The sequence below is a fragment of the Glutamicibacter sp. NPDC087661 genome (genome assembly GCF_044743275.1).
In the GTDB taxonomy this organism is placed as follows: domain Bacteria; phylum Actinomycetota; class Actinomycetes; order Actinomycetales; family Micrococcaceae; genus Glutamicibacter.
Genome location: NZ_JBIUWE010000001.1, coordinates 678,643 through 734,091, shown reverse-complemented (window position 1 = coordinate 734,091; position 55,449 = coordinate 678,643). Strand labels below are relative to the sequence as shown.

Sequence of the window (55,449 nt, the reverse complement as noted above, 5' to 3'; positions counted from 1 at the left end):
ACAAGCTTCGCCTGCTCGGGGCAGTCCTCCTGCTGCTGGTCCTGGTCGGGCTGCTCAGCGGCTGGTCCGAGCTCTTTGCTTCCGGCGCGTGGCTGGCGACCTTGGTCCAGCTCGGTTCGCTGGTCCTGGGCCTGGCCCTGGTCTACCGCGGGGAAAATGCCACGCCGGCCCGGTTCAGTTAGCCCCTGCAACAGCCAGCTAGGCTAGCCGCGCCTTGAGCCATCCAACGGTGGCTGCCGCCTGCTTCGCGTGATAGCTGCGCAGCGTGGGCAGCCCGGGAACCTCGGGCCTGCGCGCCGCGTCCACATAGTAGGCGGCCAGTCCAGCTAAGACCGCGCTGACCGCGTCCGCGCCCACCGATTCGAAGATCGGGTGGGAGGCGGCAATGGCATCCGCATCCAGCGCCGGGTCGAAGATCCGCGCTTCAACCAGCACCGTCAACGCGTCATACCATGCGGCGCCCCGCGAAGCCCACGGCCAATCCACCAGCAGCACTTCTCCGCCGTCGCCCAGCAGGATGTTGTCCGAGCGCAGATCCGAATGCACCAGCTGGTCTCCGGCCAGCGCCCCGATACCGTCCATGGCCAGCCCATGGAGTTCTTCCAGGTTCTGTGCCACCCAGGGATCAGCTGGAAGCCAGCCGTCCTGCATGATCCGCCCAAAACCGGCTACGTCCTCGCGCAGTTCCTCTTCCAGCGGCGGCAGCAGCTCGATCAAGGAAAAAGGGGCCTGATGAGCCAGCTGCGCCAGCGTGTCCAGTACCCGTTCGAGCTGTCCGACCGGCCAGGGAAGCTGCGGGCTGGCCCCTGGGCCTTCAGCGAAGACCAAGGCCTCCCAGCCTTGCCAGCTGATGCGCCCCAGGAACTGCGGAACCGGCAAGGCCGCCGGGAGCTTGGCCGCTATTGCCGCTTCGCGGGCGTGCAATGCCGTGGCCGGGGCACTGAGGCCCGGATGCACCGCCTTGGCGAAGACCCGCTGGCCATCGGCGGTGAGCAGCCGATCGGCGCTGCCCGGGGAAAACCCCGAGGCTTGGCTTAGCGCCCGGATCACCCGGGATCCAAGGTGCGATTCGATCCGAGCGCGCAGTTCGCCAGGAAGCTGATCCCAGGTGATGCGCCGGGTGAATTGAATCTGCATGGTTCGAATCATGCCAGATCACCGGCTGCCAGCCACAGCGCGTTGCACTGCGGCGAGCCGGCAGCGGGCCGGGGGCCCTCAGGCGACGATCAGCGCGATGCCCACATAGGTAGTGAGCAGCGTCGCGAGCAGCCATTCTGCGGTGGAGCCCGTCTCGGCCAGAATCGGCAATGCCACCCGCCCATTGGACTTCCAGCAGCCGCCAATCAGCGGCAGCCGGCGGAACCAGCGCGGCGAGCCGATCTTGATCGGCCACAGCAGATTGCAGCCGCCGATGGTCAGCATGTCGCCCAGCACGTGCACGATCGCGCCCAGGGAGACTGCCATCAGGAACCAGAGGTTCTGCTCCGGCGCATTCATCCCGACGAAAGTCCCGGCGGCCAAGGCGATAATCCAGCACAGCAGCGGCGGCATGAATTTCATGGTCTTCACCGCGAAGGAAATCAGCAGGATCGCGAACAGCGCCGCGGCCGGGTAGACCGTGCCCAACGCCGCGGTCTGCACATCCCAGCCGTTGGCCAGCCAGGCCAGGAAGATGAAGAAGGCGATGCCGATCAGCGAATGGGTGCCGTTGCGGTGCCCGCCCGAAACCGAACCGACAATCCGCGTGAAAATGCTGGAGAACGGGGGCAGCGAGCGCGCGATCGTGGCCCCATGGTGATCCGCGTCGGGCAGCAGGGCCGCGCCAGCGCAGACGATCGCGCCGGCCAGGGTTTCCCAGCGGTCCATCTGGAAAGTTCCCAGCCCCAGGTTCACCGAACCCACGGTGACGTCAGTTGTAATTGCCAACCATGCGGCTGCGCCGCTCACCGCGTGGTGTCCACCCATCATGCATTCAACCTTAGGTCTGGTCACCGACGTTTTAGCGGTGCGACGGAGGTAAGCTGGAACACATGAGTATTGTGCGTGAAGCTGTTCCGGGCGACTGCCCGCAGATCTTGGCGATGATCCAGGAATTGGCCGACTATGAAAGGGAACCTGATGCGGTGCTCAACACCGCAGCAGACCTCCAATCCCATCTGTTCGGCCCCAATCCCCAGGTCTTCGCCCATGTTGCCGAGGATGAAACCGGGACGCTCAGGGGCATGGCCCTGTGGTATCTGACCTACTCCACTTGGGAAGGCCGGCACGGCATCCATCTGGAGGATCTGTATGTGCGCGAATCCCAGCGCGGTTCAGGCACCGGCACCGCGTTGCTGCGCACGCTGGCGCAGATCTGCGTCGAACGCGGCTACAAGCGCCTGGAATGGTCAGTGCTGGATTGGAATGAGCCGGCCATCAGGTTCTACGACGCCATCGGTTCCAGCTCCATGGACGGCTGGAGCACCCGGCGCCTGGACGGCGAAGCACTGCAACAACTTGGCATGCAAGGAGCGAGCTAATGCGCCACTACCGCGGTATGGATGTCACCGACCATCGCATCGAGGTTCCACTGGATCACGCCGATCCGCAGGGCGAAAAGATCTCGGTCTTCGCCCGCGAGATCAGCACCGGCACGGCCAAGCCCTGGCTGCTGTTCCTGCAGGGCGGTCCAGGGGGCAAATCCCCGCGCCCCGGTTCCTTGTCGGGGTGGTTGGCCGAAGCCACCAAGCACTTCCGCGTGCTGCTGCTGGACCAGCGCGGCACCGGACTGTCCACCCCGGCTAACCGCAAGTCCTTGCCGCTGCGCGGGGACTCGGCCGCCCAGGCCCGCTACCTCTCGCATTTCCGCGCCGACTCGATTGTGCGCGACGCCGAAGCCCTGCGCGAGCACCTGGGCATCGAGCAGTGGAGCACCCTGGGGCAGAGCTACGGCGGGTTCTGCACCCTGACCTATCTCTCGCTCTTCCCGCAGTCGCTCACCCGCTGCCTGGTCACCGGCGGGCTGGCCTCGCTGGATGCCGATGCGAAGACCGTCTACCGCGCCACCTACCAGCGGATGGCAGAACGCAACCGCGAGTACTTCTCCTGGTACCCCGAGGACTTCCAGACCCTGCACAGGATCTACGAGCATGTGCGCACCAATGACGATGAGCTGCTGCCCAACGGCCAGCGCGTCACCGTGCCGCTGGTGCAGATGCTGGGCATGTACCTGGGCGGAAACACCCGGGTGCACCTGCTGCATCACATCTTCGAGGAGGCCTTCAGCTTCACCCCGGGCGGCGACCGCCTCTCGGATAGCTTCCTCGAAGCGCTCTTGGCCCAGAGCTCTTTCGCCTCGAACCCGCTCTATGCGCTGATGCATGAAACCATCTATGCCCAAGGCGAGCCGACCAATTTCGCGGCCGAACAAGTCCTGCCGGAGTTCGCCGACTTCACCCGCCACGCGGCGACCCCGCTGCTAACCGGCGAGATGATCTACAGCTGGCACTTCGCCGAAGATCCAGCCCTGCGCCCCCTGGAGGACGTGGCCCGCATCCTGGCCGAGCACGAAGGCTTCGGCCCGCTCTACGATCTGGACGTCCTGGCCAAGAACACCGTGCCTGTGGCCGCCGCGGTCTACCATGACGACGTCTATGTGGACCGCGAGCTCTCGCTGCGCACCGCCTCGCAGGTGGCCGGGTTGCAGACCTGGGTGACCGATCAATTCCACCATGACGGCATCGGCGACGATGGCCCGGCGATCTTCCGCCGGCTGCTGGCCATGGCCAACGGCGAAGACCCGGACGCCGCGGCCCAGGACAGCTAGCCCGCGCACCGGCTAGGTTAACGCGCAGGGCGCTTGAATCCCCCGGGGATTCAAGCGCCCTGCGCGTTAAGCCTTCTGCTGCTAATGGTCCAGCTTCGCGGCAACCTGGTCATTCAACCGTTGCAGCAGCGGCACAGCCTGCGCCAGAATCCGCCGTTCCTCGGCGCTGAAGGAATCGATGCCGCCGGCCAGCGAGGAAATCGCGCGCTGCCGGTAGGCTTCGATGGCCTCCTTGCCGTCGCCGGTCAGGCTCACCAAGCTGGCGCGGCCGTCCCCAGGGTCCGGTTGGCGCTGGACCAACTGGTCGTTTTCCATGCGGATGACCAGACCGGTCATGGTCGGCTGGGCCACGCGCTGCTCGATGGCCAAGTCGCCCACGCGCTGGGGGCCCAACCGGTCCAGGGTGGAAAGCACCCGCCAAGCGGTCACCGATCGGCCTTGCCCGGCCGCGCGTCCAAGCAGCCGGGACATGGTGCCCGACGCTAGTGCTACGCCGGTGGCAATGCCACTGGCTTCTGTCGATAGGTCGCTCATGGAAAATACCTTAGCAGAACAGCATAGGCACACTATGCGGGTACGGAAAACCCGCCGGGGCCAGTTGGAAGCAACTGGTCCCGGCGGGCGATTGTGCGGATTACTTGGCCGCGTCCTGCTCTGCAGCTTCCGCTGCGCCGGCGAGCTCCGCGGCTTCAGCCGAAGCAGCGGCGCGCTTGCCCCATGGGCTCCACAGCGACAGCACGGTTGCGATAACGATCGCGCCCAGGATGACCAGCAGGGAAACACCCACGGAAATATCCAGCCACGCGTAATGCAGCGGCTCGCCGCCGTTGATGAACGGCAGGCTGTTCTCGTGCAGGGCGTGGAAGACCAGCTTCACGCCGATGAAAGCGAGGATGAAGCTCAGTGCGTGCTTCAGGAAGACCAGGCGGTTCATCAGGCCACCGAGCAGGAAGTACAGCTGGCGCAAGCCCATCAGCGCGAAGATGTTCGCGGTGAACACAATGAACGCGGACTTGGTCAGGCCGAAGATCGCCGGGATCGAGTCGAAGGCGAACAGCAGGTCGGTCATGCCGATGGTCACGAAGACCAGCACCATCGGGGTGAACAGCTTCTTGCCGTCGACCACGGTGCGCAGCTTGGCGCCATCGAAGTCCTTGGAAATCGGCAGCTTGGAGGTCAGCTTCTTGACCAGGCCGCTTTCCTCGTCCTCATCCTCGTCCTTGAGCTGGTTCCATGCGGTCCACAGCAGGAAAGCGCCGAAGATGTAGAAGACCCACGACCACTGCTCGATGATCGCGGCGCCGAGCACAATGAAGATTGCGCGCAGGACCAACGCGATGATGATGCCGAACATCAGCACTTCCTGCTGGTACTTACGCGGTACCGAGAAGCGCGCCATGATGATGATGAAGACGAACAGGTTGTCCACCGACAACGCGTATTCGGTGACCCAGCCGGCGTAGAATTCCTGGCCGAGCTGCGGTCCAGCCTGCGTCCAGATCACGGCACCGAAGATCAATGCCAAGGAGATGTAGATGCCGACAAAAATGCCTGCTTCCTTCATGGAAGGAATGTGCGGACGCTTGGTGACGTACAGCAGGTCTGCGATGAGCACCGCGCACAGAACAATCAGCGCGATGATCTCGAATTGAATAGTTAACCCATTAGTGCCCACGGACGAGCGACCTTTCGTTGGAGGGTATGGAAAATCGCCGCAAGTCTCTCCGCCGCCACACCAGAATTCGAAACACTTCGATAGCTGGCTCAGTGATCGGCTGCTGTGCCCGGCGAAACATCATTGGTTCGCGTGTTGACGTCCACAGCATTGGGATACTCCCCTACGTCCAGTGATCAAGTGTAGCGCACAGGAACTGCACAGGCTTGGCGCATGTCCCAATTACTGCGCCGGACAGCAGCAGGGCTACGCGTGCCCGGCAGCCTTCATCTGGCGCAATTCCTTCTTCAACTCGGAAACTTCATCGCGGATCCGGGCGGCCAGTTCGAACTGCAACTCAGCGGCCGCGGCGTGCATCTGCTCGGTCATTTCCCCGATCTGGGCCAGCAGGTCCTCGGCCGGGGCGGCGGCCAGCCCATCCTTGCGCACCGCGGACGAGGCCTTGGTGCGCTTGGCATTCTTCGCCAACCGGTTGTTGTTCAGCAGTTCCTGGGTGTCGGCATCCTCACGCGCCAGCTGGTCGGTGATGTCAGCGATCTTCTTGCGCAGCGGCGTGGGGTCGATCCCGTGCTCCTTGTTGTGCGCTTCCTGGATTGCCCGTCGGCGATTGGTCTCCTCGATCGCCTGGTCCATCGCATCGGTGATCTTGTCGGCATACATGATCACCTGGCCCGAGACGTTACGCGCGGCACGGCCGATGGTCTGGATCAGGCTGGTGGCCGAACGCAGGAAGCCCTGCTTGTCGGCATCCAGGATCGCGACCAGCGAAACCTCGGGCAAATCCAGGCCCTCGCGCAGCAGGTTAATGCCCACCAGCACGTCGAAGGAACCCATGCGCAGCTCGCGCAGCAGCTCCACGCGGCGGATCGTGTCCACATCGGAGTGCAGGTACTGCACCCGCACCTGGTGCTCGGTGAGGTAGTCTGTCAGGTCCTCGGCCATGCGCTTGGTCAGCGTGGTGACCAGCACGCGCTCATCGCGATCCACACGGGTACGGATCTCATCGAGCAGGTCATCGATCTGGCCCTTGGTGGGCTTGACGATGATCTCGGGGTCGATCAGCCCGGTGGGGCGGATGATCTGCTCCACGAACCCGTCGGACTTGCCCAGCTCGTACTTGCCCGGGGTGGCCGAAAGGTACACGGTCTGCCCGATGCGCTCAAGGAACTCATCCCATTTCAGCGGGCGGTTGTCCATGGCACTTGGCAGGCGGAAGCCGTGTTCCACCAGCGTGCGCTTGCGGGACATGTCGCCCTCGTACATGGCGCCGATCTGCGGCACGGTGACATGCGACTCGTCGATCACCAGCAGGAAGTCATCGGGGAAATAGTCGATCAGGCAGTGCGGGGCGCTGCCGGCATCGCGGCCGTCGATATGGCGCGAGTAGTTCTCGATGCCGTTGCAGAAACCCATCTGCTCCATCATTTCCAGGTCGTAGGTGGTGCGCATGCGCAGCCGCTGGGCCTCGACGAGCTTGTTCTGCGATTCCAGCTCCTTCAGGCGCACCGCCAGCTCGTCCTCGATCCGCTTGATCGCCTTGTGCATCCGCTCGGCACCGGCCACATAGTGGCTGGCCGGGAAGATGTACATCTCGGTCTCCTCGCGGATCACCTCGCCGGTGACCGGGTGCAGGGTGTGGATCGCTTCCACCTCGTCGCCGAAGAACTCGATGCGCACGGCCTGCTCTTCGTACATCGGGATGATCTCCACCGTGTCCCCGCGCACGCGGAAGGTGCCGCGGTGGAAGTCCATGTCGTTGCGGGTGTACTGCATGGCCACGAACTGGCGCAGCATCGCGTCGCGGTTCAGTTCCTCGCCGGTGCGCACGGTGACCATCCCGGCCACGTATTCCTCGGGAGTGCCCAGGCCGTAGATGCACGAGACGGTGGCGACCACAATGGTGTCGCGGCGGGTGAGCAGGGAGTTGGTGGCCGAGTGGCGCAGGCGCTCGACTTCCTCGTTGATCGAGGAGTCCTTCTCGATGAAGGTATCGGTCTGCGGGACGTAGGCCTCGGGCTGGTAGTAGTCGTAGTAGGAGACGAAGTACTCCACCGCGTTATTGGGCATCAGCTCGCGGAACTCGTTGGCCAGCTGGGCGGCCAGGGTCTTGTTCTGCACCAGCACCAGGGTGGGGCGCTGCACCTGCTCCACCAGCCAGGCGGTGGTCGCGGACTTGCCGGTACCGGTGGCACCGAGCAGCACGATGTCCTTCTCGCCGGCGTTGATCCGCTCGGTCAGCTGCTTGATGGCCTGCGGCTGGTCGCCGGCAGGCTGGTACTCGCTGATGACTTCGAAGGGGGCGACCACGCGCTTGATCGGCTGTGCAAGACTCATGCTTCCAGCATATCCACTTGCCCCGACCGTTGGGGCTGCGCCCTAGCCAGCTTTCAGCTTAAACCCGGGGTGCTATTTGCGCATCCCGTAGCGGATCGCATTGCGCTTGACGGTGCGCTGGATGCTGCTGCCGAAGAATCCCACGGTCATGATGGTGGCGGCAATCAGCCCCAGCAAGGCCAGGCAGCCGGAAATGTAGACCACCGGCGAATACGGCCCGGATTCGCTGGCAACGAATTCGGCGCGGCCGCCAAAACCGAGCCACAGCACCAAGGCGACGGCGAAAGCGATCAGGGTGCTCCACTTGCAGATCTTGTACATTCCTACTCCTGTGCTGGCGCCAATTGGCGGTAGAGGGCAGAAACCTGCCCCTCCAGTTCTTCCAAGGTACCGGAATTATCCAGCAGGTAGTCGGCTACGGCCGCCCGCTGGTCATCCGTGGCCTGCGCGGCCATCCGGGCCTCGGCGTCTTCCCGGGTCCAGCCGCGATCCTGGACCATGCGGCGAATGCGTTCGGCGTGCGGGGCGGCCACGACGACCACCGCGTCGAAGCTGTCCAGCTGGCCGGTCTCGACCAGCAGCGGGATGTCCTCGACCACCAGCGAGCCGGCTGGCGCTCCTTGGCGCAACTTCGCCGCTTGCTCCCGCACCAGCGGGTGCACGATCGCGTTGAGCTTGGCCCGCGCCGCCTCGTCGGCGAAGACTATCGCGCCTAATGCGGGACGGTTCAGCGACCCGTCGGCCAGCAAAACGGCTTCGCCAAACGTGTCCTTGATCGCAGCCAGCCCGGGCGTGCCGGGTTCGACCACCTGGCGCGCCAACGCGTCGGCATCGATGACTACGGCTCCCAGGGCGGCCAATTTGGCCGCGACCGCAGATTTTCCGGAGGCCACTCCCCCGGTCAGTCCCACATGCATCATGTTCCCACCCTATAAACTAAGAGGGATGAACACCAACGACTCGGCCGCGACACGGTACACGACCTTGACCAGCGATTGCGTGCACGAGCTGGAAATCAAGCGTTCGCGATTCATCACCTACCTCTACCGGGTCGAAACCGAGGCCGCCGCCCGCGCGCAGATCGCGGCCCTGCGCAAGACCCACTTCGATGCCCGCCACCACTGCAGCGCGTTCATCCTGGGCCCCGATCGCATGGCCCAGCGCTCCAACGACGACGGCGAGCCCTCGGGCACCGCCGGCATCCCGATGCTCGATGCCCTGGCCAAGCGCGAAATCGCCGACGGCAGCGTGCTCTCGGACGTGCTGGCCGTGGTGGTCCGCTACTTCGGCGGGATCAAGCTTGGCGCCGGCGGACTGGTCCGCGCATATTCCGAGGCGGTATCTTCCGGGCTGGACAATGCGCAGCTGCACCTGCGCCAGCGCATGCGGATCTTCACCTTCGCCGCCGCCCACGCCGACGCGGCCCGCTACGAGAACGAGCTGCGCGCCGCCGGCTACCAGGTCGAACCGACCCTCTGGCAGGCCGATGCCGCAATCGTGCAGATCGGCATCCCGGACACGCCCGAAGCCGCCGCGCAGCTGCGCACCGGCATCGCCTCACTCACCTCCGGCGCCGGGGAACTGGCCGCCGCCAACACGCAATGGGTTGATCTGATTTGAACTCCGCCGCCAATCCCGAAGGCACGCCCGCTGCCGCCAGCAGCCTCCAGGCCCTGCTGCCCGCCCTGCGCCGCTGGCCCGATGTCGAAGCCGCCAACCTCTACGCCGCCGACGCCTGCGACCGGCTCATCCTGGACACCTGCGCCGCCGCGGCCGGACCCTCGGACCGCTGGCCGGATGCCATCGCGGTCATCGGCGACCACTACGGCGCGCTGGCCCTGGGCGCACTGGCACTAGGCAGCACGAGCGTGCGCGTGCACACCGATTCGCTCACCGCGCGCCGGGCCATCGAGGCCAACCTCGCCCGGCTCATGCCCGAGCGGGCCGGACACCTCGAATTCTGCACCCTGGAACAGGTTGCCCAGGGCGCCAGTTCGATCCTGCTGGCCCTGCCTCGCGGACTGGACGTGCTGGGCGAACAGGCCGCCGCGGCAGCAGCCGTCGCCGATCCCGGCGCGAAGCTTTTCGCCGGGGGCCGCATCAAGCACATGAGCCGTTCCATGAACGAGGTGCTCGCGGAGCATTTCACCCGCGTCGACGTCTCGCTGGCCCGGCAGAAATCCCGGGTGCTCACCGCCAGCACCCCGCGCGCCGAACAGCCCGCCAGCAGCTTCCCGGCCACTGCCACCCACCAGGTGCGCGGCACCAGCTTCACGCTGCATGCCGGTGCCGGGACCTTCGGTGCCGCCCGGCTGGATCCGGGCACCCGGCTGCTGCTGGAAAACCTTCCGGACCTCTCCGGGCACGCCACGCTGGTCGATCTGGCCTGCGGCAACGGCGCGATCGGCATCTGCGCAGCACTGGAAAACCCGCAGCTGCGCGTGGACGCCTCGGACCATTCGGCCTCCGCGGTCGCCTCCACCCTGGCCGCCGCTCAACGCAACAACCTGGACGGTCGCCTCACTGCCGTGCAGGATGACGCCCTGGGCCGCCTGCCCGACGCCAGCGCCACCCTGGTCACGCTGAACCCGCCCTTCCACATCGGCAACACCGTCACCGCCGACATCGCGTTCAAGCTGATCGACGACGCCGCCCGCGTGCTCGCTCCCGGAGGCACCCTGCTGTGCGTGTTCAACTCGCACCTGCGCTACCGCAGCGAATTGGCCCGCCGCGTTGGCCCCACCGAACAGCTGGCCCGCGACAGGACCTTCACCGTGACTGCATCAACCCGCGCGCACTAGGCTTTTCCACAGGCCGTATTGCCGGCCGGCACGCCGCGCACCGCCTGGCGCATGCTGGGGCCATGAACAGAACTGTCAGCCAGGCGCTAGCCGGGCTTGCCCAAGCGATCAAGGACGCGCCGGCCCTCGCGGTGGACGACGCCCTGGCCGTCGCCGCGTTCATCCCCGTCCTGCACCAGACCCTGCTCTGCGCCGATCCAGCCACCGGCCCCGAGTCCCACTACCTGCACGATCCGCGCTACGCCTTGGCCCTGTCCACCGCGGCTGAAGCTTCGGCCCACCAGGCCCTTCGCACCCAGATCTACGCAGCCCACCTGGTCGATGACACCGCGGCGCACACCCTGGCCCAGGTTGAACTCGCCGCAGCCCGCCAGGGCACCACCGATTTCTCCGTCCCTGCCCAGCGCACCGGAAAGCGGCCCAGCTTCACCGGCCCTGCGGCACTGCTGGCATCCTGGCTGCGCACCGACCATTTCGAGGCCAAGCGCCGCATCCAGTCCGCCAGCCACGTCTTCGCGCAATACGACTACCAACATCAGCGGCACCAGGCACAGTTCCCTTTGCTGGCGCGGCGCTTCGCCGATCTGCGCCAGCCGCCAGCCGAAGTGCTCAGCGCGGCCCGGCGCCTGGGCGCTCTGGAACCCCAACGCGACGAATACGCCGCACCGGCCACCGCCTCGGCGCTCACCGAAGATGGCGAGCTGCTTGAATCCATCGTCAACCAGCAATTGGACGAGCCCGACCCCGGCACCCGCAGGCAATTGGTCAACAGCTTCCTGAAATCCCAGAAGGAACGCTTGGGCAAGAAGCGGCCCGAAGCCCAGGAAGGCCTGTACCGGCGGGGCGAACGCGGCGGCCTGGTCCACTACGACCTCGCCCTGCGCCCTACGCGCGCAGAACTCTTCGAATCGGGCATTTCGCAAAGCGACAATCCCCGCTCCGGTTCCGGCCAAGCCGCACGGGAGGCTTTTGCCCAGTCTCCGGGACAACGTACAGAGCAGGATGCTGCCCCTGGCACTTCCTACCAGGCCGACGCCGGAGGCCATCCGGACTTCTTGACCGATGAGGAAGCTGCCGCCAGCGAAGATCCTGTTTCCCCACCGCTTTCTCCCGCGGCACGCCGCCTCAACGGCCTGATGAATCTGCTGGAGATCAACACGAAGCGGCTCCAGGAGCTGCTGGATGCCGCGCGCAATGGCGGGACCCCCAAGGGCGCCGATGGGAATGATGCAGGCACCGTGGATGTCCCCACCATCACCCCGCAGGTCGTGGTCATGCTGACCTTGGACGAGTTGGAAGGCCGCGCGAGAACCCATGGCATCACCCAGCACGGTTTCAAGCTCGATGCAACTGACCTGCGCCAGACCCTGTCCAGGGCACGCATCATCCCGATGGTGCTCGGCGGCAGGGGCGAGCTGCTTGATATCGGGCGCAGCCAGCGCAAGCATCCGAACTACATGCGTCTGGGTGTTGCGGTGCGCGATCGCGGCTGCATAGTTCCCGGGTGCACCATGGATCCCGAACGCTGCAACATCCACCACATCTGGTTCTGGTCCGAGGGCGGTGTCACTGCGGTCTACTGGAGCGCGATGCTCTGCGACACGCATCATCATGACGTTCATGCCGGGTTGATCAAGGTCATTGCCGACGATGGCGTACCCAAGGTCATCCTGCCCAGCTTCGTCGATCCCACCCAGACCCCGGTGCGCAACAGCTACCACATGGCCAAGGCCGCCTAGTTCGCGGCAATGCGCCGGCGCCATCCGGCTAGATCAAGAAAGGGCGTCCACCGTGCACGCGGACGGCTTGGGCGTTGATCCCCAATGGACGAAGGTCGATCCGGTCGATCTCGCCCCGCTCATTATTCTCGAAAGTATCAGCCGTAACCGAATCACCGGCAGGGGTCAGAACCGCCAGGCGGCGCTTGGTTCTGGCCAGAGGCTCGCGTGCCGATGCCGGGACGTAGTAGGCGCTGGCCTGCTTCCCTCCACCGTAGAGCCATGAAACGCGCACCGCGACCGGGCGTGAGCCCCAGCCGCTGAGCCCTGCAATGACCAAGCGCTGGCCGGTTGCCTCTAGCAGTTTCCCATTCAGGTTCTCCCCATAGACCCAGGGCTGGGAGGCGATGCCCAGGAACTCTTCGGCCGAGCGCTGGTTGACCGCATGCACCCCGTGCACCGGGCACACCTCTGAGCAGAAAATGAATCGCGGATCCTCAAATTTCTGCTTGGATCCGTTCTTGTCGTCGTTGCGGCACAGGCAGGCCCCGGTTTCTTCCGTTTCGATGAGGATCGCGTTGCCATAGGCCCGCAATGACGTTGGACCAATTCGGTGGTCCGCTGGAACTTCGAGTGCGAAAAGTCCCATCGATTTCAAGCGCATCCAGCGCAGCATGCTCAGCAGCAGGCTGATGCCCAGCAGGACGGCCGCGGCGTACACGTCAAGGCGGTAGCCTTCATCCAAGTCATGCAGCGAATGAACTTCCGTGCTGACCAGTTCCCAGCCCAGCCGGAGCAGCGGGTAGATCAGTGCTCCTACCGCAAGCTTCCATACCATGGGCGACATTTGCTTGGTGATTCCAAAATCGCTCTCTTGCCCCGGTGCCAAGGCGATGCCTCCTGAGGCTTCACGCTTCCAGGTTCTCAGCAGGCGTCGAAACCGTGCGTCCATGAGATCTACGGACAGTGCGAGCAGCAGGAAATAGCCCAGCGCCAGCATCAGGATCCTTTGCAGGTCCCCGGCCGGAGCCAGCAGGAAATAGATTCCGGCGGCTACGCCCAAGCCCATCCAGGGTGATTGCCGTCCGCCGCCAAAGATCATGGCCAGGACGGTAGCGACCATGGAGAAGGAGAGGATGTCCATGATGCCCTTGTCCAGGTACGGGGAATGCAGAAGATCCGAACGGACGAGGACCACCAGTGCAACCAGCGGAAGCCAGGTCGCTGCGGCAACCCAGAAATTGGGAATAGTGCGCGGTACAGTCTCCCACTCCTCGTGGCTGACCTGGCGCACCGGGATCTGCTGTCCGGCAGTTGGGCCTGCCGCATAGTCTGCCGGCGAATTTCCTGTCGTTGCCATGTGCTACTACCTGCCGTTAGTGAGTCCACCTGATCGGTGCACTTTTAGTCTAACCTCAGCAAGTATTAAGAGCAGTGCTTCTTCGGAGCTATTCCTGTCCGGCGGATGTCAGCAGAAATAATGACGTGCCAGCCATGCCGGCAAGCAAAAAACCAGTTAAACAACGAAGGCCCAACCCTTGCAGGGTTGGACCTTCGTGAATCAGCTAGAGCTAATCACGATCTCTGCACGAGGCAGAAGCCGGAATTAGTTGCCGGTCAGCTTCTCGCGCAGTGCAGCCAGTGCTTCGTCCGAAGCCAGGGTGCCTGCATCGGTGGCTGGTGCCTCCGAGGAGTACGAAGCTGGAGCTGGCTCGGAACCACCGGCAGCAGCAGGCTCTGCTTCTGCGTCGGCAGCGATAGCGGCAACAACCTGCTTCTTGTGTGCTTCCCAACGCTCCTGGGCAGCAGCGTACTGTGCTTCCCATGCAGCGCGCTGGGTGTCGAAGCCCTCGAGCCATTCGTTCGACTCTGGGTCGAAGCCCTCTGGGTACTTGTAGTTGCCGGCCTCGTCGTACTCTGCAGCCATGCCGTAGAGTGCTGGGTCGAACTCGGTGCCCTCTGGGTCAACACCTTCGTTAGCCTGCTTGAGCGACAGCGAGATGCGGCGGCGCTCCAGGTCGATGTCGATGACCTTGACGAACAGTTCGTCGCCAACGGAGACAACCTGCTCAGCCAGTTCAACGTGGCGAACTGCAAGCTCGGAGATGTGAACCAGGCCTTCGATGCCGTCTTCGACGCGTACGAACGCACCGAATGGAACCAGCTTGGTAACCTTGCCCGGTACAACCTGACCCAGTGCGTGGGTGCGGGCGAAGGTCTGCCAAGGATCTTCCTGGGTAGCCTTCAGCGACAGGGAAACGCGCTCGCGGTCCAGATCGACTTCCAGAACCTCTACGGTTACTTCCTGGCCAACCTCGACAACCTCGGATGGGTGGTCGATGTGCTTCCAGGACAGCTCGGAAACGTGTACCAGGCCGTCTACGCCGCCCAGGTCCACGAATGCACCGAAGTTGACGATGGAGGAAACAACGCCCGGACGAACCTGGCCCTTTTCCAGCTTGTTGAGGAAGGTCGAGCGAACCTCGGACTGGGTCTGCTCGAGCCATGCACGGCGGGAAAGCACAACGTTGTTGCGGTTCTTGTCCAGCTCGATGATCTTGGCTTCGATTTCCTGGCCGATGTATGGAGCCAGGTCGCGCACACGGCGCATCTCGACGAGCGATGCTGGCAGGAAGCCACGCAGGCCGATGTCCAGGATGAGGCCACCCTTGACAACCTCGATGACGGTACCGGTAACGACGCCGTCCTCTTCCTTGATCTTTTCGATGTCGCCCCAAGCGCGCTCGTACTGCGCACGCTTCTTGGACAGGATCAGGCGGCCTTCCTTGTCTTCCTTGGTCAGGACCAAGGCTTCGACGCTGTCGCCAACGGTGACAACTTCACCTGGGTCAACGTCGTGCTTGATGGAAAGCTCGCGGGAAGGGATGACACCTTCGGTCTTGTAACCGATGTCGAGCAGAACTTCGTCGTGGTCAACCTTGACGACGGTGCCTTCGACGAGGTCACCATCGTTGAAGTACTTGATGGTGGCGTCGACTGCGGCCAAGAAGTCCTCAGCAGATCCAATGTCGTTGATTGCGACGACTGGTGCGCTGTTGTTCTCGTTCGAGGTGATGGTCATGTAGTAGGGACTCCGATGTGGATAGATTTGATCAGTCGAAACCCCGGAAGTCCCGGAATTTCGAAGGGGGTAGAACATGAATGCGGACATGACGAAGCCATGGCACGCTGTTCAAGTCTACGCGCCTAGCACACCGCGGGTCAAAGCGTAACCCGCTAACATCCTCGCCAGCATTTTGTGAACTTCGTCATATCAACCGGATAATGCGACCCGTCCCACTAGAAACCGTGCGGCGTGAAACCCTCGCGAGCCACGCTGAACAAGTGAACCCAGTCCCCCGCAGCTCCCCCGCCGACCAGTTCGGCGCGTCCCGAATCCAGCAATTGGTCCAGCTGCACGGTGCCCAGGTACAGTCCAGCCAGCTCCCGCTCCGAAAGCGCCACGCGCGGCAGCCCGGAGTCGGCCTGCCCGTCCTCGATCCGGCTCACCGTGGCGCGGGAATCGGACACCTCGAAGAGGTAGGTTCCGGAGATCAGCTCCAGCCGGTCGCTCACGCTCAATAGCAGCCGGGCATCGCGCTGGTAGCCGCGCGCTTGGAAGGCGGCAACAACATCGAGCACGCGCAGCCACAGCACATCGTCAATGGAACGCACGTGGTAGTCCCGCACGTTCTCCAGCACCTGGCGCAGTGGATCGGCCACCGGGCCTTGGCCATGCACTTCTTCGACCAGATCATGGTTGCCCAGGTACTCGAAGAGCTTGATGCGCGCGGCGTCGCTGGTGGCCACCAGCTTATGCACCACCAGCTTCGCCTTGGGCTCATCCCAGCCGCCGAACTTGTAGGTGGCGAATCCGCCGAGCTGGCCAGCGTCATCGTAGTAGGCGGCAAAACGCAGGTTCTTCGGCTTTTCCAGGGTCTCCCAGGTGTCCCAGCGGCCCAGGGCAAAGCCATTGTCGAACTCGGTGCTGTCCACGGAGCCGAAGGTCTGCTCGAGCGCGCGCACGGCCAGCGCGGCATAGCCGGGCCCGAAATGCTGCGGATCGGCATCCACCACCCGGCCGGGAACCTGCACGCGCAGCTTCACCCCGTGGGCGCACTTGAGCGTGAATCGGCTTTGGTAGGTAGCTGGCTCGAAGCCGTACCGCCCGTAGATCGTCGCTTCCGACGCGGTCAAAGCCGCAATAGGGAAACCCGCCTGCTGGGCATAGGCCAGGTCGGCGGTGATTTGCCTGGACAGGATGCCGCGGCGCCGATAGCTCGGCGCGACGGTGACCGCGGAGATCTTGTGCGTTGCCACCGGCGCCTCGCCGCCGGCATTGAGCAGCCCGGGGAATGCTCCATAGGTGTGCACCGGGTAGGTTGCATGGCGCGAGTGCGGTTCGGCCTGCTGATCGAACACCAGGGAGAAGCGCATTTTCTGCGCATAAGTCAGGTCCAGGTAGTGCGTCCAATTGGGCTCTTCGGGCAGCTGCTCGTAGAAGCCGATCCCGGTGGCCTGATGGAACAGCTTGATCGATTCGTCGAGTTCCGGACTGCGGATCGCAGCCTGGCAGGTCCGGGTTTCCAGCTGCGGCGGGGTCTCTGGTCTCATCGTGCTCCTTGGCGAGGAAATCGGCTGATCACAGTCTATGCGCCTGTCCGGCCGGCGCAAGGGGTGCATTCACCAGGCAGCGGAGAGCGTGGTGAACCGCAGGCCGGAATCCAGCACCTGCCCCAGCCCGAGCGCCACGCCCTTGGCAGTACCCGAGGCGGGCTGGTTGAAGTGCCCGATGCCGACGTCCCCGGCGGCCAGCTGGCGGACCTGGGCGGCCACGGCTTGCGCGCCAAAGGTCGCCCCGGCGTCCAGGTTGACGGTGAAGTTCATCGGCACCACGCCCAGGTCCCGGCACATTGCCGCGCCGGCTTCGTCCATATGGGCGGTGCCGGAGCGGAAGAATTTCGCGGTGATGCCGAATTGGTCGGCAAGATACCGCTGGTTGCCCATCACCTCGTCGTAGGCCTGGCCGATCGACTCCGTGCCCCCGATGCCGTAGGCTGCCTGCCCCGAAGTGGCCAGCGGGGCGTGGCTGGTTCCGTGGTTGGCGATCTCGAACAGCTCGTCGCTGGCCAGCTCGGCCATCAGCGGCGCGTTGGCGCGTGCCCAGCGTTCGTTCACGAAGAGGGTCGCGGGCACCTGCTTGGCACGCAAGGCGTCCAGCAGGGCCCCATCCACCCCCGAGCCCCGGGGTCCCCCGCAGGCATCGAAGGTCAACGCCGCGGCGGCATTGCCCTTGGGCAGGCCCAGCTCGATGCCCGGGACTTCCAGCCCGAACTGCCCTGCAGGAACATTCTTGAACTTTTCCATGACCTGGCTCCGGCTCGGATACACCGTCTGGAGGCTGGCGGTAGGCCGGGGTGAAGCAGTGGCGGTGGGCGAAGGACTCGCCGTTGCCGAGGCCGCCGCGGACCCGGCTCGTTCCGCCGGTCCGCCGGTACTGCAACCGGAGACCAGCGCGGCGGCCAGCGCCCCCAGCCCCAGGCTTCCGGTTTTCAGCGCCCAACGGCGCGAGTAGTGCTCCAAGTTCGTCTCTTTCCCCAAGCCCATTCGATCCTGCCGAAAGGGGCAGGAACACCCGCGGTGCCCCTGCCCCTTTCGATTGCTGCCCCTAGTGCGCGGCGTCGTGCCAGGTCCGGCCGATGCCCGGCTGGACATCCAGCGGCACCAGCAGATCTGCGGCCTGTCCCATTTCGCGGGTCACCAGCTCCTGCACTGCTTCCAGCTCCCCCTCGGCGATCTCCAGGATGAGTTCGTCATGGACCTGCAGCAGCATCCGGGACTTGTACTGCCCAGCGCGCAGTCCCTCATCGATGCGCAGCATGGCCACCTTCACCAGGTCGGCGGCCGAACCCTGGATCGGGGCGTTCAACGCGGCACGCTCGGCGATGTCGCGCAGCCGGCGATCCGAGCTGTTCAGCTCCGGCAGGTAGCGGCGGCGTCCGAAAATGGTTTCGGTGTAGCCATCCTTGCGGGCCTGGTCGACGACCGAACGCAGGTAGGTGCGCACGGCACCGAAGCGGTCGAAGTAGTCCTTCATCAGCTTGCGGGCCTCGTCCACGCCGATCTTCAGCTGCTTGGACAGCCCGAAGCTGCTCAGCCCATAGGCCAGGCCGTAGCTCATCGCCTTGACCTTCGAGCGCATCTCCGAGGTGACCTCGTCCGGCTCGACGTTGAACACGCGCGAACCGACATAGCGGTGCAGGTCCTCGCCGTTCTGGTAGGCCTCGATCAGCCCCTCGTCTTCGGAGAGGTGCGCCATGATGCGCATTTCGATCTGCGAGTAGTCCACTGTCAGCAGGCTCTGGTAGCCGGCCCCGACCATGAAGACGTCGCGGATGCGACGGCCCTCTTCCGAACGCACCGGGATGTTCTGCAGGTTCGGGTTCAGGCTGGAGAGGCGCCCGGTCGCGGCCACGGTCTGCGCATAGGTGGTGTGGATCCGGCCATCATCGTGGGTGGCCTTGAGCAGGCCGTCCACGGTCTGGCGCAGCTTGATCGCGTCGCGGTAGGCCATCAGCGCGACCAGGAACGGGTGCCCGGTCTTGACCAGCAGATCCTGCAGCGACTCGGCATCGGTGGTGAAACCGGTCTTGATCTTCTTGGTGCGCGGCAGATCCAGCTCTTCGAACAACACCACCTGCAGCTGCTTCGGGCTGGAGAGGTTGACTTCGTGGCCGATCGCGGCGAACGCGTCGTTGGTGGCCTGGTCCACCTGCTCGGTGAAGTGGGCACGCAGTTCGTTCAGGCGATCCACGTCCACTGCCACGCCGGCGCGTTCCATCTCGAAGAGCACCGGAATCAGCGGCAGCTCCATCTCGGCAGCCAGTTTGTCCGCGTGCTTCTCGGCCAGCTTGGTAGCCAGGTAGGCGGAGAGGTCGTGGATGGCCTGCGCCTGGGCCAACGTTGGCTCGGCAAGATCCGAAGTGAGCCCCAGATCCAGTTCGCCCTTCTTGGCCTGATGCACCGGCACGGCGTACTTCAGGTGGTACTGCACCACGTCCACCAGGTCGTGGCTGCGGCGATCGGGCTGGATCAGGTAGGCGCTGATCAAGGTGTCGTCCTTGATGCCGGCGATCCGCAGCCCGCGCTCGATGAGCAGGTGCATGGCGGCCTTGGCATCGTGGAAGAGCTTCGGCGCGTTCTCATCGGCCAGGAACTGCGCAAGCACGCCTTCGGTGGCTTCATCGAGTTCGGCCAGTTCCAGCCAGAGGGCTTCCGACCCGCGGAAAAGGGCCAGACCCACGGCTTCGCCGTCAACCGCAGCAGGCTGGATTGCGATCGGCGCGCCCTTCCCGGCCCCGATGAATCCGTCCAGTGCGTCGGCATCGGCGCCGAGCACCCGGGAGAATTCGGCAACTTCGGGTGCCGCTTCCTCTTCCTGGGCTGCAAACAGGTCGAACAGGCGCTTGCGCAGGGTGTTGAATTCCAGCGCGTCGAACAGGTTCTCGATCTCTTCGCGGTTCGGGGCTTCGAGTTCCATCTGATCGAGCGTGACCGGGAGTTCCAGGTCGTGCTTGAGCTGGTTCAACCGGCGGTTGCGGGTCACGTTGTCCACGTGCTCGCGCAGCGACTCGCCGACCTTGCCCTTGATGTTCTCCACATTCTCCAGGATGCCAGCCAGGTCCCCGTAGAGGTTGATCCATTTGGCGGCGGTCTTCGGCCCCACACCTGGCACACCGGGCAAGTTATCCGCGGTTTCGCCGACCAGAGCCGCCAAATCCGAGTAGCGCTCGGGACGCACGAAGTACTTGGCTTCCACCGCTGCGGCATCCATCGGCGGGATATCGCTGATGCCCTTCTTCGGGTACAGCACCAGGGTCTTGTCGGTGATCAGCTGGAAGGCGTCGCGGTCGCCGGACACCACCAGCACGTTGAAACCGGCCTCTTCGCCCTGGGTGGCCAGCGTGGCCAGGATGTCATCGGCCTCGAAACTCTCCAGGGTGATCGAAGGGATGTTCATCGCCTTCATGACTTCCTGGATCAGATCGATCTGCCCGTAGAACTCTTCGGGCGTCTTATTGCGTCCGCCCTTGTACTCGGTGTACTCCAGCGAGCGGAAAGTCGGGGTGTCCAAGTCGAAGGCCACCGCAACGTGGGTGGGCTTTTGCTGGCGGATCATCGTCAGCAGCATCGATACGAATCCGTGCACGGCATTGGTGTGCTGGCCGGTGCTTGTTGCGAAGTTCTCTGCAGGCAGCGCATAGAACGCGCGGAAGGCCATGGAGTGTCCGTCAATAATCAGCAGTCTCTTGTCCGACGAGGCAGTCGGTTTGGTAGTTTCGCTCACACCTGAAAGCCTAGTTGCCATGAGCGACAATTTCACTTCTCGAACCACGCAATCTTCGGCACATTCGTTTGCCGCGCAGCTGGCCCGCCACGGCATTCCCGAATCCATGTGGCCCTACCTGCTGCACAATGGCGTGGGCGAACTCGTGGAGAAACTGGAAATCATCTTCACCGGGTTCGAACCCCAGCGCGTTGCCGCCACCATGCCGGTGGCGGGCAACACCCAGGTCTACGGCATCCTGCATGGCGGCGCTTCGGCGGCACTTGCCGAAACCCTCGGTTCGATGGCCGCTGCGCTGCACGGTGCCGGCCGGGCCAACCCGGTCGGCGTGGATTTGAACATCACCCACCACAAGGCCGGGCGCACCGGGCTGGTCACCGGGGTATGCACGCCGGTGCATCTGGGCCGCAGCAGCACCTGCCATGAGATCGTGATCAGCAATGAGCAGGGCCAGCGTGTCGCGACCGCTCGCATCACCAATATGCTGCTGCCGGTCGAAAACTGATCCCCGCAGGCGCCGTTCGCGCCAAGCGCGGCGGATCCGGCTTTTCCGGAGCGCTGGCCCTGGCCGGCTGGTCCCCTTGGCCGTTTAGCCGATCGCGTAGCGCGAGAGGAAGATATCCGCGCCGAGCTCGGTGATCCCCAGGGCCGAGAGCTGCGTGCTGATCCCGCGGCCAAAGATATTGGCCCCGTCGCCCAGCACCTCCGGAACGGTGACCAGAAGCAGCTCATCGAGCGCATCGGCTTCGACGAACGCTCCAGCCAGGTCGGCACCGCCAACCACCCACACGTCCCCGGCCCCTGCGCTCTGGGCGATGTCCCGGCTCCAGAAGCCCACCTCACCGCGGATGAAGGTCAGGTCCGCTCCGGGCAGTGTCGGCAGTTCATGGTGTGTGAAGACCCACACCGGCTTCTCGCCGAACACCCACGGCACGGTTCCCTCGGCAGCATCACGGACGATGTTCTCGTAGGTCTTGCCACCGATCACTACGGCGCCGACGCTCCCGAAGAACTCGTCGAAATGCTTTTTCACTCCCGGCTGCGTGGCATAGGGGATGAACCATTGGACGCTTCCGCTGCGATCGGCGATAAAACCATCGATGGAGGCACCCACGTAGTACTTGAAGCTAGTCATGGCTCCAGTCTAGGGGTGCCTCCATCGAAGGCAATATCAAGTTGTCGAGGGACCCGAAAATCGTGTCGGATCCACCCGCAGCCGCGAGCAGTTCCTAGTGGCTCGAGGAGAAGCCCAGGATCGCTTCGCTCAGCTGCGGCACGATCAGCACCACGCCGAAGAGGACGATCAGGCCGCAAATCGCGAAGCAAGCGTAGGCTCCGGCATTGCTCAGGCTCTGGTTGCGGCCCTCGTCCTTGGCAACTGCCAGCAGGCGGACGCCGAAGGAGTAGGCCGCCACGATCGCCATCGCGGAAAACCAGGTGATGGCGGCGACGATGAGAAAGGCTGTCCAGTCAATCATGAATTATCGGCTTCCTTCTGCGCTGCGGCAGCCTTGGCCAGCTTGGCTTCCGCCTTGGCCTTGGCACGGCGTTCCTTCTTGGTCAGGATGTTCACCGCTGCGCCCGAGTTATCGATGTCGGAAATGTTCGACTCGTGGTCATGCGGCTGCTTGCGCGAGAGGAACCAGATGGTCAGCATGGCGCCGGTGCCGGCGATCGCGACGATCACGATGCCGATGGTGCCCAGGTGGGTGATCGCTGCGGCCACGCCGCCAACGGCCGCGGCTGCTGGCAGGGTGAACAGCCAGCCCAACGCGATGCGTCCTGCGGTGCCCCAGCGGACTTCGCCGCCCTTGCGGCCCATGCCCGAACCGATCACGGAGCCGGAGGCTACCTGGGTGGTGGACAGCGCGAAGCCCAGGTGCGAGGAGGTCAGGATCGCCGAAGCGGTGGACATCTCGGCTGCGAAGCCCTGCGCGGGCTTCACGTCGGTCAGGCCCGAACCCATGGTGGCGATGATGCGCCAGCCGCCGGTGTAGGTACCCAGCGCGATGGCGAAGGCACAGGTGGCAACAACCCAGAACTGCACGCCGGAGTCGGAATCCTGCAGGCCAGAAGCCACCAGGGTCAGGGTGATGATGCCCATGGTCTTCTGCGCATCGTTAGTGCCGTGGGACAGCGCGACCAGCGAGGAAGAGAAGATCTGCCCGTAGCGGAAGCCGCCGCGCTTGGGCGCCGCTCCATTCTCGCGCTTGGTGATCGCGTAGGCCAGCTTGGTGCACAGGTACGCGGAGATGCCGGCGATCACCGGCGCGCACAGGGCCGGAAGCAGCACCTTGGAGAGCAGCACGCTGTAGTTCACCGAGGCGAAGCCTGCACCGACGATCGCGGCGCCTACCAGGCCGCCGAACAATGCGTGGGAGGAGCTCGAAGGCAGTCCCAGCAACCAGGTGAACAGGTTCCAGATCACGGCGCCCATCAGGCCGGCGAAAATCATCGCCGGCCCAATAGCCACGCCCGAGGTCGGGTCTTCGTTGATGATGCCACCTGAAATGGTCTTCGCTACCTCGGTGGAGAGGAATGCGCCAACCAGGTTCAGAATTGCGGCGAGGGCAACTGCCTTCTTAGGGGAAATTGCTCCGGTTGCGATTGGGGTGGCCATCGCATTGGCCGTGTCATGGAAACCATTGGTGAAGTCGAAAAACAACGCCAAGGCAATGACCAGGACGACGATAAGCGTCAAATCCATTGAATACCAGCCTGAGGGGTCGAACGGCAAGGAAAAAGAGAACGGGCCAGAAATAGGATCCTGCGAAAGGCATTGGCGTGCAGGACTTCGTTCTAAGCGCAATTTCCATCTTAGGCGTACGGCGCAGTACGTCAATCCGGAACTTCAACCCCATCCGGGGAAAACTCGGATGAACAACTGGTTACCAGAGGGTTAACTAGCCTCCAAGCGCGGTATCGGCGCATCGCAGGCATAAAAAATGTGCGCCAAACCATAAGTGGCTTGGCGCACAATCCAGTGCTTGGCGGTCCCTACTTGACCTGGTCGACGACCGTCTCGGCAACCTGGCGCATGCTCAGGCGGCGATCCATGGAGGTCTTCTGGATCCAGCGGAACGCTTCCGGCTCGGTCAAGCCCATCTTGGTGATGAGCAGCGACTTGGCGCGATCAACCAGCTTGCGGGTTTCGAACTGCTCGGCCAGGTTGCTGACTTCTTCCTCCAGCGCGCGCAGCTCGTCATTGCGGGAAATCGCGATTTCGATGGCCGGAGTGAGGTCTGCCGGGGTGAACGGCTTGACCACGTAGGCCATGGCACCGGCTTCGCGGGCACGCTCCACCAGTTCCTTCTGGCTGAAGGCGGTCAGCAAGACGACCGGGGCGATGCGTTCCTTGACGATGGCTTCGGCGGCGGTGATGCCATCCATGACCGGCATCTTCACGTCCATGAGCACCAGATCGGGCTTCAATTCGCGCGCCTTCTCCAGGGCGGTCTGGCCGTTGTCGGCTTCGGCGACGACGTCGTACCCTTCGGAACGGAGAATTTCGACGATATCCAAGCGGATCAGGGTTTCATCCTCGGCAACGACCACTCGACGCGGAGTGGATTGCACCTCGGATGGGATGCGGGTGATTTCAGGTAGTTCGCTCATTGGCGCCTTCCTCCATGGTCAGAAATCCTGCCCGCTGAATGGGCAGTATCTAGATGGTTTCAGTTCAGCGAAGCCACGTTGCCTCGGTTTCACATCTAAGCCTACTGGCATGTACTCTTGTTGAGGCGAAGACGCGAGGTTCCTGATTAGGAAATCTGGAAAACCTCTAGTAAAGTAGTCAAAGTGCCAGCCCAAGTGGCGGAATCGGTAGACGCGCCGCACTCAAAATGCGGTATCGAAAGATGTGTGGGTTCGAGTCCCACCTTGGGCACCAGCATGAAGGCCGTTGGATCGGAAATTGTCCGGTTCAACGGCCTTTTTTTGCGCGCGCAACCACAGGGCACGTGCTCGAGTTCACAATCGTGCTTTGCGGGCGCCAAGGCAAAAAATCCGCCCTGCTCCAGAATTCTGGAGCAGGGCGGATTTTCTTGCCTCAGCTAGTGCGCGACAGAGCGTCTACAGGTTTTTCGGCGTGGAGACGTTTTCCGGTGCCCACGGACCGACCTTCTCGCGAGCAGGCATCGGCTTGCCATTGACCAGCTGGCCGGCATCGGCGAGGTCGCCGACCTTGTGCACGCGCAGCGAGTTGGTGGACCCCGCCTGTCCCGGAGGGGAGCCGGCGGCGATGCACACGATGTCGTTGAGCTCCGCCAGGCCTTCGGAGAGCAGCGCCTCGTCCACCTGGGCGGTCATCTTGTCAGTGTGGTCGGCGTAGGCCACCAGGCGTGCCTGCACACCCCACATCAGGGTCATGATGTTGTAGGTCTGCTGCAGCGGGGTGAAAGCCAGGACCGGCTTCTTCGGGCGCAGGCGCGAGAGGCGCCGTGCCGAGTCGCCGGACTGGGTGAAGGCGACGATGTACTTCGCGTCGAGCTGATCGGCGATCTCCACCGCGGCACGGGTGATCGCGCCGCCGCGGGTCTTCGGCTGGGAGCCCAAGCGGGGAATGCGATCCAGGCCGTGCTGCTCGGTCGAGGAGATGATGCGCGACATGGTCTCCACAGTTTCCACCGGGTACGCGCCCACGGAGGTCTCCCCCGAGAGCATGACCGCGTCGGCGCCGTCGAGCACCGCATTGGCGCAGTCCGAAGCCTCGGCGCGGGTCGGGGTCGGCGATTCGATCATCGATTCGAGCACCTGGGTGGCGACGATGACCGGCTTGGCCCAGCGGCGTGCCAGCTCCACGGCACGCTTCTGCACGACCGGAACTTCTTCCAGCGGCAGCTCCACGCCCAAGTCGCCGCGGGCGACCATGATGGCGTCGAAGGCATTGATGATTTCTTCCAGCGCGGCCACGGCCTGCGGCTTCTCGATCTTGGCGATCACCGGCACGCGTCGGCCTTCTTCGTCCATGATCTCGTGCACGCGCTCGATGTCCTCGGCATTGCGCACGAAGGACAGTGCGACCATGTCGATGCCGGCACGCAGTGCCCAGCGCAGGTCGTCCTCGTCCTTTTCGCTCAATGCGGGAACGTTCACCGCGACGCCTGGCAGGTTGATGCCCTTGTTATTGGACACCTCGCCTCCGACGACAACCTCGGAACGCACCGAGGTCTGGTCAACTGCCAGCGCCTTGAGCTTGACCTTGCCATCGTTGATCAGCAGGAAATCGCCCGGCTGGACATCGGTGGGAAGGCCCTTGAAGGTGGTGGAGCACAGGTTGCGGGTACCTTCGATGTCCTCAATGGTGATGGTGAATTCCTCACCAGCCTCGAGGATGTACTTGGCGTTGTCCTTGAAGCGGCCAAGGCGGATCTTCGGACCCTGCAGGTCGGCGAAGATGCCAACCGCGCGGCCGATCTCCGCGGCCGCATTGCGCACATTCGCCAGGGATTGTGCGTGCATGGAGTGGTCTCCATGGCTCATGTTCAGGCGGGCTACGTCTACGCCCGCCTTCAGTACCGCTACAGTATTTTCATAACTTGCCAGGGCCGGGCCCCAGGTTGCCACAATCTTTGCGCGTCTCATTCCGTCAGCCAAATGCCTTTCATGTTCACATAGGCAAAATGCGGCCCACCCGGCATCCGGGTGCGCCGCATTCAAGCCTATGTCACTCAAATGATGCTGATGGCCCTATCGGTTGGAGCAACCGGTGCAGGAAGGGTAGTCGAACCCATGAGGAACTTGTCGACCGCGGCCGCGCAAGCGCGTCCTTCGGCGATAGCCCACACGATCAGCGACTGTCCCCGACCGGCGTCTCCGGCGACGAATACCGATTCGGTGTTCGTCATGTAGTAGCCATCTCGGGCGACGTTGCCCCGGTTGTCGAATTCGATACTGACCTGTTCGTCCAATCCGGAAACTTCCGGACCGGTGAACCCGAGGGCAAGCAGAACCAGATCCGCTTTGATTACGCGTTCGGTTCCAGGCTTCGGGAGGCGCTTGCCAGCAACAAATTCTGTCTCTGCAACTGTAACACCGATCACCTTGTTTTGCTCAGTTCCCTCGCCGGAGATGAAGTTCACGGTCGAAGCCAGGTAGGTTCGCTCGCCGCCTTCCTCATGGGAGGTCTGCACCTCGAAAAGCACCGGCATCATCGGCCACGGCTGGTCTTCGCGGCGCTCGGTGCCCGGCTGCTGGCCGATGGCCAGCGTCGTGACGCTCGCCGCTCCCTGGCGCAGGGCGGTGCCGATGCAGTCCGATCCGGTGTCTCCGCCGCCCAGCACGATCACGTGCTTGCCCGCCGCATCGATGCGCGGGGCATCGAGCTGGCCGGCGACCACGCGGTTGCTCTCGGTGAGGAACTCCATGGCATGGTGCACGCCCTCGAGCTTGTTGCCCGGCACCGGCAGCTCGCGCGGCACCGTGGCACCGGTGGCTACGATGACCGCGTCGTAGTCGCGGCGCAGCTGCTTCCAGGAGATGTCCTTGCCGATCTCGATGCCGGTGCGGAAGATCGTTCCTTCGGCTTCCATCTGGGCCAGGCGCAGGTCGATGACCTGCTTCTCCAGCTTGAAGTCCGGGATGCCGAAGCGCAGCAGGCCGCCGATGGCTTCGTCGCGCTCGTAGACGGCCACGGTGTGCCCGGCACGGGTCAGCTGCTGGGCGGCTGCCAATCCGGCCGGCCCCGAACCGACGATCGCCACGCGGTGCTCGGTGTGGCGGGCAGGCGGCTGCGGCACGAAGTCGCCGGCGTCCATCAGGTGGCCAGCGAGTTCGGCTTCGACCTGCTTGATGGTCACCGCGGGCTGGTTGATGCCCAGCACGCAGGAGGACTCGCACGGGGCCGGGCACAGCTTGCCGGTGAGCTCCGGGAAATTGTTGGTGCTCAGCAGCCGGGCGGCCGCATCATCCATCCGGCCCCTGTAGGCCAGGTCGTTGAACTCCGGGATCAGGTTGCCCAGCGGGCATCCCGAATGGCAGAACGGGACGCCGCAGTCCATGCAACGGCCGGCCTGCTCCTCCAGGATGCCGGACTTCTGGCGCTCGACGACCTCCTTGTAGTCCATCAGGCGCACCGGCACCGGGCGCTTGGGCTGGGTGACACGTTCGGTCACCTTCAGGAATCCACGTGGATCAGCCACGGGTCACCTCCAAAATCTTGTTCCATACCTGCGGCGAATCCGGGTTCTGCCCGTTGGCTACTGCGTCGCTGCGCAGCTGCTGCACGGCGGCGAAGTCGCGCGGGGTGATGCTGGTCAGCCGGCTGCGGGTTCGTTCCCAGTCCAGCAGCAGGCGGGAGGCCAGCGGGGATGCGGTCAATGCGATGTGCTCGGTGAGCAGCTCGTGGATGCGTTCGGCTTCGGCATCGGTAATCGGCGCTACCAGCAGGTCCGACTGCCCGGCAGCCAGCGGGTTCAGCTTGGCTGCATCGAAGTCCAGCACCCAGGCCACGCCGCCAGAGAACCCGGCGCCGAAGTTGCGGCCGGTGGCTCCCAGGATCACCACCTGTCCCCCGGTCATGTACTCGCAGCCGTGCTCGCCGATGCCTTCGGTGACAATCGTGGCCCCGGAGTTGCGCACCGCGAAGCGTTCGCCGACCATGCCGTTGATGAACAGCTCCCCGCTGGTGGCGCCGTAGCCGACCACGTTGCCGGCGATGACCTGCTCCTCGGGTTTGGACAGGGTGGTGTGCGGCGGGTGGATCGCGATCCGGCCGCCGGACAATCCCTTGCCGACGTAGTCATTCGCGTCGCCCGAGAGCTTGAGCGTAATGCCCTCGGGAAGGAAGGCGCCCAGCGACTGGCCGGCGCGGCCCGAGAGGTTCACCTTGATGGTGTCCCGCTCCAGGGTCTGCAGCCCGAAGGTCTTGGTCACATGGTGGCCCAGCAGCGTGCCGGTGGAGCGGTCGGTATTCACGATCGCCGCGTCGATGCTGACCGGCAGGCGGTCAGCCAGCGCCGGTCCGGCCGCGGCGAGCAGCTGCTGGTCCAGGTGCGTGTCCAGCCCGTGGTCCTGGCCGATGCGGCGGCGGCGCGCCGCCAGCTCGGTATCCGGCACGTGGGTGATCGCATCCAGCGCCAGCCCGGAGACCTTGTCGTGCGCGGCGAACTGGGCGGGATCGGCCTGGAGCAGTTCGACCTTGCCGATCACCTCGTCCAGGGTGCGCGCCCCCAGCGAGGCGAGCAGCTCGCGCACCTCCTGGGCGATGAACTCGAAGAAGTTCACCACGAACTCGGCCTTGCCGGTGAAGCGTTCGCGCAGCGCAGGATTCTGCGTGGCCACGCCCACCGGGCAGGTGTCCAGGTGGCACACGCGCATCATGATGCAGCCCGAGACCACCAGCGGGGCGGTGGCGAAGCCGAATTCCTCGGCACCCAGCAGGGCGCCGATCAGCACGTCGCGCCCGGTTTTCAGCTGGCCATCGACCTGCACGGTGACGCGGTCGCGCAACCCGTTGAGGATCAGCGTCTGCTGCGCTTCGGCCAAGCCGATTTCCCACGGGGTGCCGGCATGCTTCAGCGAATTCATCGGCGAGGCGCCGGTGCCGCCATCGTGCCCGGAAATCAGCACGACGTCGGCCTTGGCCTTGGCCACGCCGGCCGCGACGGTGCCGATGCCGGACTCGGAGACCAGCTTCACGTGCACGCGGGCGGAAGGGTTGGCGCACTTCGCGTCGTGGATCAGCTGGGCCAGGTCCTCGATCGAGTAGATGTCGTGGTGCGGCGGCGGGGAGATCAGCCCGACACCCGGGGTGGAGTGGCGAGTCTTGGCGATCCAGGGGTAGAGCTTGGCGCTCATCAGCTGGCCGCCTTCGCCGGGCTTGGCGCCCTGGGCCATCTTGATCTGGATGTCATCGGCGTTGGCCAGGTACAAGCTGGTCACCCCGAAGCGGCCCGAGGCGATCTGCTTGACCGCGCTGCGGCGCACCGGATCGAGCAGCCGCTCCGGATCCTCGCCGCCTTCGCCGGTGTTGGACTTCGCGCCCAGCTGGTTCATCGCGATGGCCAGGGTTTCGTGGGCCTCGGCCGAAATCGAGCCGTAGCTCATCGCGCCGGTGGCGAAGCGCTTCACGATGGAGCTGACCGGCTCCACCTCGTCGATGGCGATCGGGGTGATCCCCTCGGTCTTGAACTTCAGCAGCCCGCGCAGGGTCTTGAGCTGTGCGGCCTGGTCGTCGACGGCCTTGGTGTACTCCTTGAACACGTCGTAGCGGCGGGTGCGGGTGGAGTGCTGCAGGCGGAAGACGGTTTCCGGGTTGAACAGGTGCGGCGGGCCTTCGCGGCGCCACTGGTACTCTCCCCCGGTTTCCAGTTCCAGCGGCTGGGCGCCGCCGTCGATCTCCGGGTAGGCGCGGGCATGGCGGGCGGCGGCCTCGGCGGCCACCACATCCAGCTCGATGCCCGAGAGCTTGGTGGCGGTGCCGGTGAAGTACTGGTCGACCACGCGCTGGGACAGGCCCACGGCCTCGAAGGTCTGCGCGCCGCAGTAGCTGGAGACCGTGGAGATGCCCATCTTGGACATGATCTTCAGCACTCCCTTGCCCAGCGCCTTGATCAGGTTGCTGCTGGCCTGGTGCCCGTCAACTCCGGGCAGCTCGCCGTTCTCGGCCATCTGCTCGACCGATTCCAGGGCGAGGTAGGGGTTGATGGCGCTGGCGCCGTAGCCGATGAGCAGGGCGATGTGGTGCACTTCGCGGGCGTCGCCGGACTCGATGATCAGCGAAACGCGGGTGCGGTTGGAGCTCTTGAGCAGGTGGTGGTGCACCGCGGAAGTCAGCAGCAGCGACGGGATCGGCGCCCAGGCCGCGGAGGAATCGCGGTCCGAGAGCACGATGTAGCGCACCCCGCGGTTCACCGCGGCGGAAACCTTCTCGCAGATTTCCTGCAGGCGGGCGCGCAGCTCGGATTCGCCGCCGGCCGGGCGGTACAGGCCGCGCACCTTCAGCGAGTACTTGGCCCCGGATTCGTCGCGCAGGTGCACGATCTTGGCCAGCTGGTCGTTGGTCAGCACCGGGTAGTCCAGCGCGATCTGGGTTTGCGGGACACGGTCCAGGGACAGCAGGTTGCCGTCGGGGCCGATCGCGGTGCCCATCGAGGTGACCAGCTCTTCGCGGATTGCATCCAGCGGCGGGTTGGTGACCTGGGCGAAGGACTGGGTGAAGTAGTCGAACAGCAGGCGCGCCCGGTCAGCCAGGGCGGCAATCGGGGTGTCGGTGCCCATGGCGGCCAGCGGTTCGGCACCGGTGGCGGCCATGGGAGCGAGCAGCACGCGCAGCTCCTCGGTGGTGTAGCCGAAGGTCAGCTGGCGCAGGGCCACGGAGGCGGAGTTGTGGCGCACGTGCTCCAGGTCCGGGAAGTCGGCCAGCGTCTTCAGGTTCTGCGAAACCCATTCGCGCCATGGCTTGGCGGCGGCCACTTCGGCCTTGATCTCGGCGTCCTCGACAATACGCTGGGCGTCCAGGTCCACGGCGAACATCTTGCCCGGGGCGACACGGCCCTTCTTCACGATGTGCTCTTCGTCGACGTCGATCACGCCGACCTCGCTGGCCAGGACCACCAGGCCGTCGTCGGTGACCCACCAGCGGGCTGGGCGCAGGCCATTGCGGTCCAGCACCGCGCCGGCCATCGCGCCATCGGTGAAGCAGACGGCGGCGGGGCCATCCCACGGCTCGATGAGCATGGACTGGTACTGGTAGAAGGCGCGCAGGTCCGCGTCCATCTGATCGTCGTTTTCCCACGGCTGCGGGATCATCATCATGATGGTCTCGGTCACGTTGCGGCCCGAGAGCATGAGCATTTCGGCGACCTCGTCGAAGGAGGCCGAGTCCGAGGCGCCGGCGGTGCAGATCGGGAACAGTTCTTCGGGCACCTCGCCGAGCAGCTCGGATTCCAGGGTCGACTGGCGGGCGCGCATCCAGTTGCGGTTGCCCTTGACGGTGTTGATCTCGCCGTTGTGCGCGATGGTGCGGAAAGGCTGGGCCAGCGGCCACGACGGGAAGGTGTTGGTGGAGAAGCGCGAGTGCACGATCGCGCAGCGGCTGGTGAAGCGGGCGTCGGACAGGTCCGGGTAGAACGGCTCGAGCTGCGCGGTGGAGACCATGCCCTTGTAGACGATGGACTGCGAGGAGAACGAGGCGAAGTACACGCCCATCTTGTTGTGCGCGCGGCGGCGGATGCGCCAGGCGGCGGCGTCCAGCTCGCGGCGGGTGGCGGCCGGGGCGCCAGCGTGGGCGCCGATGAAGATCTGGGCGATGTACGGCATCACCTTGCGGGCCGAGGCGCCGAGCACGTCGGAATCAACCGGTACCTCGCGCCAGCCGAGCACCGCCAGGTTCTCCTCGGCGGCCATGGTTTCCAGTTCTTCCTGGGCGAAGGCACGTTCGCCGGCGTCGGCCGGGAGGAAGCCCATGCCCACGGCGTAGGAGCCGGCGGCGGGAAGATCGAATGCGGTGACGCTGCGCAGGAAGGCGTCGGGCAGATGCAGCAGGATGCCGGCGCCGTCGCCGGTGCCTTCATCGGCCCCGATGGCGCCGCGGTGCTCAAGCCGGCGCAGGGCGGTCAGCGCGTGGGCGACGATCTCGTGGCTGGCATCGTTCTTCAGGGACGCGATCATCGCCAGGCCGCAGGCATCCTTTTCGGCCGCTGGGTCATACAGACCCTGCGCGCCAGGCAGCGCGGAAAAACGGGTGTAGGGCGAGGGGACCTCCTCGCCAAAACCTGGCGAGGCGTTCATCTGGACTCCGGTCATGCTCATGAGCGTGCCTTTCTGTGGTTCATGCAGGATAGGCGCGCGGCAGCCCCCGGTAAAGGGCTTATTCTTGGCAAGGGCTTCCGGCCGCCTGGATGTTTCATCTAGCTGAAACTTTTCGACAGTGCTAAGCGGGGTCTGCTTGCGCATCGAGGTTTCGGGGACGAACATTTCCCACCTCGTTGTGGTGCTGCACCAGCTGGCCTTTCCAGGGGTCGATCGACCAGCGTGGCGCGTGGATCACACGTTACGCAGGTTTTGTTTCTCGCATGCGCGTGCTTGTGTTTCAGGAATGTTAAAAACTTCTGCCGCTACCGGCGCGGAAAAAGCAGTTTTTTGCGGGCGGGGATCGCGAAAACCGGTTTTGCCAGCCGGTTTTGATAGCCGCCCAATGTTTCGGGCATGTTGCGCCCGAGGGACGGAAAACTGCCCAGATTTTCCGGACATTTCGCCATATTGGGGCCAGGGCGCGTCATGAAAGCGGATCCGGGCAGCTGCTGGCGCGGCTTAAACCACCGGTGGCCGGCAAGCGTGGATGCTTGCCGGCCACCGGAATGGGGCTATGGAATTATTGCTGCCGCTCTGTGGCGTCGCTGCCCGGATCGGAGCTGGACTCCGCCGGTGAGTGCGCGGCGGGCTTGGCGCGATCTGCTTCGACCGGCTGCGCCGGGGCCCTGCCTGGCAGGTAGAACGGATCGACCTGCTGCCTGCGCAGCTTGCCCAGGACCACGATCAGCGCGAGGATGCCGGCGATGGCGATGCCGATCGCCAGCCACTGGTGCACGCGCAGGGCCAGCGGCCCGATGGCGATGATTTCGGCCGGGTCCAGGCGCAGCGATTCGGTGAAGGTGCGGCCGATGCCGTACCAGATCATGTAGCAGCAGAACAGTGAGCCGCGGCGCAGCTTGAACTTCCGGTCCAGCGCGATCAGCACGAAGGCGCCCAGCACATTCCACAGCGACTCGTACAGGAAGGTCGGGTGGAAGAGCGTGTCCGCGGGCAGCCCGGCCGGGAAGTTGTAGCTGTCCGCATCGATCTCCAGGCCCCACGGCAAGTCGGTCGGCGCGCCGAACAGCTCCTGGTTGAACCAGTTGCCCCAGCGCCCGGCCGCCTGCGCCAGCAGCAGGCCGGGCACGGCCGCGTCGACGAAGGCCGAGAGCCGGATGCCGGCTTTCCGGCAACCGATCCACGCTCCGAGTGCACCGAGCGACACCGCGCCCATGATGCCCAGCCCGCCAAGCCAGATCTGCGGGATCTCGGCCAGGTGGGCGGTTTGCCCGCCGAGCCCGAAGTAGTACATCGGGTCGGTGATCAGCACATGGTAGAGGCGTCCGCCGATGATGCCGAAGGGGATCGTCCAGATGGCGATGTCCCAGAGCATGTCGGAGTTGCCGCCGCGGGCACCGAGGCGCTTGTTGGTCAGCCACAGCGCGATCAGGATGCCCGCGAGGATGCACAGCGCGTAGGCGTGGATGGTCAGCGGGCCGATCGAGATCCTGGCGAATTCCGGCGGCGGCGAAGGGATGGAGGCGGGCAAGGCAAGCGCCAGCTGCGCGGCAAAAGCCATCAGGCCCGTCCGCTCAGTTCGGCGGCCAGGGCGCCCACGGCCGGCACTCCCCCGTCACGCAGGGCGGCGACCAGCGCGGTGCCGACGATCACGCCGTCGGCGTAGGCGCCGATTTCTTCCACGTGCTCGCGGCGCGAGACGCCCAGGCCCACGCAGGCATTCTCGGCGCCGGCGTTGTGGGCGGCGGCGACCACTGCCTGCGCGGCGGAGGAAACCTCGGTACGGGCGCCGGTGACGCCCATCAGCGACACGCAGTAGACGAAGCCGGAGGACGCATCCACGGTGCGCTGCACCCTCGCTTCGGTGGACGAAGGGGCAATGAGGAACACGCGCTCCAGGCCGTGCTTCTCGCTGGCCTGGATCCATTCGGCGGCCTCGTCGGGCACCAGATCCGGGGTGATCAGGCCGGCGCCGCCGGCTTCGGCGAAGCGCCGGGAGAACTCGTCCACGCCCAGGCGCAGCACCGGGTTCCAGTAGGTCATGACCATTACGGCCACGTCGGTGCGTTCGGTGATTCCGCGCACGATGTCGAAGATCTGCGGGACCTTGAAGCCGTTGGCCAGCGCCTGCACGGTCGCTTCCTGGATCACCGAACCGTCCATCACCGGGTCGGAGTACGGGATGCCGATCTCGATGACATCCACGCCGTTCTCGGCCAGCGCCACGGCGGCCTCGATGCTGGTGGCGACGTCGGGGAAGCCGGCAGGCAGGTAGCCGATGAGGGCCGGGCGGCCCTCGGCGCGGGCTACGGCGATCTTCTGGGCGCTGGTCACGCGGGTCATCTACTTCTCCTCGGATTTCTGCGAGCCGGAGTTCTGCGCAGTGGCCGCGTTGATTTCGGCCTCGGCGTCTTTTTCGTCGATCATGTTGAACCAGGCGGCAGCGGTGCCCACGTCCTTGTCCCCGCGGCCCGAGAGGTTCGCGATGATGATGGTCTCTTCGGGGACCGCGCCTTCGGCGATCTTGCGCGCCGCCAGGCGGATGGTGCCGGCCAGGGCGTGCGCGGACTCGATCGCCGGCAGGATGCCCTCGGTGCGGCACAGCGCCTTGAACGCGTCCATCGCCTCGGTGTCGGTGACCGGCTCGTACTTCACGCGGCCGATGTCGGCCAGGTAGGCGTGCTCCGGGCCGACGCCCGGGTAGTCCAGGCCCGCGGAGATGGAGTGCGATTCGACGGTCTGCCCGTCCTCGTCCTGCATCAGGTAGGACTTCGCGCCATGCAGCACGCCCGGGCGGCCCAGGGTGATGGTCGCGGCGTGGCGGTCGGTGTCCACGCCGTCGCCGCCGGCCTCGTAGCCGTAGATCTCCACCTCGGGATCGTCGAGGAAGCCGTGGAAGATGCCGATCGCGTTCGATCCGCCGCCGATGCAGGCGGTGACCGCGTCGGGCAGGCGGCCGGCCTGGGCCAGGATCTGCTCGCGGGCCTCGTCGCCGATGACCTCGTGGAAGTAGCGGACCATGGCCGGGAACGGTGCGCCGCCGGCGGCGGTGCCCAGCAGGTAGTGGGTGTTATCCACGTTGGCCACCCAGTCGCGCAGCGCCTCGTTGATCGCGTCCTTCAGCGTCTGGGAGCCGACGGTGACCGGGATGACGGTGGCGCCGAGCAGGCGCATGCGCGCGACATTCAGCGCCTGCCGGCGGGTGTCTTCCGCGCCCATGTAGACCACGCATTCAAGGCCCATCAGGGCCGCGGCGGTGGCCGAGGCGACGCCGTGCTGGCCGGCGCCGGTCTCGGCGATGATGCGGGTCTTGCCCATGCGCTTGGCCAGCAGCGCCTGGCCGAGCACGTTGTTGATCTTGTGGCTGCCGGTGTGGTTCAAGTCCTCGCGCTTGAGGAAGATCCGCACCCCGCCGCAGTACTGCTCGGAAAAGCGCTTGGCTTCGGTGAGCAGGGAGGGGCGCCCCGAGTAGTTCTTGTTCAGGTCCTTGACCTGGGCGATGAACTCGGGGTCGTTCTTGGCCGCTTCGAAGGTCTCGTTCAGCTCGTCCATGGCGGCCATGAGGGACTCGGGCATCCATCGCCCGCCGTAGGCACCAAAGTACGGGCCGCTTGCGTGCCTTAGCGACTGTGCATCGATCGACTGGCGGTGCTCGGAGTTTTCCGGAGTGCTCATCGATTCCCTCTTTCCTCGTACGGAGCTTGATTCGTGGTAAGTCTCGTGCCCCGCCGGAAACTCCTGCGGGGCACGAAAAGCAGTTCTGGGTCCTTCGCCGCCGTGCGCGGCTAGCGCTGCGGCTTGGCGCCGGTACCGGCCTTGATGAACGCGGCGACCGAAGCGCGCGGATCGGCATGCTTCACCAGCGCTTCGCCCACCAAGACCGCGTCGGCGCCGGCCGCACCGTATTGGACGACCTGTTCGGTGGATTCCACACCGGACTCGGCGACGATCACCGCCTGGGCCGGCAGCAGCGGAGCGAGCTTGCCGAAGGTGGCTGGATCGACGTCCAGCGTCTTCAGGTTGCGCACGTTCACACCGATGATCTTCGCTCCGGCCTTGCTGGCGCGGGCGATTTCCTCCTCGGTGTGGGTCTCCACCAGGGCGTTCATTCCCAGCTGGTGAGTCAATTCTAGGAAAGATGCCAGCAATTCATCATTCAGCGCCGCAACAATGAGCAACACGAGGTCAGCGCCGTGGGCGCGGGCTTCGTAGATCTGGTACTCGTCGACCGTGAAATCCTTGCGCAGCACCGGAATCTGCACGGCAGCGCGTACCGCATCGAGATCCTGCAGCGAACCGCCGAAACGGCGGGCTTCGGTGAGCACGGAAATCACCGAGGCGCCACCGGCCTCGTATTCAGCGGCCAGTACGGCAGGCTCCGGGATATCTGCCAGCGCGCCCTTGGACGGGGACTTGCGCTTGACCTCGGAGATGACACGCAGCGTGGTGTCGCGGGCGGCCTGGTCGGCGTGGCCACCGAGCGCGGCGAAAGCATCGCGCGCAGGAGCTGCCGCTGCCGCGGCCTGCTTGATCGCTTCCAGGCTGGTGATTGCGCGACGGGCGCCCAGGTCTTCCCGGACGCCCGCGATGATCTCATCAAGAACAGTCAATTTAGTGCGATGCTCCGCTGCGAGCGCCGCCCACGCCGAAACCGGCTGCCTTCAGGATCCAGCCCAGGAGCAGGCCAACCACCATGATGCCGCAACCGACCCAGACGATGGACCAGGCGAAGTAGGCGAAGGCGATGCCGGCCACGATTGAACCGGCAATCATGGTCAGTACGCAGGCCCACGCTGCGATGGAGTTACCGTGGCCAATCTCTTCGGTGTATACCGGATCGAGCTCGGTGTTCTGCGACATGTTCGATGTCTCCTCATGTTGTGATGCTGCGTCCCGGCAGGGCGTTGCTGCCCGGGACGTTGGTCTTCAGGTTCCATTCTGCCACCTGCGCGCGGGAACCTCCTATTCCGGAAGCCTTCGTTTCGCGCCGGTGGTGCGAATCACGATCCGCCCGGGTTATTTCCGGCCAGCAGTCGGGTCTTCGCCGTCCGAGAGCTGCTCCCAGCTGGCGATGTTGCGCGAGGACTGGTCCTTGGGCTCCGCGCTGGACCTTGCCGCCTGCCGATCGTACTTGCTGGCCTTGGCGGGCCAGCGGCCGGCGAAGACGAACACCAGCACGGCCTGCAGCACCATCAGCGCTCCGGCGAACACCGCCACCGCTGGCCACGCGCTGAGCGTGTACTCGCCGACGTTCTGGGCCAATCCGGTAGCTTCGGCCACGGTAGTGGAGGCGACGGCCTGCGGATCGCGCAGCGCCCCGAGGCCGGCGGCAACCACGGTGGCACCGGCGAGCAGGCAGATCGCCGCAATGATGTAGCGGGCGATCTTCCCGGCGATCAGCAGCGCCAGCGAACCGGCCAGCACCACCACGGAGACCGCGGTGACCGAGGCGGCCGCGGTGGCGCCGTCGATGGCGATCTGCGGGATCTGCACGGAGCTGGAGGCCACATCGACGGTGATCCATGTGCGGGTGGCCGACCAGAGGCCGATCAGTGCGCCGGCCATGCCGAAGAGGGCGAGGGTGCGGGCGCTGGTCAATTTCTTCACTTCGTTTCACCTGATTCGGTGTTGATGTTGTGGGCCGCACGCATCGACTGCGCAGCCCAGACGGCGCGCAGCGGAGCGGCTGCCTTGTTCACGGTTTCCAGGGCTTCGTCGGCGAACTTCGAGTCGTTGACGATGCCGCCGCCGGCTTGCACATAGGCGCGTTCCCCCTTGAGCAGGGCGGAGCGGATGGCGATGGCCATGTCCATGTCGCCGGCGAAGTCCAGGTAGCCGACCACGCCGCCGTAGATGCCGCGGCGGTACGGTTCGTACTCGTCCAGCAGCTGCAGGGCGCGGGGCTTCGGTGCGCCGGAGAGCGTGCCGGCCGGGAAGGTCGCGGCCAGCACGTCGTAGGCGTCCACGTCGTCGCGGGTCTTGCCCACCACATTGGAGACCAGGTGCATGATGTGGCTGAAGCGCTCGACCTCCATGAACTGGGTGACTTCCACGGTGCCGGCCTTGCAGACCCGCGAGAGGTCGTTGCGCGAAAGGTCAACCAGCATCAGGTGCTCGGCGCGCTCCTTCTCGTCGTTGAGCAGCGACTTCTCGTGCAACTGGTCGTCCTCGTAGTTCGCCCCGCGCGGGCGGGAACCGGCGATCGGGTGGGTGACCACGTGCGAATCGTTGACGGTGACCAGCGCTTCGGGCGAGGATCCGACGATCTCGAACCGTTCGCCGTGCTCGTTGACGAAGTTGAACAGGTACATGTACGGGCTCGGGTTAGTCGCGCGCAGCACGCGGTAGACATCCAGCGCGTCGGCCTGCGTTTCCAGCTCGAAGCGGCGCGAGACGACGATCTGGAAGACCTCTCCGTCCACGATCGCGGTCTTGGACTTGGCCAGCGCCTTGAGGTACTCGTTCTCATCCCAGGAGTGGGTGACAGCTTCCATCAGGGTTTCGCGCGGCACATCGGTACCGGTGAGCACCGCCGCGGCCGAATCCACCGGCACCGCGAGCTGGTCGAGCATCGCCTGCAGGCGGGTGACGGCACGGTCGTAGGCGTCGTCGACATTCTCGTCGCTGCCATCGAAATTGATCGCGTTGGCGATCAGCGTGACGGTGCCTTCGGCCGCATCATGGGCAGCCATGTCTGCTACCAGGTTCATGCTCAGCTCAGGCAGGTTCAGATCATCGGCCGGCGGGTTGGGCAGCTTCTCCCAGTGGCGCACGCATTCCCAGCCGATGAAGCCGACCATGCCGCCGGTCAAGGGAGGCATGCCGGGAACGGGTTCGGTCTTCAGCGCGCGCACGGTGTCGCGCAAGACCTCCACGCCCGCACCGCCGGCAGGCAGGCCAGCTGGCGCATGGCCCTGCCAGTAGGCTTCTGAACCACGGGTGCTCAGCGTTGCCGGGGAGTTCACTCCAATGAAGGAATAGCGGCTCCAGACACCGCCCGGGGCAGCCGATTCCATCAGGAAAGTGCCCGGGCGGCCCTGCGCCAGGGTGCGGTAGAGGCCGATGGGCGTGAGCGAGTCAGCCAGCACGGTGATGGTCACGGGGATGACACGACGGTTCGCGGCCATGGCGCGGAAGGACTCGCGGGACGGGGAAATCTTGCCAAGGGTTTTCATCTGTGTTCTTCTTCTACGTATTCTTCGAGCGCGTGCTGCGATGCGCAGCTGGGCGCGGCATTCCCGGCGCTAGCCAACCGCGTGTGCCGGTGCTTCGAAAGTCCTACTCGGGGCGGTGGTCCACGACGGCCGGCAATTCACGATCGGTGAAGCAGGATTCGGTGCCGGTGTGGCAGGCGGCGCCTACCTGGTCGACCTGCACCAGCAGCGCGTCCCCGTCGCAATCCAGGGCAACGGACTTCACGAACTGGAAGTGGCCGGAGGTGTCGCCCTTGCGCCAGTACTCCTGGCGGGAACGGGAGTAGAAGGTGACCCGGCCAGTGGTCAACGTGCGGTGCAACGCTTCATCGTCCATCCAGCCGAGCATCAGCACTTTCCCGGAGTCGTACTGCTGCGCGATGGCAGCAAACAGGCCATTGGCATCTCGCTTGAGACGCCTGGCAATAGCCGGGTCGAGGCTATGGGATTCAGGGCTCGGATTCGAGCCGTCGTTAGAAGTAGACATCACCATTAGCATACTGGTTTTCCGCGGAATCCAGAGACCTGTGACGTACCGCTCGTCGACGCGCCACGCCGTCTTGGCGACACCACTTTCACCTTGCACAATTAGTCACTTGGAGCGTGCTAGTTTCAGAAGTGATGCACTTAGTTCAGGCTTCCAGACTTGCGTTGGCCGAGACCCTGCTTGCGGCAGGACCTACCGCCGACACCCTTTGCGACGGTTGGCAGACCCGCCATCTCGCCGCTCACCTTGTGTTGCGCGAAAGCTCACTGCTTTCTGCCGGCATGTTCTTCAAACCGCTGTCCAAGAAGCTCGAGGCGAAGCAGAACCAAATGGTGATCGCGGCGCAGACTCCCGAAGGCTATGCCGGGTTGGTCCGCAGCTTCCGATCGGGTCCGCCCGCTTTCTCGCCCTTCGCCATCGACAAGGTCAACCAGTCGGCGAACCTCTCCGAGTTCTTCATCCACACCGAAGATGTGCGGCGTGCCCGCGGCCAGTGGGCTCCGCGGGTCCTGGACACCGAGTACACCGAACTGCTCTGGCAGTCGCTGACCCGCATGTCTCGCCTGCTGTTCCGCCATGCGCCAATTGGCATCATCCTGACGCGTCCCGATGGCCAGCGTCATGTCGCCAAGAAGGCTCCGAACGCTGTTTCGATTACCGGCCCGGTCACCGAGCTGATGATGTACTCGTTCGGCCGCATCGACCAGAGCCTGGTCTTGTTCGAAGGCGGGGAAACCGCATTGGAAATCGTCAAGGGCTTCAAGCCAGGGCTATAAAGCTCCCTTGGTTATCCACATTCGTGGGTGTGCCGTCCAAGTTCGCGTCGCACCGGCCTAGGATTTCGAGCAATCGATATCCAACAGGTCTGGAGCTTGGCCATGAACACGCGCAGAGTCCTTGAGCATTACCCCAGTGTCGCTATCGCCATCGTGCCCGCGTTCGTCTTGGTTGCCCTGGTTTCAGCACTCTTCGTTTCAGTCGCTCCCGCCGATCCGGCGTCCTCGGCTTCATTGCCGACTGCTTCAAGTACCACGCAGGCACCTCCATCAAGCGAACTGGAGCTTCCGGAGTCGGCAGATATCACGTATGAAAAATCGGATTACGGAGTCCAGGACGCCGCAACGTACTTCTTCGACTTGCTCAATTATGAAATCATCTACCAAGACTCCGCCGATTTCACCCCGATAGTTACCGGAACATGCAAAGCGGAACAGTGCTGGAAGACCTTCCGCGAGCAAGAAGACCTCCGAACAGGTCCGGAATACATGCAAACCGGCGGCTACTACTTCCTGCACACGGACTATATCGTCCGGTTTGACGGTAATTCTGCTTATCTGATGGGCGAGCTGACCTTGTCTGAACGTTCGCGCCTTCGTCCCGATCAGGAAAACATCATTGTCGAAGAACAAAATCTGGGTGAAATCACCATGGGACTTGAATACACCGACAACGGATGGAAAGTTTCTGCCATCGCGCTTGAGAGTCCCCCGAGTAAAGCACCGCTCAGCTAATTGAACGTGCCTGATTTCAGGCTAGGCGATTCCATGAGTCCTGAAATCAAACGTCGCCAGCCGCATCGTTTCACTCCAGTCCGTCATCAAACGTGGTTACAGGTAGTTGGGATTCGGGATTTAGCTGCCCTGAGTTTTCCACAGATTCCTCGAAAACTCTCCACTTTCTTGAAACACGGGCATAGGATGGCGCACAACCTGGCATTCCCAATGATCATGGAGAGTTCGAATGGACACTCGGAAAATTGCAGTTGTCGCGTCCGTTGCAGCTGTTGCGCTCGCACTATCAGGCTGCAACGCCGGGAACGCTGAAGGGCCAAAGACCTCACCGTCCGCCGCTATCGAGACGTCACCGAATCCGGTTTCGACAGCAGAGAAGCCGTCGCCGGCCGAAAGCCTCAAGTACAAGCCTGCCTCAGCCGATGGACCCGCAGAAAATGTTCCTGTCCCGGAACGGCCAGCACTTGCGGGCGAGTACAGCGAGGACGGAGCAGCCGCCTTCACCAAGTTCTATTTTGATCTAGTGAACTATTCCATCGAAACTAACGATGCGGCGCCTCTAAAAAAGGTAACCACCAAAGAATGTATTGTGTGTGGCGTTTCAATAATCGATGAAGCGACAGAAGCGGAGGAATTAGGTAAATGGCAGGTCGGTGGAAAACATCACCCCAAGATTCTTGATGCCTATATAACTGGGGAAAACTTAGCGGCGGTCACTGTCGAGTACACAGCTGATAATGCAGAAATTTATCTCGCCCCACATGAACTTGCTTCTAAATTAGACAAGCTAGAACCAACTACTGTAGCTGTGGGCGTGAAATTCGATCGTGACTGGAAAGTTTACGAAATTATCGGTGCGGAATAATGAAGTTGAAAGTATCAATGAGAGTGTCGTTAGTTCTCACATTTTCCGTTGGCTTACCAGCTCTTCTTGGCATACAAGCACCCCTCGGTTTAGCAGACCAAGATGAGCGCGGGATTCGCATGCGCCCCGAATCAATTCACGAAAGTCACGACGAAAAGAAAGATTTCAACTATCAGGAGGAATCTCGAAATTCGCAACCCAAAAAACAACCCCATTCGAAGCCTTCTCCTAAAGAGCAATTCTCCATACGCGATTACGAAAGTTGTGACCCCAGAAGCTCGAAGGCGCGATTCTGTATCAGCATTCCTGAGGAAGGAAATTGCCCAGATGGGGCGGCCCCGGTATATCGCCAAGTGATCGATAGTCAAGGTTACGTCGTTCGGCAGTACCGTTACTGCGCCGGAAACCCACCAAAAATCGACCTACCTGAAGACTCGATTACCCAGGAAATATTGATAGATATAAACACATTCAAAGAATATCCAATACTCCCTTCGAAAATAATGAGTTACCCAAAGAAATTTTCTCTAAGAAACGGGAATACGCATTTCTTGGCTACCGAAGAAGTCCAATCTTTCTCATCTAACCTCTCGGGCTCAAATATAAGTATCAGGGCAATACCGATTCAGTGGAACTGGAACTATGGCGATGGGACTACTCGAAATCTTGATTTCCCTGGAGATCCGATGCCTCACCATACGCTGAGAGATAAAACCCCCACGAGTCATTCGTACAGCGAGACTGGCACATTCAAAGTAGGGGTGACCACTCTCTACCGCGGAGAATTCAGCGTCGATGGTGGCGCGTGGCAAGCTATACCCGGCCAGGCTGCCGTCGCCAGCGTTCCTATTGAAATTGACGTCTGGCGGACCGAGAAGGAACTGATTGCCAACGATTAGCCGGGTACAGCTAAGGCCCAGCTCCATTTGGTGCTGGGCCTTCGGCTTACGTGCCTAGCGAACTGGGTAGCCAGCTTCGCGGATGGCCTGTTTGACCTTGGCGATCATGTCCTTCGGACCGAAGTGGAAAATCGAGGCGGCCAAAACAGCGTCGGCGCCTGCTTCGATTGCTGGAGGGAAGTCCTCAGGCTTTCCTGCACCACCCGATGCGATCAGCGGGACCGAGACCTCGGCGCGAACTGCACGGATCATTTCCAGATCGAAACCATCCTTGGTGCCATCAGCATCGATCGAGTTCAGCAGGATCTCCCCCACGCCTCGTTCAGCCGCTTCCTTGGCCCAAGCTACGGCGCACATGCCCGTGCCGGTCCGACCACCATGAGTAGTAACCTCGTAGCCCGATGCAATCGTCGGATCATCTGTGCGTCGGGCGTCGAGCGACAGCACGAGTACCTGGGAGCCGAAGCGCTGGGTAATCTCGTTGATGACCTCAGGACGGTTCACCGCCGCGGTATTGATCGAGGCCTTGTCGGCGCCGTTGCGCAGCAGGCGATCGACGTCTTCGGCAGCGCGGACGCCTCCGCCTACGGTCAGCGGGATGAAAACTTCTTCTGCGGTATGGCGAACGACCTCATAAGTAGTTTCACGATCCGCGCTGGATGCGGTGACATCCAAGAAGGTCAACTCGTCGGCACCTGCATCATTGTAGCGACGGGCAAGCTCAACGGGATCGCCAGCATCGCGAAGCCCCGCAAAGTTCACGCCCTTCACAACACGTCCGGCGTCAACGTCGAGGCAAGGAATAACACGAATTGCAACGCTCATCAGCGAATTTTCCTTGTCTACTTAGATGCGGCAGGCGTGGATCTGGCTGACCAAGATGGCGCGGGCGCCAACTTCGTACAGCTCGTCCATGATGTTATTGGTCTGCGACTTCTTGACCATGGCGCGCACGGCCACCCAATCGGAGTTTGCAAGGTCCGACACGGTTGGCGATTCCAGGCCAGGGGTCAGCTCGCAAGCCTGGTCGGCAAGCTCGCGGCGGACGTCGTAGTCGAGCATGACGTACTGGCGGGCAACGAGCACACCGTTCAGGCGGCGGATCAGTACGTCCAAGCCGGATGGCTTGTGGCCGACACGGCCGATCATGACTGCTTCGGAGTTCAGCAGCGGATCGCCGAAGATCTCCATGCCAGCGGCCTTGATGGTATTGCCGGTTTCTACAACGTCAGCGATGGCATCGGCCACGCCCAGCCGGACCGAGGATTCGATGGCACCGTCAAGGCGCACGATCGAAGCCTGGATGCCGGACTTTTCGAGGTAGTGGCGCAGCAGCACGTCATAGCTGGTGGCAATGCGCTTGCCATTGAGCTGCTGTGCATCGTTGAAGGCGCCAACCGGGGCAGCGAAGCGGAAAGCCGATTTCCCGATGCCTAGCGAGAGCTGCTCTTCGACAGCGTCGTCGACATCTGCGTCAAGGTACAGATCGCGACCGGTGATGCCTACGTCCAGGATTCCCCGGCCGACATAGACTGCGATGTCGCGCGGACGCAGGTAGAAGAATTCAACTTGGTTTTCCTCATCGACCAGGACCAGTTCGCGGGAATCGCGGCGCTGGAGGTAGCCGGCTTCCTTGAACATGGTGGAAGCGATTTCGGATAGGGCACCCTTATTGGGTAGGGCTACGCGGAGCATTATTGACTCATTTCGTCATGAATGGCGCTGCGGCGATTAGCCATAAACAAGCGCCAAGGATTAATTCGTTGGCCGTTGTTTCTGCCGCCGTGCGTTGACTGCGCCCTGATCGGCAGTGGATCAGGCCGCAATCGCGCGACGGCTATAGATGCTTGTAAACGTCGGCCAAGGTCATTCCCTTGGCGATCATGAGGACCTGAAGGTGGTACAGCAGCTGGGAGATCTCCTCCGCCGCGGCCTCATCGGTTTCGTACTCCGCAGCCATCCAAACTTCAGCGGCTTCCTCGACGATCTTCTTGCCGATGCCATGGACACCAGAGTCGAGTTCGGTGACGGTACGTGAGCCTTCCGGGCGGGATTGTGCCTTGAGCGATAGTTCGCTGAAGAGCTCGTCAAAAGTTTTCACGGAACTTATCCTAGCTGTTTTCTCTGCAGGGGCTGCATTCTGGTGGCCCTTTGTGACAGGGCCACCCGAATGCTATGGCAGTGCGGCTACCGTCATGACGGCAGCCGAGTAGGCTTCATAGCCTTTGTCCTCGCTGGAGTTTTCCAAGCCAGCGCGGTCAAGGGCCTGCTCTTCGTTATCGCAGGTGAGCACGCCAAAACCGATTGGTGTTTTGGTGTCCACGCTCACATTGGTTAAGCCATTGGTCGCGGCCAAGCAGACGTAGTCAAAGTGCGGGGTACCGCCACGGATGACCACGCCGAGCGCGATGACCGCGTCGTAGTCGCCGGCAAGGGTGGAGGCAGCGACCGGCAATTCGAAGGTGCCCGGTACACGGACCAGGGTGGTGCTCGATTCCAGACCGGCATCCTTGGCGGCGCGCTCGGCGCCGTCAATCAGTCCGTTCATGATCACCTCGTGCCAGCTCGCGGCCACGATGGCCACCTTGAGCTGTGAGAACTTCTCCTGAACGGCCAGGGCCTTCAGCTGTTCGCTGACATCGGCAGGTGCGCCATGCTTGCTCATCTTGATGCTCCTTCTATTCTTCTGGATTCGTGGGGTTCAGGCGCCGTGGTAGGCGTCGGCCTGCTGGTCATCGTCGGCATCGGGCAGATCCAGGTGGTGGCCGAAGCGCGTCTGCTTGGTGCGCAGGTAGGCCGAGTTCTGCTCACGCGGTGCAATCTGCAGGCCGATCAGCTCTGCTACCTTGATTCCCGCGTCATTCAGCTGTTCCTGCTTGTCCGGGTTGTTGCTCAGCAATCGGATTTCGTCCATGCCCATGGCCTTGAGGATGGCAGCGACGGCGAAGTACTCGCGTGCGTCGGCAGGGAAGCCCAGATGCAGGTTGGCGTCCAGGGTATCCATGCCGCCTTCCTGCAGGGCGTAGGCGCGCAGCTTGTTGGCCAGGCCGATGCCGCGGCCTTCGTGCCCGCGGATGTAGATGACGTGACCGCCTTCGCGGGCGATGGTTTCCATTGAAGCATGCAGCTGTTCGCCGCAGTCGCACCGGTAGGAACCGAAAATGTCCCCGGTGAGGCACTCCGAATGGATGCGCACCAGGTTGCCGGGCTTAGCGCCGTCGGGGCCGGCGTGGCTGAGCACGACGTGCTCGTGGCCTTCTGCGGTAGCAGCGCGGGCGGTGAAGTCCCCGAAGGCGGTGGGCAGCTTGATCGGATCGGTCAGCTCGATCTCGTCGTTGACTCGGCGCCAGCGGGCCAGGTCGTCGATGGAGATCAGCGGCAAGTTGTGTTCAGCTGCGAAGACGCGCAGGTCATCCAGGCGCATCATTTCACCGTCGTCCTTGGTGATTTCGCCGATCACCCCAACCGGTTCCAAGCCGGCGGCCTGGCACAGGTCGACCGCCGCTTCGGTGTGCCCGCGACGTTCCAGCACTCCCCCGGCCGCAGCTCGCAGCGGGAAGATATGGCCCGGGCGGGAGAGCTGGGCCGGTTCGGTGGCCGGGTCGGCCAGCAGTCGGCTGGTCAGCGCACGATCGGCAGCGGAAATACCGGTGGTGATCCCTTCGGCGGCGTCGCAGGTGACGGTGAAGGCAGTGCCCTTGGCATCCTGGTTGATGCCGACCATCGGGGCCAGGCGCAGCGCGTCGGCCCGCTTGGCGCCCAAGGGCACGCAAATCACCCCTGAGGTGTAGCGGATGGTGAAGGCCATCAGCTCGGCCGTAGCGTGCTGGGCGGCGAAGATGATGTCGCCCTCGTTTTCCCGGTCCTCGTCGTCGACGACCACTACGGCTCGGCCGGCGGCCAGGGCTGCCAGCGCGGTAGGGATGGAATCCAAAGTCGAGGTGCCCATTACTGCTGGCCTCCGAATTCATTCAGGCGTGCCACGTACTTGGCGAGCACGTCGACCTCGATATTGATCTTCTCGCCCACTTGGCGGGTGCCCATGGTGGTCTCGGCGAGGGTGATCGGGATGATGCCGACCTCGACCCAGTGCCCACCGGAATTCGTTGCCGGGGAGACTGCGGTAATGGTCAGCGAGATGCCGTCCAGCGCAATGGAACCCTTTTCCGCGGTCAGCGGCGCGTAAGCAGCGTCGATTCCAATGCGGAAGGTGGTCCACTGGCCGTGGTCTTCGCGGGCCAGCACCTCGCCGACGGAGTCTACGTGGCCCTGCACCACATGCCCATCGAGCCGGCCTCCGGCGGGGGTGCAGCGTTCGAGGTTGACCTGGTCGCCGGTTTTCAAGGCGCCGATGGTGGTGCGGCGCAGGGTTTCGCCCATGACGTCGACGCTGAGCGTGTCGCCTTCCAGCTCGGTGGCGGTCAGGCAGACCCCGTTGACGGCAAGAGAACCGCCAAGGCCCAGGTTTTCGGTGTGGCCCGGGGCACGCAGGGTCAGTACTGCCAGATCCTTGCCGCTGAAGGTCTCGATGCCTTCTATGACTCCCTGGCCGGTGACAATTCCGGTGAACATGATTACTCCTTGAAAAGTTTGGGGTTGCTGGCGCTTAGGCGCGGGGCAACGGTTCTAGATGCAGGGCAATATCATCGCCCAGCCGGGTCAACGATTCGTTGCTGGCCGAATCCAGCCGGAAACGCTGCGCGTCACTGAGTGTGGTGGTGCTTGGCATGTTGACCGATGAGCTGCCTGCGCCGATCAGCACTGGTGCTTGGTAGCAGTAGATTTCGTCGGCCAGATCTGCTGCGATGAAGGCCGAGGCGACCGTGGCGCCACCTTCAATCAGCAGGTGGGCCAGGCCCAACTCGTTAGCCCGGGCGATGGCCTCTTGCACGTCGTGGCTGCGGATCTGCGACCAATCGCTTCCCTGGGCGAGTGCCAGATCTGCTGGCAAATCGCGTTCGCCCATGACCAGGCGGAAGGGCTGGCGTTCATGCAGCTGCCCCTCGGGAGTGCGGGCGGTCAGCCGCGGATTGTCGATGATCGCCGTGTTCGTGCCGACCAGGATGCCATCCACGCGGGAGCGCAGGGTGTGCGCGTGGTTGCGCGAGGCCTCGGAGGTGATCCATTGGCTCGTGCCATCCGGTGCGTTGATCCGGCCGTCGAGCGACTGGGCAATTTTCACCGTGATGAACGGTCGGCCTTCGGCCTTGGCGATGAACCAGCGGTGGTTCAGCTGCTTCGCCGCGGAGAAATCCTCCAGCTGGGTGGCTTGGGTTCCGTGGCTGCGCAGGTAGTCGGCACCTCCGCTGGCGGCGGTGTTATCCGAGACTGCGTAGTACACCTGCCCGATGCCGGCTTCCACGATGGCTCGGGCACAGGGACCTGTGCGACCGGTGTGGTTGCACGGTTCGAGGGTCACTACCATCGTCAGTTCGCGGGCCTTGGCAGGAGGCATCTTGCCCAGGCGCCGCAGTGCGTCGACCTCGGCGTGCGGATGCCCCGCCCCGATATGAAAACCGGTGGCGATGATATTTCCCTCGGCATCCAGGACGCAGGCGCCGACCAGCGGGTTGGCCCCGCGGTGGCCGCGTCCGGCGGTTTCCAGCGCGGTGCGCAATGCGGCGTCGAGCTGCTGGGTCGTAATCATGGTGCTGCTCCCCTTTCAGCGTTGGCGCGAGATGGTTGGATCGAGCATTTCGGTTTCAATCTGGGGTTTCGCGTCGCGCTTGGACTTGGCCCAGACGAAGAAGCCGACCAGGGTGAATGCCCCGTAGAACAGGTACATGAACGCGCTGGCGTAGTAGCCGGCGGAGAACAGCAGCGGCACGCCTACGGCGTCGACGGCGACCCAGATCAGCCAGAATTCGACCCAGCCCTTGGCCATGCCGTACGTGGCGAGCATCGAGCCAACGAAGGTCCATGCATCAGCCCAGACAGGTTCATAGGAGCCGAGGAGGCGGAAGATCGGTGTCACTGCGAGAGTGCCGAGGATCAGCACGGCGATCAGGCCCAGGCGAGCCTTGTTGGAAGCCCATTCAGGGGTGACGGCGCTACCGGTGCCGTTCTTGGCCTGCTTCCAGCGGTACCAGCCGAAGACCGAGACGGCGATGAACATGATCTGCCGGCCGGCTTGGCCCCAGAGGTTGGCAGTGTATCCGGTATCGAAAATGCTGCCCAGGAACACCGTCAGCAGCAACAGGTTGCCGACGATTCCGATAGGCCAGGCCCAGACTTTGCGGCGCATGCCGCCCACGGCGCTGGCCAGGCCGAAGATATTGCCTACGACTTCGCGCACCAAAAGTGCCGACGAGCCGATCGCAATTTGTGAGTTGAAAGCTTCAATGAGCCACCGCAGGAAATCCATCATTCCACCCTTCTCGAAGCGGCGGCTCCGGGGGTGTGCATTTGATGGGCCTGTGGCTCTGCTTTAGGAGATAGACCCGGTGCGGGCTATCGGCAGTACCAGTAGGCATATCAAATTCGTGCTTCTCCCATCCAGACTTTAACTGTCGGTACCGGAATTTCACCAGTTCAACCGTTCCCTCAGCTTGTGGCTTTGGTTGCGGGTCGCGGACTATCACCGCCGGTTCGGACTTTCACCGACCCCGGAGCACGTATTCGTGTTTACTGAGTTTATTCTGACACACTTTGTGCGCCGCTAGTGACCGCCCAGCGCAAGATTGCGTAATACATCGATTTCCACCGATGGCTCCTGGGCCGAGTACACCGCGGAACCGGCGACGAAGACATCCGCACCGGCGTCGGCGGCGCGCAGGATCGTGTCGCGTGAAATGCCGCCGTCAACCTGCAGCGCAATCGGCTTGCCGCTGCCGTCAATGGCAGCCCGGGCACGCTTGATCTTGGGAAGGACCAGATCCAGGAACTTCTGGCCGCCGAAACCTGGTTCCACGGTCATCAGCAGAACCATGTCCAGCTCGCCGAGCATGTCCAGGTAGGGTTCGATCGGCGTGGCCGGGCGCAAGGCCATGGCGGCCCTGGACCCGGCGGAACGCAATTCACGAGCCAAGCGGACAGGAGCTGCCGAAGCCTCGGCGTGGAAAGTTACCGAATCCACGCCGAGCTGCGCGTATTCCGGGGCCCAGCGATCCGCGTTCTCAATCATCAGGTGCACATCGATCGGCAGCTTGCTGACCTTGTGCAGCGCATCAACCACGGGCAAGCCCAAGGTCAGATTGGGAACGAAATGGTTGTCCATGACATCCACGTGGACCGCGTCGGCAGTGTGGATGCGGTCCAGCTCGCTAGCGAGGTTCGCAAAATCGGCGGACAGGATCGACGGGTTGATCCGCGCATTACGCATGGATGCTCCTTGGAATACTCGGGCTTGGCTAGGCTTTTTTGGTCAGGATTGCCATGAACATGGCGTCGGTGCCGTGCACGTGCGGCCACAGCTGCACGGTGCTCCCATCGCCCAGTGCATGGCCTGCCGATGGCGCGTCCTGATACATCACCGAGGAAACCGCGGCGCTGGTATCCAGCAGTGCCGCGTTTTCGTGGTGCTTCAAGAAGTCTTCCACAACCAGGCGGGTTTCGGCCTGATGCGGCGAACAGGTGACGAAGCCGATGACGCCGCCGACGCGGACCGCGTTGAAGGCTGCAGCGAGCAGCTCGCCTTGCAACTTGGTCAGTTCCGGAATGTCGCGCGGGGCTTTGCGCCAACGCGATTCCGGGCGGCGGCGCAATGCGCCCAAGCCGGAGCAAGGGGCATCGACCATGATGCGGTCGTAGTCCCCTGCATAGTCCAGACCGCCGAAGCTGCGTCCGTCGTCACCGGTGACCATCCAGTAGTCATGCGGCACCGCAGCCAACGAGTTCTCGACCAGGCGAGCGCGGTGCGGTGTTGGCTCGTTGGCAGTCAGGCGGGCGTCGCGCTGCACGGCGATCGCTGCGAGCAGCGCCGCCTTTCCGCCTGGACCTGCGCAAAGATCCAGCCAGTAGCGGTCCTCGCCGGCTTCGGGCAATTCGATAGTAGCCAGGGCGCGGGCCATGACCTGGCTGCCGGCATCCTGGACACGCACGGTGCCTTCCTTGACACCTGGCACACGCGAGACGTCGCCGTGCTTGTAGGTGGCCGAATCAGCCAGCAAGGTGCCCGGTTCCGCCCCGGATTCCAGGGCGCCGGACAGATCGCCCAGCCCTGGCAGGGACACCAGGTTCACCAGCGGCGCCAGGTTATCCGCCTCCAGCAGGGCTTCGAGTTCGCTGGCGTCGCGGCCATGGGAAATCAGCGCGCCGCGCAAGGCACGGACAATCCAATCCGGGTGCGAGTGCTCGATGGCCAGCCGCTCGGACTCCGAAGCGGCAGCATTGCCCAGCAGCTCAGTCCACTCATCGGCTTCCTTGGCAGAAACGCGCCGCAGTACGGCGTTGATCAGGCCGGACGGGCCGGCGCCGATCTGCGCACGAGCCAGCGACACGGTTTCATCCAGGGCGGCGTGCTTGGGCACACGCATGGCCAGCAGCTGGTGGGCGCCCAGGCGCAGCGCATCGAGGATGGCCGGATCCAGCTCGGCCAGCGGACGGTCAACCAGGGTGGTCAGGATCGCGTCGTAGAACCCCTGTCCGCGCAGTGCCCCGTAGGCCAGTTCGGTGGCGAAGCCCGCGTCGCGGCGGTCAAGCTGGTATTCGCGGATCACCTTCGGCAGCACCAGGTTGGCGTAGGCATCCGCGCCGGATACCTCACGCAGGGTCTTGAAAGCTACCAGGCGTGCCGGGTCGGCCGCGCGCTTTCGCTGGCCGGGTGCGGATGCCGAATACTTGCGCGGGCCGGCCTGGCCGCGGTTGCGGGTACGGCCCTGCTCATTGCGGCGTTCATTGTCGCGGTATCCGCCGCGTGGTTCCTGTCCGCTCATGCGAAGCTCACTTTCGTTCCCTGGGTGAGCACTCCACGTGCCCAGTCGCTGGCGTTCATCATTTTCTTGCCCGGAGGCTGGATTTCGGTGGGCTGCAGGGCCCAGGTGGCGGTGCCGATGTATACCTTCGGCTGCTTGCCTGGCTCGATGCGCACTTCGCCTGGCGCAAGGTCGGCGATCTCGCGGTGCTCACGCAGTGGACCGAATTTGAAGCGCTTGTCTTCGGCCTTGACCCAGGCGCCCGGGGACGGGGTGGTTCCGTGGGCGCGCCGACGGATCTCCGTGGCGGTCCGGGTGAAGTCCAGCTCCGCATCCACGTCGGTAATCTTCGGTGCGTAGGTGTGCGATCCGGACTGCGGAATGGCAATGGCCTGCCCGGAATCCAGAGCTTGCAAGGTCTGCACCAGCAGGTTCGAGCCGGACCGGCTGAGCCGTTCGAGCATGATGCCTGCGGTGTCAAGTTCAGCAATTCTCTCGGTGACCTGTCCGAATACCGGACCTGTGTCCAGTCCGGTTTCCAGCTGGAAGGTGACTGCACCGGTGATGTCATCGCCGTTGATAATGGAATGCTGCACCGGAGCGGCACCCCGCCAGTGCGGCAGCAAGGAGAAGTGCAGGTTGATCCAGCCATAGGTGGGAACTGCCAATGCCGCCTCCGGCACTAGCCCTCCATAGGCGACGATGGCCGCGGCTTCAAGGTCCAAGGCCGCAAGTTCGGCGGTAGTTTCTTCGGTGATCTTGGCAGCCTTGATGATCGGCAGGCCAAGCTCTGCGGCGCGAGCGGCAACCGGCGATGGGGTCAGCACGCGTTTGCGTCCCAACGGGGCATCGGGACGGGTGAGCACTGCGGCAATTTCAAAACCGGCCTCGTGCAGGTAATCCAGGGAAGTGACGGCGACCTGTGGTGTGCCGGCGAATAAAATACGCATGATTTAGAACCCCAATCCTGCGCCAAAGCTGGAGCCGAGGGCTCCGGAACGTTTCTTTACGGTGGCGTTAGCGGTCTGCGAGTAGTTGTTGGCCCGCAAGGTGCGCCACGCCGCTTTCTTTTCTTCTGGTGCCAGCCGGTCCAGGAACAGGATGCCGTCCAGGTGATCGGTTTCGTGCTGGAAGCAGCGGGCGAGCATGTCGGCGCCTTCGAGTTCTACCGGGTTGCCGAGCTTATCGAAGCCGGTGGCCCTGACGTAGCGCCGGCGCCGAACTGGTGCTGCAATGCCCGGGATGGACAGGCAGCCCTCCACCTGGTCTTCCTGGTAATCCTCGCTGAGCTCCAGCACCGGATTCACGATATGTCCGCGTTTTTCGCCAATTTGGTAGGTGAAGACGCGCAGGGAAACACCGACCTGCGGTGCGGCAAGTCCTGCACCTGTGACGTTTTCCATCGTCTGGTCCATGTCTTCGACGAGCTTCTGGAGCTCCGGGCCAAAGTCGGTCACCTCCTGCGCCGGGGTGCGTAGAACGGGGTCTCCGATGATCCGAATTCCCAAAATCGCCATAATCCGCTGGTACCTTCCCTGCCGTGGACATTGGTATTAGGTTTCGCAATGCCGAAAGCTAACCGTTCCAGTCTACGCGGTGGGCGTGCGACTTTATTGAGCTGGCGGCGTGATTTCGGCCAGTGAGGCACGCGACTGCGCGATCCTGAATGAGGCTTCCCAATTCCGGCGCAAGGCATAGAACTTGGACCAGTAGTCGGGCAAAGCTGGAGGCGGGGCCATGAAGGTGCGCGCACCGGTCTCGCCCAGGGCTACGGCGAGCAGCATGACATCGGTCCCGTGCTCCCACTCTTCCCACGTGCCTTGTTCGGCATCGACTACTTGCTCTTCGGCTTTGCATGCGGCCGCGAGCTGCATGATCACCTTGTCGTCAGGACGCTTGACGAAGCCGTCGCGGTCGGTGTTTTTGGTCTTGTAGTCAACGAGACAGGTTCGACCGCCGATCTTGGCGACCAGGTCGATGGTGCCGGCGTAGCCGACGCTGTGATTCCAAACCGTCACCTCGGCGGCAAGGGGCCGGACATCGTAGTCTTCCCACCATTGGTCGAAGTGGCGTGCGAAGCCCAGCTCCTTATTCGCTTCGAGCGCGGCTTGGGCTGAGCCCAGGTCATGTTCCAGATCCAGCGCTTGCAGGGCGCGCTGCTCCGCGTAGTTATGCACCCGGTCCCCGCGCATGGCCGCGGAATCCCGATAAGCTTCGGCCGCACCGGCTGCATCTCGCACGAGTGAGCGCAATTGGCGCGGGTCTCCCACCGCTTGCACCAGCCGATGATCATCGGAAAGCGACTTGGCCGCCATGTACCCGGCCCAGCCGGAGAGGTCGAGCTTGTCCATGCCAATGACTGTGGTGATGGATGGGACAATCGCTTCCCCGCCGACTTTTCGGCTGTACATGCGGCCCAGGTCTGTTTGAATAGCCAGTTTTGGTGACGTCATGCACACGATCATGGCATGCGCTCGGCTTGCTTCGCTCCTAGTCGAGACGGAAAAATCAATTTTCCGCGTAGTTCCGCGGTTTTTAGGCCATGTGAACCAGATCTCAGCGTTTCGATTTGTGGGGATGCGAAAACTCGTATAGAGTTTTTACTCGTTGGAGCGAACGTAAACGTTCAGAAAACAACACATTTTGCGGACATAGCTCAGCTGGTAGAGCGCAACCTTGCCAAGGTTGAGGTCGCGAGTTCGAACCTCGTTGTCCGCTCGCAAAAAGATTCACCGACTAGGTAAAACTAGTCACTCTGACTTCGGTCAGTATGGTGGGGTGGCCGAGAGGCGAGGCAGCGGCCTGCAAAGCCGTATACGCGGGTTCGAATCCCGTCCCCACCTCGCAATGAAGATTGCTTGATCTTTTTTGCGCGATTGGCGCAGCGGTAGCGCGCTTCCCTGACACGGAAGAGGTCACTGGTTCGATCCCAGTATCGCGCACGGAATCATGGTTCACCAGACCATGGATCTACTAACTAAATATATGCGGTCATAGCTCAGCTGGTAGAGCGCAACCTTGCCAAGGTTGAGGTCGCGAGTTCGAACCTCGTTGACCGCTCTGTGAATTCATAAGGCAATTTTGAATTCTGTCGAGATTCCTTGCGAATCTTCGGCGCGATTGGCGCAGCGGTAGCGCGCTTCCCTGACACGGAAGAGGTCACTGGTTCGATCCCAGTATCGCGCACGGAATCATGGTTCACCAGACCATG

The 55,449-nt window shown here is 63.6% G+C and carries 52 protein-coding genes, 6 tRNA genes and 1 riboswitch (1 of these 59 only partly in view); of the genes, 17 read left to right on the top strand and 41 right to left on the bottom strand.

Annotated features, from left to right (window positions below; translation table 11 throughout):
* Window positions 1–182, top strand: partial view of a hypothetical protein gene (locus tag ACIOTN_RS03480; RefSeq protein WP_332486767.1) — the 3' portion only. It extends 10 nt beyond the left edge of the window; 182 of the gene's 192 nt are visible here — the last part of the coding sequence; its start codon lies beyond the left edge, outside the window; it ends in the stop codon at window positions 180–182.
* Window positions 183–198: 16 nt separating this feature from the next.
* Here the strand turns inward: ACIOTN_RS03480 and ACIOTN_RS03475 are convergent, their stop codons facing one another.
* The gene (locus ACIOTN_RS03475; RefSeq protein WP_332486765.1) at window positions 199–1,137 is read right to left on the bottom strand and encodes a phosphotransferase; all 939 of its coding nucleotides are present in this window, start codon (window positions 1,135–1,137) and stop codon (window positions 199–201) included.
* A gap of 78 nt (window positions 1,138–1,215) precedes the next feature.
* Window positions 1,216–1,968, bottom strand: a complete 753-nt coding sequence (locus ACIOTN_RS03470; protein ID WP_105656685.1) for a metal-dependent hydrolase — start codon at window positions 1,966–1,968, stop codon at window positions 1,216–1,218.
* Between the two features lie 62 nt (window positions 1,969–2,030).
* On the opposite strand from ACIOTN_RS03470, the gene ACIOTN_RS03465 reads away from it, so the two are divergent.
* Together ACIOTN_RS03465 and ACIOTN_RS03460 are read left to right on the top strand one after the other, a co-directional pair.
* Window positions 2,031–2,519, top strand: a complete 489-nt coding sequence (locus ACIOTN_RS03465) for a GNAT family N-acetyltransferase (protein WP_133834222.1) — start codon at window positions 2,031–2,033, stop codon at window positions 2,517–2,519.
* Window positions 2,519–3,805 carry an alpha/beta fold hydrolase gene (locus ACIOTN_RS03460; RefSeq protein ID WP_332486761.1) on the top strand — a complete coding sequence of 429 codons (1,287 nt, stop codon included), beginning with the start codon at window positions 2,519–2,521 and terminating at the stop codon, window positions 3,803–3,805. Before ACIOTN_RS03465 ends, ACIOTN_RS03460 begins: the two co-directional genes overlap by 1 nt.
* A gap of 81 nt (window positions 3,806–3,886) precedes the next feature.
* On the opposite strand, the gene ACIOTN_RS03455 is transcribed toward ACIOTN_RS03460, so the two are convergent.
* The 5 genes from ACIOTN_RS03455 to coaE form a co-directional block, all read right to left on the bottom strand.
* The gene (locus tag ACIOTN_RS03455; protein WP_105656688.1) at window positions 3,887–4,339 is read right to left on the bottom strand and encodes a MarR family winged helix-turn-helix transcriptional regulator; all 453 of its coding nucleotides are present in this window, start codon (window positions 4,337–4,339) and stop codon (window positions 3,887–3,889) included.
* A 100-nt stretch (window positions 4,340–4,439) separates the two neighbouring features.
* Window positions 4,440–5,480 (bottom strand): TerC family protein, encoded by a 1,041-nt coding sequence (locus tag ACIOTN_RS03450; protein ID WP_105656689.1) that lies wholly within the window; start codon window positions 5,478–5,480, stop codon window positions 4,440–4,442.
* Window positions 5,481–5,726: 246 nt separating this feature from the next.
* The gene (gene uvrB / locus ACIOTN_RS03445; RefSeq protein ID WP_105656690.1) at window positions 5,727–7,814 is read right to left on the bottom strand and encodes an excinuclease ABC subunit UvrB; all 2,088 of its coding nucleotides are present in this window, start codon (window positions 7,812–7,814) and stop codon (window positions 5,727–5,729) included.
* A gap of 72 nt (window positions 7,815–7,886) precedes the next feature.
* Window positions 7,887–8,135 carry a hypothetical protein gene (locus ACIOTN_RS03440; protein WP_105656691.1) on the bottom strand — a complete coding sequence of 83 codons (249 nt, stop codon included), beginning with the start codon at window positions 8,133–8,135 and terminating at the stop codon, window positions 7,887–7,889.
* A gap of 2 nt (window positions 8,136–8,137) precedes the next feature.
* Window positions 8,138–8,734: a dephospho-CoA kinase gene (gene coaE, locus ACIOTN_RS03435; protein ID WP_105656692.1), complete on the bottom strand. Its 597-nt coding sequence runs from the start codon at window positions 8,732–8,734 to the stop codon at window positions 8,138–8,140.
* Window positions 8,735–8,759: 25 nt separating this feature from the next.
* Here coaE and ACIOTN_RS03430 point away from each other — a divergent pair, with 25 nt between their 5' ends.
* The 3 genes from ACIOTN_RS03430 to ACIOTN_RS03420 all read left to right on the top strand — a co-directional run bounded on the left by ACIOTN_RS03430 (window position 8,760) and on the right by ACIOTN_RS03420 (window position 12,354).
* The gene (locus tag ACIOTN_RS03430; protein WP_105656693.1) at window positions 8,760–9,434 is read left to right on the top strand and encodes a YigZ family protein; all 675 of its coding nucleotides are present in this window, start codon (window positions 8,760–8,762) and stop codon (window positions 9,432–9,434) included.
* Window positions 9,431–10,615 carry a methyltransferase gene (locus ACIOTN_RS03425; protein ID WP_332486755.1) on the top strand — a complete coding sequence of 395 codons (1,185 nt, stop codon included), beginning with the start codon at window positions 9,431–9,433 and terminating at the stop codon, window positions 10,613–10,615. The genes ACIOTN_RS03430 and ACIOTN_RS03425 overlap by 4 nt, the downstream gene beginning before the upstream one ends.
* A gap of 62 nt (window positions 10,616–10,677) precedes the next feature.
* Window positions 10,678–12,354 carry an HNH endonuclease signature motif containing protein gene (locus ACIOTN_RS03420; protein ID WP_332486753.1) on the top strand — a complete coding sequence of 559 codons (1,677 nt, stop codon included), beginning with the start codon at window positions 10,678–10,680 and terminating at the stop codon, window positions 12,352–12,354.
* A gap of 28 nt (window positions 12,355–12,382) precedes the next feature.
* Here ACIOTN_RS03420 and ACIOTN_RS03415 read toward each other — a convergent pair whose 3' ends face one another.
* The 5 genes from ACIOTN_RS03415 to polA all read right to left on the bottom strand — a co-directional run bounded on the left by ACIOTN_RS03415 (window position 12,383) and on the right by polA (window position 20,614).
* The gene (locus tag ACIOTN_RS03415) at window positions 12,383–13,693 is read right to left on the bottom strand and encodes a hypothetical protein (protein WP_402734785.1); all 1,311 of its coding nucleotides are present in this window, start codon (window positions 13,691–13,693) and stop codon (window positions 12,383–12,385) included.
* A gap of 246 nt (window positions 13,694–13,939) precedes the next feature.
* The gene (rpsA, locus tag ACIOTN_RS03410; protein ID WP_013349277.1) at window positions 13,940–15,415 is read right to left on the bottom strand and encodes a 30S ribosomal protein S1; all 1,476 of its coding nucleotides are present in this window, start codon (window positions 15,413–15,415) and stop codon (window positions 13,940–13,942) included.
* A 218-nt stretch (window positions 15,416–15,633) separates the two neighbouring features.
* Window positions 15,634–16,947, bottom strand: a complete 1,314-nt coding sequence (locus tag ACIOTN_RS03405; RefSeq protein WP_166650792.1) for a GNAT family N-acetyltransferase — start codon at window positions 16,945–16,947, stop codon at window positions 15,634–15,636.
* Between the two features lie 69 nt (window positions 16,948–17,016).
* On the bottom strand, window positions 17,017–17,934 hold the full coding sequence (locus ACIOTN_RS03400; RefSeq protein ID WP_332502769.1) for a polysaccharide deacetylase family protein: 918 nt from the start codon (window positions 17,932–17,934) through the stop codon (window positions 17,017–17,019).
* A gap of 67 nt (window positions 17,935–18,001) precedes the next feature.
* Window positions 18,002–20,614, bottom strand: a complete 2,613-nt coding sequence (gene polA / locus ACIOTN_RS03395; RefSeq protein ID WP_286172237.1) for a DNA polymerase I — start codon at window positions 20,612–20,614, stop codon at window positions 18,002–18,004.
* Window positions 20,615–20,699: 85 nt separating this feature from the next.
* Here polA and ACIOTN_RS03390 point away from each other — a divergent pair, with 85 nt between their 5' ends.
* Window positions 20,700–21,185 carry a hotdog fold thioesterase gene (locus ACIOTN_RS03390; RefSeq protein WP_402734784.1) on the top strand — a complete coding sequence of 162 codons (486 nt, stop codon included), beginning with the start codon at window positions 20,700–20,702 and terminating at the stop codon, window positions 21,183–21,185.
* 84 nt (window positions 21,186–21,269) lie between these two features.
* On the opposite strand, the gene ACIOTN_RS03385 is transcribed toward ACIOTN_RS03390, so the two are convergent.
* From ACIOTN_RS03385 to ACIOTN_RS03370, 4 genes are all read right to left on the bottom strand, one after another.
* The gene (locus tag ACIOTN_RS03385) at window positions 21,270–21,815 is read right to left on the bottom strand and encodes a dihydrofolate reductase family protein (RefSeq protein ID WP_105656700.1); all 546 of its coding nucleotides are present in this window, start codon (window positions 21,813–21,815) and stop codon (window positions 21,270–21,272) included.
* A gap of 94 nt (window positions 21,816–21,909) precedes the next feature.
* Window positions 21,910–22,158 carry a hypothetical protein gene (locus ACIOTN_RS03380; RefSeq protein ID WP_105656701.1) on the bottom strand — a complete coding sequence of 83 codons (249 nt, stop codon included), beginning with the start codon at window positions 22,156–22,158 and terminating at the stop codon, window positions 21,910–21,912.
* A complete protein-coding gene (locus ACIOTN_RS03375; protein WP_105656702.1) occupies window positions 22,155–23,387 on the bottom strand; it encodes an inorganic phosphate transporter in 1,233 nt (410 codons plus the stop codon). The genes ACIOTN_RS03380 and ACIOTN_RS03375 overlap by 4 nt, the downstream gene beginning before the upstream one ends.
* A 290-nt stretch (window positions 23,388–23,677) precedes the next feature.
* Window positions 23,678–24,295: an ANTAR domain-containing response regulator gene (locus ACIOTN_RS03370; protein ID WP_105656703.1), complete on the bottom strand. Its 618-nt coding sequence runs from the start codon at window positions 24,293–24,295 to the stop codon at window positions 23,678–23,680.
* A 189-nt stretch (window positions 24,296–24,484) separates the two neighbouring features.
* On the opposite strand from ACIOTN_RS03370, the gene ACIOTN_RS03365 reads away from it, so the two are divergent.
* Window positions 24,485–24,569, top strand: a tRNA-Leu gene (locus ACIOTN_RS03365).
* A 182-nt stretch (window positions 24,570–24,751) separates the two neighbouring features.
* Here the strand turns inward: ACIOTN_RS03365 and pyk are convergent.
* The 12 genes from pyk to hisI all read right to left on the bottom strand — a co-directional run bounded on the left by pyk (window position 24,752) and on the right by hisI (window position 40,111).
* Window positions 24,752–26,263 (bottom strand): pyruvate kinase, encoded by a 1,512-nt coding sequence (gene pyk, locus ACIOTN_RS03360; RefSeq protein ID WP_133834232.1) that lies wholly within the window; start codon window positions 26,261–26,263, stop codon window positions 24,752–24,754.
* Between the two features lie 86 nt (window positions 26,264–26,349).
* Window positions 26,350–27,819 (bottom strand): glutamate synthase subunit beta, encoded by a 1,470-nt coding sequence (locus ACIOTN_RS03355; protein ID WP_105656705.1) that lies wholly within the window; start codon window positions 27,817–27,819, stop codon window positions 26,350–26,352.
* Window positions 27,812–32,431: a glutamate synthase large subunit gene (gene gltB, locus ACIOTN_RS03350; protein ID WP_402734783.1), complete on the bottom strand. Its 4,620-nt coding sequence runs from the start codon at window positions 32,429–32,431 to the stop codon at window positions 27,812–27,814. The genes ACIOTN_RS03355 and gltB overlap by 8 nt, the downstream gene beginning before the upstream one ends.
* 305 nt (window positions 32,432–32,736) lie before the next feature.
* Complete coding sequence (locus ACIOTN_RS03345; protein WP_166650793.1) at window positions 32,737–32,901, bottom strand: hypothetical protein; 165 nt, start codon at window positions 32,899–32,901, stop codon at window positions 32,737–32,739.
* Between the two features lie 92 nt (window positions 32,902–32,993).
* Window positions 32,994–33,992: a prolipoprotein diacylglyceryl transferase gene (gene lgt, locus ACIOTN_RS03340; RefSeq protein WP_332486733.1), complete on the bottom strand. Its 999-nt coding sequence runs from the start codon at window positions 33,990–33,992 to the stop codon at window positions 32,994–32,996.
* Window positions 33,992–34,774 (bottom strand): tryptophan synthase subunit alpha, encoded by a 783-nt coding sequence (gene trpA / locus ACIOTN_RS03335; RefSeq protein ID WP_402734782.1) that lies wholly within the window; start codon window positions 34,772–34,774, stop codon window positions 33,992–33,994. Before trpA ends, lgt begins: the two co-directional genes overlap by 1 nt.
* Window positions 34,775–36,106, bottom strand: coding sequence for a tryptophan synthase subunit beta (gene trpB / locus ACIOTN_RS03330; RefSeq protein ID WP_105656707.1), 1,332 nt, complete (start codon window positions 36,104–36,106; stop codon window positions 34,775–34,777).
* 110 nt (window positions 36,107–36,216) lie between these two features.
* Window positions 36,217–37,041 (bottom strand): indole-3-glycerol phosphate synthase TrpC, encoded by an 825-nt coding sequence (trpC, locus tag ACIOTN_RS03325; protein WP_105656708.1) that lies wholly within the window; start codon window positions 37,039–37,041, stop codon window positions 36,217–36,219.
* Between the two features lies 1 nt (window position 37,042).
* A complete protein-coding gene (locus ACIOTN_RS03320) occupies window positions 37,043–37,291 on the bottom strand; it encodes an HGxxPAAW family protein (protein WP_105656709.1) in 249 nt (82 codons plus the stop codon).
* Window positions 37,292–37,447: 156 nt separating this feature from the next.
* On the bottom strand, window positions 37,448–38,038 hold the full coding sequence (locus ACIOTN_RS03315) for a Trp biosynthesis-associated membrane protein (RefSeq protein ID WP_105656710.1): 591 nt from the start codon (window positions 38,036–38,038) through the stop codon (window positions 37,448–37,450).
* A complete protein-coding gene (locus ACIOTN_RS03310; protein WP_402734781.1) occupies window positions 38,035–39,606 on the bottom strand; it encodes an anthranilate synthase component I in 1,572 nt (523 codons plus the stop codon). Before ACIOTN_RS03310 ends, ACIOTN_RS03315 begins: the two co-directional genes overlap by 4 nt.
* A gap of 103 nt (window positions 39,607–39,709) precedes the next feature.
* The gene (gene hisI, locus ACIOTN_RS03305) at window positions 39,710–40,111 is read right to left on the bottom strand and encodes a phosphoribosyl-AMP cyclohydrolase (protein WP_402734780.1); all 402 of its coding nucleotides are present in this window, start codon (window positions 40,109–40,111) and stop codon (window positions 39,710–39,712) included.
* Between the two features lie 134 nt (window positions 40,112–40,245).
* Between hisI and ACIOTN_RS03300 the strand changes: the two genes are divergently transcribed.
* The 4 genes from ACIOTN_RS03300 (at window position 40,246) to ACIOTN_RS03285 (ending at window position 43,386) form a co-directional block, all read left to right on the top strand.
* Window positions 40,246–40,887, top strand: a complete 642-nt coding sequence (locus tag ACIOTN_RS03300; RefSeq protein WP_286134102.1) for a TIGR03085 family metal-binding protein — start codon at window positions 40,246–40,248, stop codon at window positions 40,885–40,887.
* Window positions 40,888–40,989: 102 nt separating this feature from the next.
* Window positions 40,990–41,622: a hypothetical protein gene (locus ACIOTN_RS03295; RefSeq protein WP_402696022.1), complete on the top strand. Its 633-nt coding sequence runs from the start codon at window positions 40,990–40,992 to the stop codon at window positions 41,620–41,622.
* A 229-nt stretch (window positions 41,623–41,851) separates the two neighbouring features.
* Window positions 41,852–42,487 (top strand): DUF6318 family protein, encoded by a 636-nt coding sequence (locus ACIOTN_RS03290; protein WP_133834239.1) that lies wholly within the window; start codon window positions 41,852–41,854, stop codon window positions 42,485–42,487.
* Window positions 42,487–43,386, top strand: coding sequence for a PKD domain-containing protein (locus ACIOTN_RS03285; RefSeq protein ID WP_402696020.1), 900 nt, complete (start codon window positions 42,487–42,489; stop codon window positions 43,384–43,386). Before ACIOTN_RS03290 ends, ACIOTN_RS03285 begins: the two co-directional genes overlap by 1 nt.
* A gap of 54 nt (window positions 43,387–43,440) precedes the next feature.
* Here the strand turns inward: ACIOTN_RS03285 and hisF are convergent, their stop codons facing one another.
* The 13 genes from hisF to ACIOTN_RS03220 all read right to left on the bottom strand — a co-directional run bounded on the left by hisF (window position 43,441) and on the right by ACIOTN_RS03220 (window position 54,691).
* Window positions 43,441–44,211, bottom strand: a complete 771-nt coding sequence (gene hisF / locus ACIOTN_RS03280; RefSeq protein ID WP_105656715.1) for an imidazole glycerol phosphate synthase subunit HisF — start codon at window positions 44,209–44,211, stop codon at window positions 43,441–43,443.
* Between the two features lie 21 nt (window positions 44,212–44,232).
* On the bottom strand, window positions 44,233–45,081 hold the full coding sequence (hisG, locus tag ACIOTN_RS03275; RefSeq protein ID WP_105656716.1) for an ATP phosphoribosyltransferase: 849 nt from the start codon (window positions 45,079–45,081) through the stop codon (window positions 44,233–44,235).
* A gap of 142 nt (window positions 45,082–45,223) precedes the next feature.
* Entirely contained in the window at window positions 45,224–45,487 is a 264-nt protein-coding gene (locus ACIOTN_RS03270; protein WP_038991810.1) for a phosphoribosyl-ATP diphosphatase, read from the bottom strand.
* Between the two features lie 72 nt (window positions 45,488–45,559).
* Window positions 45,560–46,051: a 6,7-dimethyl-8-ribityllumazine synthase gene (ribH, locus tag ACIOTN_RS03265; RefSeq protein ID WP_332594955.1), complete on the bottom strand. Its 492-nt coding sequence runs from the start codon at window positions 46,049–46,051 to the stop codon at window positions 45,560–45,562.
* A gap of 36 nt (window positions 46,052–46,087) precedes the next feature.
* A complete protein-coding gene (gene ribB / locus ACIOTN_RS03260) occupies window positions 46,088–47,335 on the bottom strand; it encodes a 3,4-dihydroxy-2-butanone-4-phosphate synthase (protein ID WP_105656718.1) in 1,248 nt (415 codons plus the stop codon).
* A complete protein-coding gene (locus ACIOTN_RS03255) occupies window positions 47,335–47,958 on the bottom strand; it encodes a riboflavin synthase (RefSeq protein ID WP_105661461.1) in 624 nt (207 codons plus the stop codon). The genes ribB and ACIOTN_RS03255 overlap by 1 nt, the downstream gene beginning before the upstream one ends.
* 34 nt (window positions 47,959–47,992) lie before the next feature.
* On the bottom strand, window positions 47,993–49,033 hold the full coding sequence (ribD, locus tag ACIOTN_RS03250; RefSeq protein WP_105656720.1) for a bifunctional diaminohydroxyphosphoribosylaminopyrimidine deaminase/5-amino-6-(5-phosphoribosylamino)uracil reductase RibD: 1,041 nt from the start codon (window positions 49,031–49,033) through the stop codon (window positions 47,993–47,995).
* Window positions 49,034–49,048: 15 nt separating this feature from the next.
* On the bottom strand, window positions 49,049–49,750 hold the full coding sequence (gene pnuC, locus ACIOTN_RS03245; RefSeq protein ID WP_105661574.1) for a nicotinamide riboside transporter PnuC: 702 nt from the start codon (window positions 49,748–49,750) through the stop codon (window positions 49,049–49,051).
* Window positions 49,751–49,865: 115 nt separating this feature from the next.
* Window positions 49,866–50,003, bottom strand: a riboswitch (FMN riboswitch).
* Between the two features lie 41 nt (window positions 50,004–50,044).
* Complete coding sequence (gene rpe, locus ACIOTN_RS03240) at window positions 50,045–50,707, bottom strand: ribulose-phosphate 3-epimerase (protein ID WP_402734779.1); 663 nt, start codon at window positions 50,705–50,707, stop codon at window positions 50,045–50,047.
* A 28-nt stretch (window positions 50,708–50,735) separates the two neighbouring features.
* The gene (locus ACIOTN_RS03235) at window positions 50,736–52,259 is read right to left on the bottom strand and encodes an RsmB/NOP family class I SAM-dependent RNA methyltransferase (RefSeq protein ID WP_402734778.1); all 1,524 of its coding nucleotides are present in this window, start codon (window positions 52,257–52,259) and stop codon (window positions 50,736–50,738) included.
* Window positions 52,256–53,188, bottom strand: coding sequence for a methionyl-tRNA formyltransferase (fmt, locus tag ACIOTN_RS03230; RefSeq protein ID WP_402734777.1), 933 nt, complete (start codon window positions 53,186–53,188; stop codon window positions 52,256–52,258). The genes ACIOTN_RS03235 and fmt overlap by 4 nt, the downstream gene beginning before the upstream one ends.
* 3 nt (window positions 53,189–53,191) lie before the next feature.
* Window positions 53,192–53,755: a peptide deformylase gene (def, locus tag ACIOTN_RS03225; RefSeq protein WP_402734776.1), complete on the bottom strand. Its 564-nt coding sequence runs from the start codon at window positions 53,753–53,755 to the stop codon at window positions 53,192–53,194.
* A gap of 93 nt (window positions 53,756–53,848) precedes the next feature.
* A complete protein-coding gene (locus ACIOTN_RS03220; protein ID WP_402734775.1) occupies window positions 53,849–54,691 on the bottom strand; it encodes a PD-(D/E)XK nuclease family protein in 843 nt (280 codons plus the stop codon).
* A gap of 192 nt (window positions 54,692–54,883) precedes the next feature.
* Here ACIOTN_RS03220 and ACIOTN_RS03215 point away from each other — a divergent pair.
* The 5 genes from ACIOTN_RS03215 to ACIOTN_RS03195 all read left to right on the top strand — a co-directional run bounded on the left by ACIOTN_RS03215 (window position 54,884) and on the right by ACIOTN_RS03195 (window position 55,424).
* Window positions 54,884–54,956, top strand: a tRNA-Gly gene (locus ACIOTN_RS03215).
* 54 nt (window positions 54,957–55,010) lie between these two features.
* Window positions 55,011–55,081 (top strand) — tRNA-Cys (locus tag ACIOTN_RS03210).
* Window positions 55,082–55,108: 27 nt separating this feature from the next.
* Window positions 55,109–55,180 (top strand) — tRNA-Val (locus ACIOTN_RS03205).
* Window positions 55,181–55,225: 45 nt separating this feature from the next.
* Window positions 55,226–55,298, top strand: a tRNA-Gly gene (locus ACIOTN_RS03200).
* Window positions 55,299–55,352: 54 nt separating this feature from the next.
* Window positions 55,353–55,424: transfer RNA gene (locus ACIOTN_RS03195), tRNA-Val, on the top strand.
* Window positions 55,425–55,449 lie beyond the last annotated feature (25 nt).

Bases quoted from the DNA above. Each gene is read 5' to 3' on its own strand.
- lgt (WP_332486733.1), bottom strand. From the start codon at position 33,992: ATGGCTTTTGCCGCGCAGCTGGCGCTTGCCTTGCCCGCCTCCATCCCT.
- fmt (WP_402734777.1), bottom strand. From the start codon at position 53,188: ATGCGTATTTTATTCGCCGGCACACCACAGGTCGCCGTCACTTCCCTG.
- ACIOTN_RS03475 (WP_332486765.1), bottom strand. From the start codon at position 1,137: ATGCAGATTCAATTCACCCGGCGCATCACCTGGGATCAGCTTCCTGGC.
- polA (WP_286172237.1), bottom strand. From the start codon at position 20,614: ATGGCCTTCCGCGCGTTCTATGCGCTGCCTGCAGAGAACTTCGCAACA.
- ACIOTN_RS03470 (WP_105656685.1), bottom strand. From the start codon at position 1,968: ATGATGGGTGGACACCACGCGGTGAGCGGCGCAGCCGCATGGTTGGCA.
- ACIOTN_RS03390 (WP_402734784.1), top strand. From the start codon at position 20,700: ATGAGCGACAATTTCACTTCTCGAACCACGCAATCTTCGGCACATTCG.
- ACIOTN_RS03300 (WP_286134102.1), top strand. From the start codon at position 40,246: ATGCACTTAGTTCAGGCTTCCAGACTTGCGTTGGCCGAGACCCTGCTT.
- ACIOTN_RS03385 (WP_105656700.1), bottom strand. From the start codon at position 21,815: ATGACTAGCTTCAAGTACTACGTGGGTGCCTCCATCGATGGTTTTATC.
- ribD (WP_105656720.1), bottom strand. From the start codon at position 49,033: ATGATTACGACCCAGCAGCTCGACGCCGCATTGCGCACCGCGCTGGAA.
- pyk (WP_133834232.1), bottom strand. From the start codon at position 26,263: ATGAGACGCGCAAAGATTGTGGCAACCTGGGGCCCGGCCCTGGCAAGT.
- ACIOTN_RS03460 (WP_332486761.1), top strand. From the start codon at position 2,519: ATGCGCCACTACCGCGGTATGGATGTCACCGACCATCGCATCGAGGTT.
- ACIOTN_RS03420 (WP_332486753.1), top strand. From the start codon at position 10,678: ATGAACAGAACTGTCAGCCAGGCGCTAGCCGGGCTTGCCCAAGCGATC.
- ACIOTN_RS03345 (WP_166650793.1), bottom strand. From the start codon at position 32,901: ATGACGCGCCCTGGCCCCAATATGGCGAAATGTCCGGAAAATCTGGGC.
- ACIOTN_RS03255 (WP_105661461.1), bottom strand. From the start codon at position 47,958: ATGTTCACCGGAATTGTCACCGGCCAGGGAGTCATAGAAGGCATCGAG.
- hisI (WP_402734780.1), bottom strand. From the start codon at position 40,111: ATGTCTACTTCTAACGACGGCTCGAATCCGAGCCCTGAATCCCATAGC.
- trpA (WP_402734782.1), bottom strand. From the start codon at position 34,774: ATGACCCGCGTGACCAGCGCCCAGAAGATCGCCGTAGCCCGCGCCGAG.
- rpe (WP_402734779.1), bottom strand. From the start codon at position 50,707: ATGCGTAATGCGCGGATCAACCCGTCGATCCTGTCCGCCGATTTTGCG.
- ACIOTN_RS03295 (WP_402696022.1), top strand. From the start codon at position 40,990: ATGAACACGCGCAGAGTCCTTGAGCATTACCCCAGTGTCGCTATCGCC.
- ACIOTN_RS03465 (WP_133834222.1), top strand. From the start codon at position 2,031: ATGAGTATTGTGCGTGAAGCTGTTCCGGGCGACTGCCCGCAGATCTTG.
- trpB (WP_105656707.1), bottom strand. From the start codon at position 36,106: ATGAGCACTCCGGAAAACTCCGAGCACCGCCAGTCGATCGATGCACAG.
- ribH (WP_332594955.1), bottom strand. From the start codon at position 46,051: ATGAGCAAGCATGGCGCACCTGCCGATGTCAGCGAACAGCTGAAGGCC.
- ACIOTN_RS03220 (WP_402734775.1), bottom strand. From the start codon at position 54,691: ATGACGTCACCAAAACTGGCTATTCAAACAGACCTGGGCCGCATGTAC.
- ACIOTN_RS03290 (WP_133834239.1), top strand. From the start codon at position 41,852: ATGGACACTCGGAAAATTGCAGTTGTCGCGTCCGTTGCAGCTGTTGCG.
- ACIOTN_RS03440 (WP_105656691.1), bottom strand. From the start codon at position 8,135: ATGTACAAGATCTGCAAGTGGAGCACCCTGATCGCTTTCGCCGTCGCC.
- ACIOTN_RS03430 (WP_105656693.1), top strand. From the start codon at position 8,760: ATGAACACCAACGACTCGGCCGCGACACGGTACACGACCTTGACCAGC.
- ACIOTN_RS03455 (WP_105656688.1), bottom strand. From the start codon at position 4,339: ATGAGCGACCTATCGACAGAAGCCAGTGGCATTGCCACCGGCGTAGCA.
- pnuC (WP_105661574.1), bottom strand. From the start codon at position 49,750: ATGGATTTCCTGCGGTGGCTCATTGAAGCTTTCAACTCACAAATTGCG.
- ribB (WP_105656718.1), bottom strand. From the start codon at position 47,335: ATGGGCACCTCGACTTTGGATTCCATCCCTACCGCGCTGGCAGCCCTG.
- rpsA (WP_013349277.1), bottom strand. From the start codon at position 15,415: ATGACCATCACCTCGAACGAGAACAACAGCGCACCAGTCGTCGCAATC.
- ACIOTN_RS03320 (WP_105656709.1), bottom strand. From the start codon at position 37,291: ATGTCGCAGAACACCGAGCTCGATCCGGTATACACCGAAGAGATTGGC.
- ACIOTN_RS03380 (WP_105656701.1), bottom strand. From the start codon at position 22,158: ATGATTGACTGGACAGCCTTTCTCATCGTCGCCGCCATCACCTGGTTT.
- hisF (WP_105656715.1), bottom strand. From the start codon at position 44,211: ATGAGCGTTGCAATTCGTGTTATTCCTTGCCTCGACGTTGACGCCGGA.
- ACIOTN_RS03370 (WP_105656703.1), bottom strand. From the start codon at position 24,295: ATGAGCGAACTACCTGAAATCACCCGCATCCCATCCGAGGTGCAATCC.
- gltB (WP_402734783.1), bottom strand. From the start codon at position 32,431: ATGAGCATGACCGGAGTCCAGATGAACGCCTCGCCAGGTTTTGGCGAG.
- ACIOTN_RS03375 (WP_105656702.1), bottom strand. From the start codon at position 23,387: ATGGATTTGACGCTTATCGTCGTCCTGGTCATTGCCTTGGCGTTGTTT.
- ACIOTN_RS03235 (WP_402734778.1), bottom strand. From the start codon at position 52,259: ATGAGCGGACAGGAACCACGCGGCGGATACCGCGACAATGAACGCCGC.
- hisG (WP_105656716.1), bottom strand. From the start codon at position 45,081: ATGCTCCGCGTAGCCCTACCCAATAAGGGTGCCCTATCCGAAATCGCT.
- ACIOTN_RS03285 (WP_402696020.1), top strand. From the start codon at position 42,487: ATGAAGTTGAAAGTATCAATGAGAGTGTCGTTAGTTCTCACATTTTCC.
- def (WP_402734776.1), bottom strand. From the start codon at position 53,755: ATGGCGATTTTGGGAATTCGGATCATCGGAGACCCCGTTCTACGCACC.
- ACIOTN_RS03405 (WP_166650792.1), bottom strand. From the start codon at position 16,947: ATGAGACCAGAGACCCCGCCGCAGCTGGAAACCCGGACCTGCCAGGCT.
- ACIOTN_RS03415 (WP_402734785.1), bottom strand. From the start codon at position 13,693: ATGGCAACGACAGGAAATTCGCCGGCAGACTATGCGGCAGGCCCAACT.
- uvrB (WP_105656690.1), bottom strand. From the start codon at position 7,814: ATGAGTCTTGCACAGCCGATCAAGCGCGTGGTCGCCCCCTTCGAAGTC.
- coaE (WP_105656692.1), bottom strand. From the start codon at position 8,734: ATGATGCATGTGGGACTGACCGGGGGAGTGGCCTCCGGAAAATCTGCG.
- ACIOTN_RS03310 (WP_402734781.1), bottom strand. From the start codon at position 39,606: ATGAAAACCCTTGGCAAGATTTCCCCGTCCCGCGAGTCCTTCCGCGCC.